Raw genomic sequence first — 54,595 nt, forward strand, 5'->3', positions numbered from 1 at the left:
GGGCTCGGCGGCGCGGACCTCGACGAGCGGGCGGAGGAGGTCGCCGACACCCTGGGCCTCGGAGTGAGCCTGGACCAGCTGATGACGGGCCTCTCTTGACGGATTCACCGCCACCTTCACCGGGCAGTGAGGCAGAGAATGTCATGAGCACGACTACCCTTCCCCCACAAGGAGGTCGATCATGCACGTCCGTACGCTGGCCGGTGGCCTTGCCGCTGCCGTGGTGGTGTCCTTGTCCCTGACGGGCGGCCAGGCCGTGGCCGCTTCCCCCGACACGGCGGGCGCCCCCCTGGCCGCCCGTGTCCTGACCTACGACGCCGGCGGCTCCGCGGAGTTCAGGAGCGCGGTCGACCGGGGCGCGGCCATCTGGAACGAGAGCGTCGACGCCGTCGAGTTGCGGCCGGCCGCCGCCGGGCAACGCGCGAACATACGGGTCCTCGCGGACAACGGCTGGCCGCGCGCCCTGCCCACCACCCTGGGCAACGGAACGGTCTACATCGGGCGTCAGGCCGTCGACCAGGGCTACGACACGGTCCGTATCTCCGCCCACGAACTCGGGCACATCCTGGGCCTGCCCGATATCAAGCCCGGACCGTGCTCGAGCCTGATGTCCGGTTCCACCGCGGGCACCGCGTGCACGAACCCGTATCCGAACGCGGCGGAGAAGGCGGAGGTCGAGGGGGACTTCGGCGGCGCGCTCGTCGGGCAGGCCCCGGCCGTGCGTGCCGAGTTGATCGTGGACTGACGCGTGCCACATCACACGTGAGGAAGGCCGTACGCCCGGTGCCCTGCCCCCGCCTGGCAGGCTGATGCCGGGCGCCCCACGGCCGACCGCCCGCCTGGGCCCCCGAGGCGGGCGGTCGCGCGTCGGGGCTCCTGCTGCGGGTGTGCCAGGAGGCCCTGTCGGACAGCCACCGGGGGAGGGGCGGCCGGTGCCCCCGGGCACCTGACGCACTTTCGAGGCCTCGCCATGCATGCGCTCGCGGCGAAGGCTCCGTACGGTGACCGGATGGACAGTTCTGTCGTCTTCAACGTCGTGACCACGGCCGTCGCTGTCGTGGCAGTGGTGACCTCCATCGTGTTCGGCGCGCGGCAGGCCCGCATCGCGCAGCACGCGAACCACATATCGGTGATGGTCGATCTGCTCGGGGAGTTCCGGTCCGCCGAGTTTCACGAGCAGCACGACTACGTGTGCACGCGACTGGGGGTGGAGAACGACCCGGAGGCGGGAGTACGAGGATTGCCGGGGGAAGCCAAAGCGGCTTTCTACAGCGTCGTGTACTACTACCAGTCCTTCGCCAACCTCGCAGTCTTCGGGCTGCTCGACGAAACCCTGATGGCCACGGTCCTGCGGACCCGGATCACCTCGGTCTGGAACGCCGTCCGGCCATTCGTGGAGCGGGAACGGGAGTTGCGGGGCGAGGGCGGCGATGGAACGTACCTGTCGATCTTCGAGGAACTGGCCCGACTCGCGGCAGGACTGCCGCCGGAGCACCTCCGGGACCGAATGGCGGAGACCCAGCGCCGCCTTACGCGCCTGAGACTCATGCGCTGAAGTGCCTTGGCCGTTCACGGAGTCGCCGGGGCGGCATGCCTTGTTGAATGCCTGCAGATCGCTGATGCCGATGGCTGCCGCGACGGCGGGTATCGAGAGAGTGGACTCCTGCACCGGGTGCCGGGCCCGGGGCAGCGGTCGGCGTGCGTCCCGACTGGCGACGAGGGCCGGCATGGCCCTCTCACCGGACTGCTCAACCCTCGCTGAAGTTCGCCACGAAGGAGCACTTCGGGCACTCCGCTCGCACGCGTTCCGGCTCTCACGGCCTCCCCACCTCCTGGCCGGTCATGTCACACGCCGGGCCGTGACCCCGATCGGATACGGCGTCACGCCAACCCGGGGGCTGGAGCAACAGGAGGCAGGCATTCGCCGTCCACTGGTGCATTTTCGCTGTGTCGGAGGAAGACGGATGGGCTTTCACCCGACCTCATCCGCTCAGCTCGGCCGAGGGTTCCCGGCCGACGGGGAATGCCGGGTCCTTGGATGCCGTTCCGGCAGTACGCCTGTCACTCGTCGCCGACGTGGGAGATACGGTCGTCGCCGAGCCGGTGCTGGACATCCTGGAGCAGTATCCGCAGCAGCTCGGTGAGTTGGTGCTGCTGCTCGCTCGTCAGGCCGCCGATCAGGTCGGCCTCCCGGCCCAGAACGTGGTCGACGGTGGTCTCGACCAGGTCGTGCCCGGCCTGGGTCAGGCAGACCAGGACGGTGCGCGGTCGCCCTTGACCGGGTCGGCGGGTGACGAGCCCGTCGCTTTCGGCACGGGCGACGCGCTGCGAGATGGCGCCCGCGGTGACGAGTGACCGCCGACTGAGTTCGCGTGTGCTCAGCGTGTACGGATCGCCACTTCGCCGCAGAACGCTCAGCAGGTCGAGGGTCGCGGCATCGACGCCGGTCCGCGCGAGAACCCGTCGCCGGTCGTCGCCGAGCAGCTTCGCCAGCCGCCAGATGGGCGTGACGATCCCGATCGACGCGACGGGCGTGCCGGGCCGCTCGCGCTCCCAGGCGGCCGCGATGTCCTGCACGGGGTATGTGGACGCGCCGTCCATCGGGTAGCTCATGCCCTTCGGCGTGAGGGGTTCATTTGCCATGCCGGCCCTCTCCAGTGTTACGTTTAGATCTAAATTTAGATCTGAACCCAGGAGTTCATCGTATGTCACGCACCATCCTGGTCACTGGCGGCGGCACGGGCATCGGCCGCGCCATCGCCCGCCACTTCGCCGACCAGAACGACACGGTCATCGTCACCGGCCGTCGCCCAGGCCCCCTTGACGAGCTCGCGGCCGAAACCGGCGTCCGTCCCCTGACCTGCGACCACACCGACCCCGAGGCCCTCCTGCGGCTAGTGGCCGAACTCCCCGAGCGCGTGGACGTACTGGTCAACAACGCGGGCGGCAACATCGTGTTCGACGCCGACGGCAAGACCGATCTCGCCTCCTACGCCCGGGACTTCCGCGCCAACCTCGACGCGAACCTCGTCAGCGCCGTCCTCACCACCAGGGCCCTCGACGACCGCCTAGCCCCGGGGGGCGCGGTGATACACCTCGGCTCCATCGCGGCCGACCATGGAGCCGACTCCTACGGCGCGTCCAAGGCGGGCCTCGCCACCTGGAACCTGAGTCTTGCCGATGTCCTCGGACCCCGCGACATCACCGCCAACGTGGTCTCGCCCGGTTACATCACCGACACCGAGTTCTTCCGCGACCAGCTCGCCGACGAGCGCCGCGCCACCCTGATCGCCGCGACCGCCACCGGCCGTCCCGGCACCCCGGACGACATCGCCGGCGCGGTCGCCTTCCTCGCCTCTCCGGCCGCCCGCCACATCACGGGCCAGGTCCTCAACGTCAACGGCGGCGCCCGCAAGACCCGATAGCCGTACCGCCGGCGGCGGTTCTGCGCAAAGACGCATGGCCGCAAGCGCGTAGTGCCTGGCATGGAGCCGACCAACGGAACCCTCGTGAGGGGGCCGGGACTGGTCGTCCTCGACGCCGCTGCCGACGACGCGACCACGCTCGCTCCCCAGCAGCAGCTCGCCGAACGGCGGGCGACGGCGTCGGCGGCGCGCACGGCGAGGGGCATGGACCTGCCCGGCGTAACGGCTGCGCCGCTGCCTGGACCTGAAACAGCCCATCGTCCCAGACACGGCGTCAGCCGAATCCCTGTCCGGAGGCCGGCCACTGTGACAGCAGGCGCCGCTGCGGCTTCTGCCTGAACGCACAGGACACTGCGGCAGCCGACGCCGGAAGCATGAGGGGCACGGCCACATGGCCGGGTGCGATCGTCTTCGGAATGGTTGCTATCCCGGTCCAGCCGCACGCGGCCACCGAGGAGCCCACGGTGTGGCTTCATGAGGTCCACACTGGGGTCGGCAGCCGGCCCGGCACCGTCCTTCTGCACGGCGGAGGACCGCGAGACCCCCTGTGTCTCTGCCGGGCTCGGCGTTGCCCCGCCCGACGGACCCGCGCTTGCGCCCAGCGAGCAAGACCTTGTCGGCCTGCCGCTGCCGACCAACCACACCGTTCGGGTGGACGGATCCATCGAGCCGCAGGGCATGATCCCGATCAGCTACGGCCGGCCGTACTACGTCGCCCCGCAGCACCGCTCGCAGACAGACCCGGACGCCGCGCCGGTGGGCGTCACCTGGTCGCGATGCGCGCACCCGTGAGCGCCTGGCGGTGGCGAGCTCAGGGGGGGGCGAGCAGCCGACCGCCCAACGCCTCGACTCGCGCCTTCTCGGAGGCCGGGTCCGGCGAGGCAACATCGAAGTGGATGCGGTTCTTGCAGGCCTTCGTATCGGCGACCTTCTGGAAGCCCATCCCTGGACCCTGACCACGTGCGAGCCAGACGTACGGGCCCGTCCTGGCCGCGATCGGTCTCCCCAGGAGCTCGGCCCAGAACGAGGCCAGCCGTTCCGGATCAACGCAGTCGATGATGAGGTCCTTGATGACCAACTGGGTGCCCTGCCATGGATCGATCCTGACAGACTGCGGGGATCAGCCTTTAGCTGTTGCGGGTCGGCGGGGCCTCTGGAGCCACCAAAGCACGCTGTGGACAGGCGATGCCGACACGTTCGACGTGCTCCACTCGATGAAGACCGCCAACGGACGAATGGACTACGCCCGCCTGCTACAAGGCAGCGCCGCCCGCTGCGCACGCGTCGTGGGGCGCGCTCGGCGCCCAGCGGTACGGAACGGTCCGAATCGCGTCGGTCGCGGCCCGCGGAAGACAACGGGTCTCAGGATGACACTCCGTAGCAGGTGGCGATCGCGGCGGCGCGATCGCGCAGGGAGGTGCGCAACCACTGCGGGGCGAGGGCTTCCGCGTTCGTGGTGAGCTGCCATAGCGCCCATTCGGCGTGCCTCGAATCCTGGAAGGTCACCTCCAGCCGCAGCCAGCCGTCCGCGTCGGTTTCCTCGGTGCGGACGGCCAGTGCTGTGCTCACCAAGTCCTCGCGGCGCGCCGGGTTCACCCGTACCAGCACGGCGACCTGGTCGCCGCCGGTACGGAACCGCGTGCTGCGTTCCTGCCAGGCCCGGTCCAGATCGACCTGGTCTGGGCGCTGTGCGGGTTCGTCGAGTTCCTCGGCGGCCAGCACCCGGGCCAGCCGGTAGGTGCGGTCCGCGCCGGACCTCGTGGCCAGCAGGTAACCCTGGCCGCGTACGGTGACCAGGCCGATCGGGTCCACCGTGCGCCACTTCGGGGCCTGGTCCACCGCCGCGTAGTGGATCCGCAGCTTGTGTCCGGCGAACACCGCGCGCCGGACCTCGGTCACTACGGCGTCGGGCACCTCCTCAGCGACCACGCGGCGCGAGAGGAGGTCGGTCTCCGGGTCGATGAGCAATCGCTGCGCCGCGCCGGCCGCCGAGTCCCGATGACCTTCGGGCAGCGCGTCAACCACCTTGAGCATGGCCGAAGCGAGCGCCGAGCCGAGGCCGAATGCCTGCGAGCCGCGCCGTGATCCGCTGATCAGCAGGGCGAGCGCCTCGTCGTGATTCAGTCCCGTGAGCTCTGTATGGAAACCGGGCAGCAACGCGAAACCGCCGTGTCGGCCGCGTTCGGCGTAGACCGGAACTCCGGCTGAGGACAGCGCCTCGATGTCACGCAGGACGGTGCGGGTGGACACCTCCAGCTCGCGGGCCAACGTGGCCGCGGACAGTCGACCGCGCTGGCGCAGCAGCAGCACCAGCGAGACCAGTCGGTCGGCACGCATACGAAAACCCTACCGGAATACATGACACAGGATGTCGTGCTTCGTTGGGAGGCTTTCAACACGACGTCAAAGATGGGCGGCTACCGCGCCGATCGACGTACGTACGCCCAATGAATCGAATGGAGCTGATGTGGCGTTGGAACGAACGGCAGTCAACCCGGTGATGTGGTCGGTGGAGATGGGATTCAACCAGGGGGAGCTCGTCTCCGGGCAGACCCGCACCCTGTACTGCGCCGGGCAGACCGCGATGAGCAGCGACGGCAAGCCCCGGCATGACGGTGACATGGCGGCCCAACTGGCCCTGAGCCTCGACAACTTGGAGGCCGTGCTCGGCGAGGCCGACATGTCCCTCACGAATCTCGTCCGGCTCAACGTCTACACCACCGACGTCGATCTGCTTTTCCAGCACTACGGCGTGCTGGCGTCGCGGTTGGGCGCCGCCGGGGTGGCGCCGGCCACCACGATGCTCGGGGTGACACGGCTGGCGATCCCCGGCCAGATGGTCGAACTCGAGGGGACCGCGGTCGCGTGATGCGACCTCGCCGCCTCTGCCACGAGGTTCGACAAGCGCGGCTGCATCTTCCACGGCACCGTCACCGTCGCCTCGATCCGACTCTGGCTCCGCCCATGATCTTCTAGTCGCCAGTCGTGCCGTCGAGCATCTCGCGCAGGATGTCCAGGTGGCCGTTGTGGCGGGCGGTCTCCTCGGTGAGGTGGAGGAGGATCCATCGCAGGTCGACGTGGAGGCCGTTGCGGATGGTTCCCTCGGCCTGCTTGTCCAGGTCGTTCCCGGCGACCAGTTCGCGGTAGCGGGCGCTCTGTTCGGCGTATTCGTCGAGTAGCTGCGTGAGCGGGAAGTCGACGGCGATACGCATCTCGCGGTCGGGGTCCTCCTCGGTCCAGGGGCCCCGGTCCTCCTCGCCGAGGAAGACCACTTGGAACCAGTAGTACTCGACCCAGCGGAGGTGGTTGATCACTGCGCCCATGGTCATCAGCGGCGAGCCCGGCAGGAGCGCCTTGCGTGCGTTCTCCGCAGAGACGCCATCGCACTTGGCGCGGGCGGTGTCACGTGCGTAGTCGAGAAACGTGGTGAGCTGGGTGCGCTCGTCCCACGCGGGCGGCGTGTCGTCGATTCTGGTCATCGCGTGAAGCGTCCCCGATCACCGCGACCGATGTCGAGGCATTTATCGACGGACCCAACCTGCCCCACCCAGCTCCTTGTCCGGCGGGTCGCTACTGCGATTCAGCGCCGGTGGGCCGCACGGCATGATCCGCCGGACAGGCCCTCGCCGTTGTCAGTGCCTGATTTCCGAATTTCCCGGGTTCGCGGATCCGTACGCCGAGAATCGCGCGCCAGCGGGAACGGTCCGCGTAGCTGAACATTGCTCCGTCGGCTGCCTGTTTGGCTTTGCTGCCCTACCCAAAAGAGGCTTCGGCGAGCACGGCGGCAACCAGGAGTTCTTCCCGGCAGGCATCCTCTCGGTACTACTCGTGGTGAACATCGGCCGACCCGAGCGCTCCGGCGAGAGGCCGCGCGGAACCCGCTTGGGCCACGGCGAGGTGTACACGACGCTGTGACGCCTGATCGTGGAGCCATCTCCCAGGTCAGGCGGGTGGTCGAGGACCGGGCGGGCCCTCGCGGCGTACAGTCTCGCGGTACCAGCGGCCCCACTTGTCCAGTTCCTCCGTGATGGAGTCCAGGCTGTGCCCGACGTCCGTGAGCGCGTACTCCACCCGCGGCGGCACCTCGCGGTACACGGTCCGCGTCACCAGCCCGTCGGCTTCCAGCTCCCGTAACTGGCGGGTCAGCATGCGCTGAGTGATGCCCGGCAGCGCGCGCCTGAGTTCACCGAATCGATGGGTGCCTGCGAACAGCTGCTTGAGAATAGCCAGTTTCCAACGCCCCCCGAGCATCTCCATGGCGAACTCGATGGCGCAGTGATCCGGGGTTTCTTCGACACTGGAACGCACGGCTGACCTCCATTGGTATACAGCGTGGCACTAGTGGACATCAAAGACCGTACTTGTGGCCCGAGTTGGCACTCCTGAAACTGAGAATATGTCAATAGAGCAGCAACCCGCACCGGTGCGAGCAATGGCAGAGACGGAGCATGCGGAGCCTTCGGTGGCCCTGCCGAGGCAGCGGTGGCTGGTTCTGGCCGTGGTGTCGGGCAGCCTGCTGCTGTGCGGTGTCGACCTCACGGTGCTGCACGTCGCCGTGCCCAGTATGAGCCGGGCGCTCGAGCCCTCTCCCGCAGGGCTGCTGTGGATCGTCGACGTCTACTCGCTCACGCTCGCGGCCCTGTTGGTGACCTGCGGCACGCTCGGCGACCGGATCGGCCGGCGCCGCATGGTGCTCAGCGGTTTCGTCGCGTTCGGCCTCGCCTCGGCGGCGGCCGCCTTCTCGACGTCTGCGGCACAACTCATAGCCGGGCGCGCTACGCTGGGAGTCGGCGCGGCGATGATCATGGCATCCACGGTGGCGATCATCAGGGTCGTCTTCACCGACGACCGTGAACGGGCCGTCGCCATCGGCGTCTGGACATCCGCCCACAGTGTCGGCGCCACGATCGGTCCGCTGGTGGGCGGTCTGGTCACCGCGAAGTGGGGCTGGGGCGCGGTCTTCCTGATCAACGTCCCCGTGATCGTTGTCATCCTGGTTGTCGGTGCCCGGGTCATCCCCGAGTCCCGGAACCCCGTTCCCCGCCGCTGGGACCTGGCCGGTGTGGCGCTGTCCGTCACCGGCCTGGCCGGCGTGCTCTACGCGCTCAAGCAGGCCGGGGAGCATGCCGGTGTGAACGGCGTCATTGTCACCACGGCCGTCGTCGGGAGCGTTCTGCTCTGTGTCTTTGTACGTCGTCAGCGGCGCATCGCCGAGCCGCTGCTGGACTTCTCCCTCTTCCGTGAACGCCGCTTCACCACCGCCACCTTGTGCGTCATCGGCTGCTTCGGCTCCTACGTCGCCCTGCTGTTCTTCCTCACCCAGTGGCTCCAGCAGGTGGGCGAGTACTCGCCTCTGCGCGCCGGAGTCGCGCTGATGCCGCTGGCGGGCGCCAACGCTGTCGGCGCGGTCACGGCGCCCTGGGTCGCGAACCGGTGGGGCAGCCGATGGGTCCTGCCCGGGGCGCTCGCCCTCTTCGCCGCTGCCCTCGCCGCCATGGCCGTCGTCGGAGACAGCGCTCACTATGGGGTGCTGGTCGTGCCGTTGCTGGGTGCGGGGTACGGCGCCGGCATCGTGATGACCCTGGGCGCCGACTCCATCCTGAGCGCCGCGCAGCCGGAACGCTCCGGGGAGGCGGCCGCCATCCAGGAGACGTCCTTCGAACTGGGCGCGGGCCTTGGCGTCGCCGTCCTCGGCAGCGTCCTGACGGCCGTGTACCGAACCGGTCTTCCCCAGGTGCCGGGCCTTGGTCCGGATGGTCGGGCTGTGGCCGAGGAGTCGTTCGCGGCCGCCGAGGACCTCACGGCCACCCTTCCGTCCCGGACCGGGCAGACTTTGCTGCGCTCGGCACAACAGGCCTACGACCACGGTTTCGCCACCGTGCTGACCCTCGCCGCCGTCGGTCTGGTCATCACCGCCACGATGGCGGCGGTCCTGCTGCGTCCGCGGAAGACAAGTTGACGGGCACTGCATCAGGGATGCAGTGCCCGTGTGTACGGCTGACACCGGTCGCCGCCTCGAACGACACCGCCGACCGGCCCCTCGGACGAGCGCAGCGGACAGCGGGCGGCGGACAGCGCACCCTCCCCGCAACAAGGGCGAGTGACCGTCCCCCGCGTCGGCTCCGTCATCGAGCTGGAGACCAGATACCCCGGGTACACCGTCCTCGACGCCACGGGTGAAGTCGGGAGCCGGTCGTCCCGTACCTGAGTGAACGCGCACTTGACGACACACGTCCGCTCACCGGCCGCAGCTACGCGTACGAGATGCTGCGCTGGTACCGCCTGCTGTGGTTCCTCGACGTTCCTCGGGACCGCGCCCCCCAGGCCGAGGCATTCGCGCTTGTGGGCCGGCTCCGGGTAACAGAGAACCCGCAGCGTCGGCGTACGCCGGACGCGCATCTCACGTCCGCGTCCGGCCGGTTAAGGCCTGCCGCCACCCCGAGGCACCGTCATCGGGACATGCAACTGATCCGCGTACCCGACCGGATCCTGGCTCTCGCAGGGCGAGAGTCGGACCTCACCAGCGATCAGGCCGAAGCCTCGTCGGTCAGCGAAGGCACGGCGCACGGACGGAGGACCATGAGCGAGTCTTCCAAGGTCGCCACCATGGCATAGGGGAACCGGTCGAGCTCAAGACAGAGTGCGACGTCATCAGGATGAACTCCTTGACGCACACCCTCCGCCAGCTCGGCGGCGGCGCGCGACTCGCCAGCGCGGCGGAGGAACTCAACTGCATCCGTACCGGCCTCGGTGACCCTCCGAGCGATGTATTGAGCGCACGCCAGATCTTCGTCGGCCCGCCCGTCCTCGCCAGTGACAACGAACGTGACACTGTCACTCTTGCGCGTCCGCAAGAGCCGAGCTGTTGCCTCCGCCACCACGAAGCCGGCGCACAGCACCAGCGACGCCTCCTTGACCGCAAGGGCGCCGACCGTCCCCGCCGTGGTCTTCTGCACGACGGTCCGGCCGCCAAGGTCAATGGACCGCAGCAGGCCAGGCGAGTTGACGGTGTCGAACCCAGGCGTCGGCGGACCGTCTTTGAGCGCCACCCAATCCGGGTGGCGAGCCTTGAGTGCCAGGGCTTCGTCCAGAGACTCAGCAAGAACGATCTTTTCCGCCCCCTGGGCAAAGGCCCAGGCAGCCACCGTGAAAGCACGCATGACGTCGACCACGACCGCCACGGACGGGGCTTCGACCAGCTCAGCGATGCCAAGGAAACGAGCGTCCATCCGGTCATGATCGCGTATGCTCGACCCGAGGCACGCAGACGGTGATGCGCATCACATCGACGGTCCTGGAATGCAACACCTCCGGTTGCCTCGCGTCGCGAGAGCAAGGCGCAACGACACGCGGACAGGTCAGGAGGGCCAGCCCGGCGCTCTCGGTCTGGTGCTGAATCCCGTCGTGTGCTGGATGAGCCGCTATCCGGGCGCCGCAGTCGAGGGGGTGCGGGCGCTGCCCGCCGACGAGCGCGAGCGCGACGTCCTGGACGAGGACGTCGCCCGTGTCTCCCCGCTCAAGCTCGCGCACCTCAACGTGCTCGGCCGATACGGCTTCTGTGCCTCCACCTCGGTCGACGGCGGCCTGCCCTCACTGCGCGACCCGCCTGTGCGGGCGGTCTCGACGGGGACGAGACCGAGACCGAATGGACCGAGACGACCGGCAAGAGCTGGGCGAGAACCCAGGATCATCGTCATGACTCCAGGGGCAGCCCAGGACGACGTGATCCGATGCGTGAGGTGAGCGACCTGGGGAAGGAGCCGAGCACCCGTGTCGGCCGCCCGCCCGGACGGTGTGTCAGAGCTTGGCGAGCCGGTCCACCAGCAGCTCCACCCTCTGCTCGGTGTCCCCCGGCGGCAGCCGTCCCGCCCGGGTCAAGGTTGCCAGCCCGTGCAGTGCCGCCCAGAACGCCTCGGTGAACAGCCCTGGGTGGACGCCGTCCCCGGCGACCTCGCCGAGGGTTTCCAGCAGGGCGGCGAAGGCGTCCTTCAGTGGCTCCGGCGTGTCCTCCTGCGCGTACGCAAGGCCGCCGTCGAGCTGGAACAGGGCGTCGTAGACCGCCGGGTTGCGCTCGGCGAAGGCGAGGTAGCCGCGGGCGAGAGCGGCGACCCGGGCACGCCGACCGTCCGCGGCGGCGGTCGCGGCCCGCAGCGCGACGGCCAGCTCGGCGGCGCCCTGGAGGGCGACGGCACCGATGATCTCGCGCTTGCCGCGGAAGTGGCTGTAGAGGACGGGCTGGCTGTATTCGATGCGCTCGGCGAGCCGGCGGGTGGTGACCGCGTCCCAGCCCTGCTGCTCGGCGAGTTCGCGGGCCGTCGCCACGATGAGGCGTTCGCGGTCCGCCCGTTCGCGCTGCTTGCGTTCCTGTACCGACATGGCTCGATCCTAGCACTGCTAGACAACCGAGCAGTAGTAGCGCTAGCGTTGCCTCGTCAGCTAGCAACGCTAGATCCCGGGAGGGTCATCATGCTCAACGCACTCGAGGTCTTCACCACCGTGGTCGTCGGCCTGATGGTGGGGGTGGAGTTCTCCGTCGCCTTCGTCATCAACCCGATCTTCAACGCCCTCCCGGAGGACAGCGGCCAACTCGGCCGCGCCCACGGGGGCCGGATGCTCGGCGCCGTGATGCCGGTCTGGTACATCGGCTCGCTCGTCCTCGCCGCGGTCTGGGCCATCGCCGGATGGCACCACCACGGCACCGGACTCGTCGTCACCGCCGCCGCACTGCTGATCCTCAGCGTGATCATGTCGCTCCTGCTGCTCGTCCCGATCAACAACCGGAGCAAGACGTGGACCCCGGAGAACCGGCCCGAGGACTGGAAAGAGCAGGCGAACCGTTGGGACCGCTGGCACTACGTCCGCGTCGCCGTCATCATCGCCGCCTTCACCCTGCTGGTCGCCGCCCTCGCCTGAGCCCCAGGGGCGAATGCGACCACCAGAACGGGGGGCGGCATGGCCAATCTGTTCCACAAGTGGGTGTCGACGTACCGCCAGTCGACCGACCGTCAGAACCTCGTCCTCGCCGAGGCCGGGATAGAGGACCCGGTGACGTTCGAGGGGGAGGCCGGCACATCCAGCCGCCTTCACCCGCTGGATCGCCCGAAGTTCGGCGAACTGCTCACCTACGCACGGCCGGGCGACGTCGTGCACATCTCCGAGTGTTCCGCCTCGTACGCGGCACCGGGCACATCCTCGACGTGTTCGACGTCGTTCACCACGACCAGGTCACCCTGCGCATCCACGACGGCGCGTTCTCCGCGATGGACCTCACCGCCCGCCGGAGCCTTGCCCGCCTCGCTGCCGGGCGCAAGTACCTCGACGGACACCGGTCCGACGTCGAGTGTCTCCGGGAGTTCAGGCCACGCCGGTTCCTCAACGTCGGTCAACTGGCTCAACTCACGCGTGCCCGCATCGTCGCATCCACGGGCTGTGTCCCTTTTCAGGGAGGGACCGAATCATTGCCCTCGACGTGAGAGGGTGGCGGCAGTTCCCGCCCGGGTGTTCGTTGAAGTGGTTGAGCGAGAGGCGGGTGCCCGGCTGGAGGCATAGGTGAAGAGCCCTGACATGTCCCGCGGTGCTCGTCTGGCCGCCCACGGCGCTGTTTCCACATCGTTGGCGCTCAGCAGTGATCGCAGACTGCAGGAACTCGTGGACGCCGCCACACCGATCGGCTCCGGCATCGGCGGGACGACGCTACTGCTGGAGGTCGACGGAACCCCGGTCTTCGTCAAGCAGGTTCGCCTGACCGATCTGGAGCGACGGCCGGAGAACGTCCGTTCCACGGCGAATTTGTTCGGGCTGCCGGTCTTCTGCCAGTACGGCATCGGCAGTATCGGTAACCCGGGGTTCGGAGCCTGGCGCGAGCTCGCCGTGCACACCATGACGACGAACTGGGTGATCGCGGGGGAGTGCGAGGGTTTCCCTCTGATGTACCACTGGCGGGTGTTGCCAGACGCCGGCCGGCCGCTTCCCGAGGACCTGGCCGACGTGGAACGAGCTGTCACCTACTGGGGAGGTGGATCGGGGATACGCCGCCGGATCGAGGCTCTCCAGCAGTCCTCGGCGAGCCTCATGCTGTTCCTGGAGTACATCCCGCAGAACCTGCACGACTGGTTGGGCGTCCAGATCGGGGCCGGCGACGAGGTGGCCGAGCGGGCCTGTGCCATGGTGGACAACGAGCTGAAGGCCGGCATCTCCTTCATGAACGCCCGTGGGCTCCTGCACTTCGACGCCCACTTCCAGAACATCCTGACCGACGGCCGGAGACTCTTCTTCGCCGACTACGGACTCGCGATCTCGTCCCGCTTCGAACTCACGCAGGACGAGGCCGACTTCTTCGACGAGCACCGCACCTACGACCGCTGCTACGCCGTCACGCATCTGGTGAACTGGCTGGCCGTCGCTCTGTACGGGTACGAACCGGAAGAACGCCAGGCGTTTGTGCGCGCCTGCGCCCAGGGGGTGCTCCCGGGGGAAGTTCCAGCGGAGGTCGCGGCGGTCCTTGCCCGTCACGCGCCGATCGCCGCAGTGATGGGGGACTTCTATCGCCAATTCCGGCAGGAGAGCCGCACAACCCCCTACCCGCTGGAGGCGATCCGCCGGATCGGACAGCGGGACAACCCGCCTGATGCGGCGACGGCGTCAGCGGGAGGAAAGCCGCGCGACTCGTCCACAGGCTCGCGCCTTGCCCGAACGAGCGATTGAGGGCCTCAAGGATGCCCGGTTCTTCGCGCGGCAGGACTCGCGGCACGAGTTCCTGGCCAACGGCGAACGGCCAACGGTCGAGGGCCCACGGGACCGGGCGGAGGACAACTGGCTTGCTGTCCGGACAGTTGGCCGGAAAGCAGTCGCTCCGTCGTCGCCGACACGCCGAAGGGGCGGCAATCCAGTACTTGTTGACGGGTCAGTGAAGGCGGGCAGGCGGACATTCACGGTCGTCAGGGGGGCGGAAGGCTCTTCTCCGCCTCTACCACGTCGTGTCGTCGGGGTGGCAGGTTCGCGACGAAATGGTGTCCTGAGCAAACTATACGGCTCGTCAGATCTCAGCGAGGCGATGGATGACTAGCATGAGCAAACGCCTACCGGACGATCGTCGTCCTCTTGGCGTTCTCCTTCTGCCTGCGGCCGTTGTGCTCGGCCGCTTTGTTCTTTTCTGCCGCCAAGGGACCGAGGACCGCTGAATGTCAGTGCCTTCACCGCTCAGCCAGCACCGGTCAGGGAAGGCATCGCGCGCCTCACCCCTCGTACCCGTGGCCGTGCTGGTGGTGAGTGCCGCGGCGGCTGGAACGGTGGTCGCGGCGGCACCCGCGAGTGCCCGCACCTGAACGGTGGCGTCAGTTGTGGGCGCCTGGTTGTGTGTGGCGGTCACCGTCGTCGTCAGTGCGTCCCTGATGCGGCGCTCCCACCGGTCCGCCGCGACGCAAGCAGCCGAAGCGGGTCTGCTCCGGGCGCAGTTGGCGCAGCAGGTGGGCGAGTCCGCGCATCTGGTGAATGTGACCCTGCCCGCGGTCGCGGTGCGTCTGCGGGAGGGTGTGGCCGCGAACGACGCGCTGACGAGTGTGACGCAGCCGTCCGATGCGCAGCTGCGAAAGATCATGCACACGTTCGCCACCGCGATGGAGGAGGACGCCAAGACCGCCGAGGTCCTGCACATCGAACTTCGGCAGGCCCAGCAGGAACTGACCCGGACGGCCGCCGAACTGGAACGGCTGACGAAGGAGACCTTGCCCGCTGCTCTGACACAGCTGCGAGCGGGCAACTCGGCCGACACCGTCGTCGCCGAGCTGACGTGGCCGCAGGCCTCCGCGCTGAGGGCCCCGGCCGAATCGTTCATCCGGGAAATCGCCCACAGCGAACGGCGGGCCGCCGCCGCGCAGGCCGCCTCGGCGAAGGCCCTGAGCCGGGTGCAGGCCAAGGCCGTCAGCATGCTCGCCGATCTGCGGGAGATGCAGGAGCGGCACGGCGAAGAGGTCTTCGGTGACCTGCTGAAGCTGGATCACAGCACCTCACAACTGGGCCTGATGACCGACCGGCTGGCGCTGCTCATGGGTGGCCGTTCCAGCCGTGCGTGGAACAAGCCGATCGTGATGGAGAGCATCCTCCGGGGCTCCGTCGGCCGGATCGCCGCCTACCGCCGCGTGCGACTGCACTGTTCTACGAGCGCCGCGATCTCCGGGTTCGCCGCGGAAGGCGTCATGCACCTGCTCGCCGAACTCGTGGACAACGCCGCCAACTTCTCGCCGCCGATCGACGAGGTCCACGTGTACGTCGAGGAGCGCAGCGCCGGAATCGTCGTCACGATCGAGGACAGTGGCCTGAAAATGGCGGACGCGGCGATGCGGCGTGCCGAGGAGTCCGTGACGGGGCGGATGACGGACCTCGCCTCCTTGCAGGGCACGCGGCTCGGTCTGGCCGTGGTCGGGAGGCTGGCCGTCAAGTACGGCATCAGCGTCAACTACCGGCCCTCGTCACGCGGCGGTACCGGCGTCGTCGTCCTGCTGCCTCCGCAACTGCTCGCCCAGCAGCGCGACCCCGCACCCCAGCGGACCACGCCGCGTCCCGCACCGGCGGCCCCCGCCCCCAGGCCCGCCGACGTCACACAGAGCGCGGCAGCCGCCCCGCTGGACCCGACGGCCCCGCTGGACCCGGCGGCCGCGGCAGCACCATCTGCCCCACCAGCCCCGCCTACCCCGGCCGCACGGCCGACGGTCACCGTACGGCCCGATGCCCGGACCGAGCCCCCCGAGCAGATGACGCCCCACCGTCCTGCGGCACCCGCGGTATCCACCCCGAACGGCCTGCCCGTCCGCGCCCCCGGCCGCACCATGGCCGAGGCCGAAGCCGAGCGCGAGCGGCGCAGGGAGGCGGCCGACACCCCCGCACCGGGCGAGACGCGGGCGGAGCAAGGCTCGGCAAGGCGCGACGCGGGGTCGCTCTTCGGCGCCTTCCATCGCGGACGCCAGTCCGGCACGGGCGACACCGGATCGTGGGCCCGCCCGGACTCCGCTCCCGAACCCGAGCCGCGCCCCGAGCGGCAACCCGAGCCTCCGACCGGCCCGTAGCCCCCGCCCCCCCCCACCACGGCGCTCTGGGTCCTGGCGCCATGCCCTGCTCGACTTCCTGAGGATTGGAGGAACGGGCCGGTAACCCGACCCCCGGGCCTTACCGTCCCCACACTCACCATGCAGACCACCGACAACAGCCTCACCTGGCTCCTGCAGAGCCTTCTGGAGAGCACTCCCGGCACACGACACGCCCTGGTCCTGTCCCGGGACGGCCTGAAGCTGTGCTGGACCCAGCACCTGACGCTCGACCAGGCCGACCAGTTGGCTGCACTCTGCTCGGGGATCCAGGCCCTCGCCCAGGGCGCGTCCGTCGAGTTCGGCGACGGCACCGGCGGTGTCCGCCACTCCATGACCATGTTCCACGGCGGGCTGCTCTTCATCGTCGAGGCGGGCGAAGGGGCACACCTGGCGGTCGTCGCCGACGAGAACGCCGACCCCGGCGTGGTGGGTCACCAGATGACCGAACTGGTCGACAAGATCGGTGAGCATCTGCGGGCCGAGCCCCGCCAGGGTGCCCCGGCAAGCGCCTCGTCGTGATGCGCAGGCCCGTGGACACCGGTGATCCCGACCGGCTGTACACCGTCACGGGCGGACGCAGCCGCGCCGACGACGCGTTCGATCTGGTCACCCTCGTGGTCAGCGAGTGCGAACCCACCGCCGGGATGCAGTCGGAGCACGCTCGGATCCTCGAGCTGTGCCGGCATCCGACGGCCGTGGTCGAGGTCGCCGCCGAGCTGAAGCTGCCGATCACGGTGGTGCGGATCCTGCTCGGCGACCTCCTCACCACGGGCAGGATCACCGCACGCCACCCGCGCGCGGCGCAGTCCGTCGCCTCGCTCCCCGACTCCGCCCTTCTTCAGGAGGTGCTCCATGGGCTCCGCCGCCTCTGAGCTGACGTCCCGACCTACGCCCCTGGCCGACGCCGCCGAAACAGGCCTGAAGATCGTCATCGTGGGCGGTTTCGGCGTCGGCAAGACAACCCTGGTCCACTCCGTCAGCGAGATCCGGCCGCTCAACACCGAAGAGGTGATGACCCAGGCCGGTGTCGGAGTGGACGAAACGAACGGGGTGGCCGCCAAGACCACCACCACCGTGGCGTTCGACTTCGGGCGGATCAGCCTCAACGAGCGCATGGTCCTCTACCTCTTCGGCGCTCCCGGGCAGGAGCGCTTCTGGTTCCTGTGGGACCGGCTCTTCTCCGGCACCCTCGGCGCGGTCGTCCTGGTCGACACACGCCGGATGGACGACTCCTGGTACGCGATCGACCGGCTGGAGCACCACAGGACGCCGTTCGTGGTGGCCGTCAACCGCTTCGACGACGACCCATCCCGGTACTCGCTGGACGAGATCCGCCAGGCACTCGCCCTGCCCGGGCACGTGCCGCTGATCGACTGCGACGCGCGCGTCAGATCGTCGGGCAAGGACGTGCTGATCACTCTCGTGAACCACCTCTACGAACAGGCCATGACCCGGGAGACGACACCGTGACCGACGCCGGACCCACCTCGCCGCACGCGGCCGTCGGGGCCTGCCCCGTCCACCCGGGCGCGGTGCGCCTGGGCGGCCTGGAGTACCAGCAGACACCGTCGCAGCTGTACCGCACCCTGCGCAGGGAGCACGGCGCGGTGGCGCCCGTGCTGCTCGACGGGGACGTACCCGCCTGGCTGGTCCTCGGCTACTCCGAGGTCAGCTATGTGACGGCCCACGACGAGCTGTTCGCACGGGACTCGCGGCGCTGGAACCAGTGGGAGAACATCCCCGAGGACTGGCCGCTGCTGCCGTTCGTCGGATACCAGCCCTCAGTACTGTTCACCGAGGGCGCCGAGCACCAGCGGCGGGCCGGAGTGATCACTCAGGCCCTGGAGGATGTCGATCAGTTCGAGCTGGGCCGCGAATGCCAGCAGATCGCCGACCGGCTCATCAGCTCCTTCGCGGGCAGCGGCCAGGCCGAGCTGATGAGCGCCTACGCGCACGCCCTGCCGATGCGGGCCGCGGTCCAGATGTGCGGGATGCCGCACACCGGTACGGACACCCAGCAACTCGTGGACGACCTGCGCATCTCCCTCGACGCCGCGGAAGGAGACGACCCGGTGGCCGCGTACACGCGGGTGGGGGAGCGGATCGGGCAACTGGTGAAGGAGAAGCGGACCACCCCCGGACCCGACGTCACCTCGCGGATGCTGCTGCATCCGGCCGGGCTGACCGACGAGGAGGTCGTCCAAGACCTGATCTCCGTCATCGCCGCGGCACAGCAGCCCACCGCCAACTGGATCTGCAACACCCTCCGGCTGCTGCTCACCGACGAACGCTTCGCCCTGAACGTCTCGGGCGGCCGGCTCAGCGTGGGCGAGGCGCTGAACGAGGTGCTGTGGCTCGACACACCGACGCAGAACTTCATCGGCCGCTGGGCCGTGCGCGACACCCAGCTCGGCGGACGGCGGATCAGGGCGGGAGACTGTCTCGTGCTGGGGCTCGCCGCGGCCAACACCGACCCGCAGATCTGGCCCGACGGGCACGTCGGCGCGGAGAACGCCGCGCACCTGTCCTTCAGCAACGGCGAGCACCGCTGCCCCTACCCGGCCCCGCTGCTGGCCGACGTCATCGCCCGCACAGCGGTCGAGACCCTCCTGGAACGGTTGCCCGACCTGGTCCTGGCGGTGGAGCCGCACGAGCTGACCTGGCGCCCGTCCATCTGGATGCGCGGACTGACCGCGCTGCCCGTGCAGTTCACACCGGTGGTGCACTAGCCCCCACCGGCGTCCGGGCGAGGGGCGGAGCGATGGCCGGGCGCCTGCGGTGGTCAGCCCGTGACGGGTGTGAATCGCACCGGCAGGGAGTGCGGCCCGCGGGTGAAGACGCCCTGCTCCCCGGGGTCGAATTCGTCGGCGATCCGCACGTCGGGCATGGCGTCGAGGAGCTGGCCGACACCGATCTCGACCTCGGCCTTGGCGAGGAGGGCCCCCACGCAGAAGTGCCGGCCCAGTGCGAAGGCAAGGTGATCGGCGGCAGCCGAGAAGGCCGTCGCCGTCGTCAGGTCGTCGCGGAAGATGTCGAAGCGGTCGGGGTCCGCGTAGCGGTTGCCGTCCCGGTTGGCGGCGCCGATCAGGCAGGTGACGGTGGCGCCGGCCGCTATGGTGCCGCCGCTGAGTTCGACCTCGGTCGCCGACTGCCGCATGATCATGTGGACAGGCGGTGTGTAGCGCAGTGTCTCGGCGAAGGCACGGGCGATCAGCCCGCGGTCCTCCCGGACGGCCGCCAGCTGCTCCGGATGCAGCAGAAGGTTCGCGAAGATACTGGCGATCGCCTTGTCCGTGGTCTCGCCGCCCGCGGCGAGCAGCAGGCTGCAGAAGGCCTTGATGTCCTCGTCGCTCATCTTCACGCCGTCCACCTCCGCGGCGCACAGCGTGGACAGCAGGTCGTCACCGAGGTGCTTCCGGCGTTCCCGGATGATCGGGACCATGTACTCGGCGAACTCCACCCGGGTCCGCTCGCCGGCCGCGGTCACCTCCGGGTCGCCCGAGAGGTTGCCCAGGAAGGCGATGACGGAGGTGTACCAGCGGTGGAACCGGGCATGGTCGGCCTTGTCGAGGCCCAGCATGTCCGCGATCACGTTGACGGGGAAGCGGGTCGCGTAGTCGGCCACCAGGTCGGCGGATCCTGTGTGCCGGAAGGCGTCGATCAGCTCACTCGAGTTGCGCTCGATCACGGGGAGGAACTTCCCCTGCAGATCGCTGCCGCGGAAGGCCGGGGCGACCAGTGCGCGCCGCACCGCGTGCTCCCGCCCGCTGAGCGAGAGAATCGTTTTGCCGTGGACCGGCTCGATCTGCCAGGTGTAGTTGTCGGTGGTGAACTCCCCGTCCCTGTCCTTGAAGACGCGCTCCACGTCCTCGTAGCGCGAGATGATGTAGCTCTGGGTGGCCTCGTGCCAGATGAGCGGGGCGTGTTCGCGCATCACCCGGTAGGCCGCATAGGGATCCGCGGCGAACTCGGGCGAGAGGATGTCGGGGATCTGCTGCGCGATGGACATGAAGCTCCCTGAGATCAGCAACGGGTGTTCCGCACAAGGCTATTGATCAGCCAGGAGACAGGACAGGCGAGTCCCAGCCCACGATCGCGGAATGTGGACAGCCTTCGACCAGGCCAGGCCAGGCCCGCAGCAGACCCGACATCGAGATATCGTGGTGTGTCGAACTGCCTGGCGGGAAAGGTGACGCATGACCGCGAAAGCGACAGCGACAGCGATGGTGGATCCGGGTGAGCTGATCGAGGTGTTCAAGGCCCTCGGCAACCCCGCCCGTCTGCAGATCATGCAGTGGCTGAAGGATCCCGAGGAGCACTTCGGCGAGTACGAGCCGATCGCGGACCGCCGGTCGGTCGGCGTGTGTGTCACGCACATCCAGGCCAAGGCGGGACTCGCCCAGTCGACGGTGTCCAGCTACATGAGCACGCTCGAACGGGCGGGACTCGTGCGTCCCACTCGCGTGGGCAAGTGGACCCACTATCGGCGCGATGAGGAGCGGCTGGCGCAGCTGGCGCGGGCGATCGGCACCACTGTCTGATTGACGAATCGCAATATGTCGATATGATTTCCTTCATGTCGACCTACGATGCCGCGCCCACCGCCCTGATCGTTCACGCTCACCCCGAGCCCCACTCCTTCAGCACCGCCCAGATGACCACCGCCGCCCAGTCCCTGAGCGAGGCGGGATACCGGGTCCAGGTCCTCGACCTCTACGCCGACGGATGGGCCCCGACTCTCGCCCGCGAGGAGTTCGCACCGGTGGACGGCCCGTTCAAGCCGCAGGCGGAGCAGATGCGCGCGGTCGAGGAGGGGACGCTCGACGCGGCCGTCAGGGCTCATCTCGACCAGCTGCTCGCCGCTGATCTGCTCGTGCTGTCGTTCCCGCTGTGGTGGTTCTCGCTGCCCGCCGTCCTCAAGGGATGGGTGGACCGGGTCTTCGTGATGGGCGGGGTCTTCGGCGGGGACCACGGACTCTTCGGCAACGCTGCGCTCGCCGGGAAGCGCGCGATGCTGCTGTTCACGACCGGCGGACCCAGCGAGTCGTTCCAATCCGGCGGCGCCTTCGGCCCGATGCACGACTTCCTCTTCCACATCCACCGCGGGATGCTGGAGTTCGTCGGCTTCCAGGTCCTCGACCCGGTGGTCACCTACGGACCGGCCCGCATGACCGACCAGGAGCGAACAGCGGCGCTGGGTGCGGTCAGAGACTCCGTCGTACGCATCGCCGCGGACCTCCCGGCCACCGTGCACTGACGCAGACGCAGACGCAGACGCAGACGCAGACGCAGATCCAACGACAACTGCTCAGGCCACGGGGTGGATTCGATTGCCGGTCTTCTCCCGGAGCGCGGCCGCCAGCCGGTCGCGGGCCTCGGTCTGGGCGGCGATCCGTTCGTTGAGGATCGCCAGCCGTTCCAGCGCGACCCTGAGGCCCTTGTCCGAGGGCGGTGCGGCAGCGACATCGCCGTCCAGGCACGGCAGGAACACACGCGCGTCGTCCAGGGTGAGACCGGCGGCCAGCAGGTAGCGGATGTTGCGGACCCGCACCACGGCCCGCTCGTCGTAGACGCGGTAGCCGTTGGAGGCCCGTTCGGAGGAGATCAGCCCGGCCTGCTCGTAGTGCCGCAGCGCACGAGCTGTCGTCCCGGTTGTCCTGGCCAGTTCACCGATCCGCACCCGTTCCACCTCCCGGGCCACTCTTATCACGCCACGACCGCCCCGCCGTCGACCGGGAGGACCACTCCGGTGATGAACGACGCGGCCGGTGCGGCGAGTTGGGTGATCGCCCAGGCCACGTCCTCCGGGCGGCCGATTCGGCCCAGCGGGGTATGCGCCAGCTGCCACTCCCGCACTGCGGCCATCCGCTCCGGGGACAGACCCTGATGCTCGCCAATGGGCGTGTCGATCGCGCCCGGGGCAACCGCGACCACACGGACACCGCGAGGTGCCAGCTCGACCGCCCACGTGCGAGTCAGCAGTTCCAGGGCGGCCTTGGTCGCGGCGTACACCGAGCTGCCTGGCCACGCCCGCTGCCCCACGGACGTACTGACATTGACGATCACTCCGCCCGACGTCTCCAGCAACGGCAGCGCCGCCTGGGCCAGCAGAATGGGGGCGACGAGGTTGGTGGCAAGCTGAGCCGTGATCATCTCCGGCGTCAGCGAGCCGAGGGCGCCGCTGCGCACGATGCCCGCGTTGTTGACCAGCACGTCCAGTCGGCCGTATGTCTCCACCACGGTCCGGACGATCCGCTCGGGCTCGCCCTCGGCGGTGATGTCGGCGGCAAGGGGCATGATCCTTTCGTGCCCGGCCGCGGTCTCCTTGAGTGGTGCACTCCGCCGTCCGAGCGCGACCACGTGGGCACCCTCGGAGGCGAAGGCACGGGCTGTTGCCCGGCCGATACCGGTGCCGGCTCCGGTGATGGCGACGATCCTGCTGCTGTGTGGTGTGCTGCTGTTCATGCGGTCATCGTGCAACCCTGCCGTTGGCGGCAAGGTCAACGTCTCGTCGAGAGGCAAGCGGGCGGACCGGAGAAAACGACGAAGAAGGCGGCATCGTGGAAGCCGAGGCGCGGCGCCCACAGAGCGTCTTCGGCCGGTCCAGGGCGCGGAGTTCGACGTCGCGCCGGCAGTGCGTGCAGGCCGTGAGTCCAGGCTGGTCGGCTGAAGAGCTCAGCGGTCGGGTCCGTACCGTGACCGGCAGTGCCTGCGCAGCCTCCTGATCTTTTGCGAGGTCCGTCACCGCTCGCTGAGGCGGGCTCCGTCCCCAAGGCGGCGGAGCGTGGTCTTCAACGCCGGCGCGACAGCGACGCCGCCGCCATGACAGCGCCCACGAGTACGACCGCGATCCCGCCGAAGAGCGCGTTGGCCATCCCCGAGTTGAGCGCCTGCCGGTGTCGGCTCGGTAGGTGGTGTTGAAGACGCTGCCGGGGGCCGCGATGCCGAGGACTCGTGCTGGGCCTGTACCAGTCGGGCAGCCTCGGTGACCTTCATCCCGGACGCCCCGCCGAGGGCGCGTCCGCACCGGAGGGTGAAACGGAGCGGCTGGTCACGCTGCCGGCGGCGGCACTCGACGCAGCGGGCCCAACGACCTGACCTCCGGGCCGAGTTGACCGACAGTCATTGTTGTCACCCTGACCAACAAGCTATTGTCAGCGTTGCCAACAAGGGGGACACGTGACGGGGCCACGCCGCAGGCGCACGCCGGAACAGGCACGCGAGGAGATCCTGGACGCCGCCGCCGAGCTCATCGCCCGGTACGGGCCGGACGGTGTGGGCCTGCGCCGGATCGCGGAGGCCGTCGGCGTATCCCACGGCCTCGTGACCCACTACTTCGGTACCTACAGAGCGCTCGTCCGGGCCGTACTGCAGCGGGAAAACGAACGGCAGCGGGAACGGATCCGCGAACGGATGCGTGCCGATCACGGCGTGCCCTATGCGGACGGTATGACCCAGGTACTGTTCGAGACGCTCGCTGACGAGCGCTACGTGCGTCTGTTCGCCTGGTCCAGCCTCCACGCCGAGGACGTTGGCACGTCATCGCGGGGACTGTCCGAGCTGGTCGACGCGGTCGAGGCCGGCGTTCGGCTCGCCCTTCCCGGCCCGGATCGGCCGGACCGGGACCGGATCGAGGCCGTGGTTCTGCTGGCGCTGTCAGCCGCGTGCGGATTCGCGCTCGGCAAGCGTTCCTGGCTGGCCGGGCTCGGGCACGATCCGGCCGACCCGACGCATGACGCCGCATTCCGTGCCGCACTGTCTGCCGCGCTCGCCACCCACATGGCCGGAGGACCCGCAACCCCATGACGCCTGGTCTGCTGTTGATCGTCGGCATCACCGCCGTGATTCTGGTGAGCCAGTTCTCCGCGCGACCAGTCCGGTCGCTGGCGTATCTGTGGGTCGCCCTCCTGATCGTGCGTGGCTGTGTTCCACCAGGGCCGAGCCGTACGACCTCAGCCGGAGTCGCGTTCTTGGCGGCCGGGCTCGTCGTCTCGGTGGTCGCCGGGGTCCTGCGCGGTAGCACCATGCCGATGTGGCGAGACGCGGGAGGGAGGCTGTACCGCAAGGGCGGCCGGGTGACGTTACTGCTGTGGCTCGCCACCGTCGTCGTCAAACTCGGGCTCGGCGCCATCGCGGAAGCGGCGTTCGGTGAGCCGTTCAACGGCAACGCCCTTTGGCTCGGCCTCGGTGTCACATTGGGTGCGCAGCAGTTGGTGATGACGTATTACGGCCGTCGTGTGCCGGGGCCGGAGCCCTCGTCACAGCCGTCAACGGGCGCTCGTGACCAGGACAGCCAGAGCACCCGTTAGTGCAGTTCGGAAACCTGCGCGCGCCTGGGTCAGCGCTGGAGCACGCGCCACCTTTCCAGCCGCGTGCCGCCTGATGCGTTACCTGTCGGTGTGCGGTGCTGCCGCGGGTGGTTCAACGGTGATGCGGATCCCGCCGGCCGAGCGCGGGGTGAGGGCGAGGGTTCCGTCGTGGGCCTGGGTGCTGGTTTTGACGATGGCCAGGCCGAGGCCGACGCCTGCGTGGTCGGTGTGGTCGGTGTGGTCGTGTGGATGCGATCGGTGCCGCGCCGGAATGGTTCGGTGAGTGTCGAGGCCAGCTCTGGGTTGCTCTTCTCGCCGGTGTTCTCGACAGTGAGCACCACAGTCCTGGGGCGGACGCCGGTGTTCACCCACACGGTGCCCTCTTCAGGCAGGTTGTGGACGATCGCGTTGTGCACGAGGTTCATGGTCAGCTGCAGCAGAAGCGCTTGCGATCCGATCGGGGGGGTGATGTCGCCGCTGGCCACGGCGGCGACGTCTCCTGGCCCGCACCGATCCGACGATGACGCAGGTGGACACGGCGCAGGTGGACACGGCGGGGGCCGGGCAGGGCGGCACCGACCGCCGGGACACCGGCGCCGCGAACTGGCGTGCGGGCGCCTGCCGGGCGCCCGCCGGGCGATCGGCCGGGCGACCCGCCTCGGCTCCAGTCCGGAGCTCTGGAAGCGTGGCCCGGTCCTCGCGGCGCTGGCGGTGCTGCTCGGCCCGTTCATGCTGCTGCACGCGAAGATTCCGAACCGGATCGGGAACCTCGGCAGTCTGCTGGAGACCTTCCTGCCGTGGTTCGGCCTGTTCGTTCCGGTGTTGCTGGTCGTGGCGCTGTGGCGCCGCTCCGCCTCAGCGGTGGTCGCGCTGCTGCTGCCGGTCACGGTGTGGCTGAACCTCTTCGGCGGGCTGCTCAGCGAGAAGTCCCACCCGGGCAGCGACCACACCGTGGTCAGCCACAACGTCGGCGCCGACAACCCCGATCCGGTCGGCACCGCGCGCGACCTGACCGCCTCCGGTGCGGACCTGCTGGCGCTGGAGGAGCTGACGCCGCAGGCCCGGGGCACGTACGAGAAGGAGCTGGCGAAGGCGTACCCGTACCACACGGTGCTGGGCACAGTAGGGCTGTGGAGCAGGTTGCCGCTGTCGGATACCGAGCCCGTCGACACCGGGATGGACTACGGTCCGCTGGCGGTGTATGTGGCCCACCTGGGGTCCGCACGGGTGAATCCCAGGGAAGGCTTTTCGACGGCCCAGCGGGACAGAGGCGCGCAAGCGCTCGGCAAGGCCGTCGCCGCCGAACAGAACGAGCGGGTGGTGCTGCTCGGCGATTTGAACGGCACGATGGACGACCGTGCGTTCGCCGGCCTCACCTCGCAGATGCGCTCGGCCCAGGACGCGGCCGGGGACGGCTTCGGCTTCAGCTGGCCGGCGAAGTTCCCGGTGGCACGGATCGACCAGGTCCTGGTCCGTGGCGTGGAGCCGGAGAGCTCGTGGGCGCTGTCGGCCACCGGCAGTGACCACCTGCCGGTGGCGGCGGAAATCAGCTGGTGAACACCGCGTAAGTGGCCAGCGCTCCACTGCTGGAGCCTGCACGAGCGGGCGCGGGGAGAAGGGGGCGAGCTGTACGCGGCGAACCGCCGGGACTACCCTGCCGCGCTGACGAAGCGGGCCGTGATGCGCAAGTTCGGCTGCGGCTAACCCACCGTGCAGAACGCACTGGAGTCGACCTGGCTCCGACCGACCCAAGGCCGAACAGGCCACCACATCCTGAGCCGGTTTCACGCGTCGGGATGACTCACTGTTTCGGCAGCCGCTCCTCGCAGGGCGGCCGCAGCACCGTGGACGATGGGTTCGCCATGCCCGAAGAGCACGCTATCGACTTCCAGCTGGGCGAGCCGTTGCAGCGACTCGACGGCCCGGGAACGGTCGGTGTTGAAGACACCGAGCATGGTCCGGCCGATGTTGGCGACCGCGTCACCGGTGAACAGGACTCCAGGCCCGGGCAGGTGGAGCGCGATCGACCCGTCCGTGTGTCCGGGCACCGCGATGACCACCGCCCCGCCGCCGAAGGCCAGCTCATCGCCGTGCTCCACCTCCCGGTCCACCCGGCACGGCGGAGCCGGCGGGAGCGGCGGCAGCGCTGCCCGGATCGGTATCTCGAAGTCCTGCAGTGTGGGAGGGACCCCGGCCACCTCTCCCCGGACGACCGGTGCCTCCAGCCGATGTGCCACGACCTCCGCCCCGTGTCGGGCAGCCAGTTCGGCGGCCGCACCCGTATGGTCCTCGTGCCAGTGCGTCAGCACGATCCTCCGCAACTCGCCGTTGAGAGCATCCTCGATCTGAGCGGCACAGTCCGCCGTCCCGGTGTCGATCAAGGTCAGCTCATCGTCATCCCGCCACAGATAGGCCGCCCCCACCGGGAAGCGGAGCATGCGGAGCCTCGGCAGTACCTGAACCACATCCATGCCCCAAGCCTGCGCGACAGTCCTCGCCGCCACGAGGCCGTTCGCTGACGGCCTACCAGGCATACGGTGCATCACCGCCACCACACGCCGGCTGCCCTACCGGTCGGGGCCCCCGCCGATACGGTTCAGCACCTGGTCGGCCAACTCCTGCGGCGGCAGTTCGCCGTCCAGGAACACCGTGTCGCTGGGCAGGGTGTCGACCGCGGCCATGCACGGTTCGATCCGGTCCTTGCACCAGCGTCGGACCCGCTCGTCCTGCTCGGGGTCATCCGGGGTGAAGCTTCGTCCGTCGATCCGCTTTTCCAGGACCTCCTGGGGGACCTTCAGGAAGAAGTGGTGGACGGTGATACCCGCGTCCTTCAACGCGCCGAAGATCTCACCGACATACCCGGGGTTGACCAAGGTCATGGGGACCAGAACCGGGCGGCGGTACTCCTCGACCAGACCCACCGCCAGATCGGCGACCTGCCGACGCCACAGCCTGAGATCCTGAAAGTCGCCGGCCGGCACCTCCACGATCTCCCGCAGCACGTAGCCGACCATCTCCGGGTCATAGACGAGTGCTTCGGGCCGGCGTGGACGCAGCTCGTCCACCAGGGTGCTTTTCCCGCTGCCGAACGCACCGTTCACCCAAACGATCAACGCGATCCTCCCCGCCCCGCCGCCACGCCCGCGCGTCGGGCCCGGCATGTCGAACCAGCATGCCCGGTGACTTGGGGAGGGGCCAAATATGGGGGCGCGTGCCGACCGCCGCCCCCGGGAGGGAGAGCTGCCCCGATGCGCCTGCCCCGCGTCCGGGACTACGGGTGACGACCGGCGCGTCTACGTGCTCGCCCTGACCGGGGGCACCACCCTGACCCGGTACGACGGCGACGCCGTGGGTCACCTCGCCTGAGCTCCGTGCACAGCGGCGCGGTCGCCACCGGCCGGCCCACCGGCACCCGGTTTCACGGGCTTCGGCGACCTGAACGGAGACCGCGTCAACGACGTCCTCGTCGTGCTGCCGACGGGTGATGTACGCATGTACCAGCCCCCGGCCGGCCGGCTGCCCGCGCCGACGTCCCCGTACAAGAAGACCAGCAGCGACTGGCGCGGCTACAACGTCCTCATGACCCCCGACGCCCTGACCGGCGACGGCCGCACCGACCTGCTGGCCCGCTCGGCCTTGACCGGTGACGTCTACCCGTATGCGGGCAACGGCAGCGCCGGATTCGCCTCCCGCGTCAAGATCCGGTCCGGCTGGACGTACAACCGCGTGATCGGTGCCGGGGACCTCAACAGCGACGGGCACAGGGACGTGCTGACCCTCGACAGTTCGGTCGACTCCGACGGCGTGGGCTGGCTCAACACCGGCACCGGCCGCGACACCTTCGCCAACCGGGCCCGCGTCGGCTCGGGTTGAAGCAGCAGCCCCGTCCTGACCAGCAGCCCCGTCCTGACCAACGGCCCCGCACCGGAGGGGCACCCTCCTGGTGCGGGCCACACTCCTGGCCCGGCCGCGCCGGCCAAGTCCCGGACGCGTCAAACGGCCCTGCAAGCCGGTCACGCTGAGTGGCGACCGAGATGGGGGCAGGGGGCCTCGCAGGGGCTTGCTGATGCCGCAAGTGGTCGTGTTCTCACGGGCCCGAGGCGTGGCCCGGGGCTTGGTCCAGGGCGTCACAGAGCGATCAGGCCGGCTCTCGTCTCCTTGAAGCCGCAGGCATCGAAATAGAACGAACGCAGGTGTTCCTCGAAGTCGACGTGGAGCCATTCGCACGTCGCGGCGCGGGCTGCGTGGGCCGCGGTCGCGACGAGGGTGGCGCCAACTCCCCACTCCCGGCGGTGCGGTGCGACCACCGTGTCCAGGATGAAGGCATGGACTCCACCGTCCCAGACAACGTTGACGAAGCCGATCAGTGAGCCGTCTTCCCACGCGCAGACCCAGCCGAGGCTGTGGCGCTCAAGTCGTTCTCGCCCGTCAGTCCGAGCGACCGGGTGACCGAAGCCGTCGGCGTGCAGCGCGTTGAGGGCGGCGTTGTCGAAGTTGCCACGCCACTCATACTTGATCGTCACGCCGCCATCGTAATCAGGGCTCAGCCGTGATGGTAGCGCCAGGAAACAAGCTCTGACCTCAGCGAATAGGACGCTTTCCACGCACAAAGATGCGTCAGTTCGTCGTTGACCGGCGATCTGTGCCAGGGCCAGGCTGGTGCAGCCGGATCGGATGGCACTCTCCCGGTCCCGGTCGACGAACTGCGTGCAGGAGGCCGTGATGGTCCGGTCGGAAACCTTTGAACCCACCCTGTTGCGGGAAGAACACGAAGCGGCTGCCACCGTGACGACCGCGCTCGCCGCCACGGCCGCGTCCGCGGCCACGATCGCACCGAACGCCCCGGTGGACTCCGGTCAACTGCTCTACCAGCGCTGCCTCTGGTGCGGCACCCCGGCCTACCGGCGCCCGTTCTGCCGTGCCTGCGGGTCCATGGCCCTTCAGTGGGAACGCAGCGCGGGTGTCGGAGCCGTCCTTCGCCGACACGGCCATGTCTCGCACAACACGTGGTTTGTCGCGATGGACGAGGGCTTCAACCTTCTCTGCCAGGTCACCGGCACCGCGCAAGTCGTGATCGGTTCGAGGGTGAGTGTCGTACGGGCTGTGGCCCCCCTCGGGCAGGGACTTCCCGTCGTCGAACCCACCCGCCCGTCGCCGCCTTCGGAGCGCTGGTGACGACGGGAAGCGGCCGAAGCGCAGCCACCTCGCGTACGCGAGACGATCAGAGAGGAGGAACGTCCGTGGGCACCCAGCACCATGCGCGGGAAGGATGGGCCGGCGGTCTGGAGGGAGCGGGGCAAGGCGCGCTGGAGGGGCTGCGCGTCGCCGACTTCTCCCGAGTTCTCGCGGGGCCCTACGCGACCATGCTCCTGGCCGACCTCGGCGCAGACGTGGTGAAGGTCGAACGGCCGGGCATCGGCGACGACACCCGGGCCTGGCACCCTCCGGCGGACCACGACGGTACGTCGACCTATTTCCTCGGCGTCAACCGGAACAAGAGGTCCATCATCCTGGACCTCACAACCGACGCCGGCCGCGCACAGGCCCGCGCCCTGGTCGCCGAGTCCGACGTGCTGGTGGAGAACTTCCGCCCCGGCACGATGGAGCGACTGGGGCTCGGACATCGCGAACTTCGCGCCCTGCACCCGGGGTTGGTCTACTGCTCGATCAGCGGTTTCGGTAGCGGTGCGGGCGCGGCGATCCCCGGATACGACCTGCTCGTGCAGGCCGTCGGCGGTCTGATGAGTGTGACCGGGGACGCGGCCGGGGAGCCGGTGAAGGCAGGCGTGGCCCTGGTCGATGTGATCACCGGCCTCCACGCCTCGCTCGGCATCCTCGCGGCCCTCCGGCACCGGGACGCCACCGGGAAGGGGCAGCACGTGGAGGTGAACCTCCTCAGTTCGCTGTTGTCGGCCATGGTCAACCAGGCATCGGCGTATGTTGTCGCCGGTGTGGTTCCGGGCCGTATGGGCAACGCACACCCGAGTATCGCCCCGTACGAGACCTTCGCGGCCGCCGATCGTCCGATCGCGATCGCGGTGGGCAACGACCGGCAGTTCGCGGCACTCGCCGACCTCGTCGGGGAGCCCGATCTCGCTCTGGATGACCGTTTCCGCACCAACGCCGACCGAGTCGCTCACCGCACGGAACTGCGGAACATCCTGACGGAACGGCTGGGCACCGCCGGAGCAGACCACTGGTCGGCCCTCCTGCTGGCGGCAGGAGTGCCCGCCGGGCCGGTCAACACCCTTGACGAGGCATTCGCCTTCGCTCAGAAGCTCGGCCTGCCCGGCATCGTCGACATCCCCGCCGCGTCCCCTGACGGAGCGGAGGAGCGGCTGTGCCGCCAGGTCGTGAGCCCCATCGGGCTGAGCAGCACGCCCGCGCGGTACCGCTTGCCGCCGCCGGGCCTGGGCCAGCACACCGCGGAGATTCTGCACCGCCTTCCCGGCGACGCCTCCGCGCCGAACGAAGAAGTCACCTGACCCTCCCGTCCCCCCCCGGGGGCGCGGGCAAGCAAGACCGAACCCATCGCACAACCCCAGGAGTTCATGATGAGCGGCGTCAAGCCGATGAAGGACCCCCTCGACCTCCTCGACCTTTCCTCCACGCTCAGTGACGAGGAACGCGAGATCCAGGCCACCGTCGCCAAGTTCCTTGCCGACCGAGTGCGCCCGCACATCGGCGAGTGGTTCGAGAACGCCCACTTCGCACGCGAGCTCGCCCCGGAACTCGGTAAGTTGGGTGTGCTCGGCATGCATCTCGAAGGGTACGGGTGCGCCGGTACCAACGCCGTCAGCTACGGCCTGGCCTGTCTGGAGCTGGAGGCGGCGGACTCGGGCCTGCGCAGCTTCGTCTCGGTGCAGGGCTCACTGTCGATGTTCTCCATCTGGAGGTGGGGCTCTCAGGAGCAGAAGCAGGAGTGGCTGCCCCGGCTCGCCGCCGGTGAGGCGATCGGCTGCTTCGGCCTGACCGAGCCCGACTTCGGCAGCGATCCCGCCGGGATGCGCACCAGGGCTGTTCGCGACGGCGGCGACTGGATCCTGAACGGCTCCAAGATGTGGATCACCAACGGCGGCATCGCCGATGTGGCCACCGTCTGGGCGCAGACCGAGGACGGCATTCGCGGCTTCCTCGTGCCGCGGGGAACGCCGGGATTCACCACGCAGGACATCAAGCAGAAGATGTCCCTGCGCGCGTCCGTCACCTCGGAGTTGTACTTCGACAACGTACGGCTGCCCGACGCGGCGCGGCTACCGCTCGCGGAGGGCCTGCGCGGACCGCTGTCCTGCCTGAACGAGGCACGCTTCGGCATCCTGTTCGGCGCGGTCGGCGCGGCCCGCGACTGCATCCAGGCGGCCATCGAGTACGCCGACTCCCGCGTTCAGTTCGACAAGCCGATCAGCTCCTTCCAGCTCACCCAGAAGAAGCTCGCCGACATGAGCGTGTCCGTGGGCAACGCCGCGCTGCTCGCCGTGCACCTGGGCCGGCTCAAGGACCAGCACCGCATCAGGCCCGAGCAGATCAGTGTCGGCAAGCTCAACAACGTCCGGGAAGCGATCGCCATCGCCCGGGAGTGCCGCACCGTCCTGGGGGCCAACGGCATCTCCCTGGAGTACTCGCCGCTGCGCCACGCCAACAACCTGGAGTCCGTTCTGACCTACGAAGGCACCAGCGAGATGCACACCCTGGTCGTCGGTCAGGCGATCACCGGCTACCCGGCGTTCCGCTGACCACCGAAGGCCGAGGGAAAACGCCCGTGAACATCGTCGTACTCGTCAAGCAGGTCCCGGACACCGCTGCCGAACGCACCCTGTCCGAGGCCGACCACACGCTCGACCGCGGGGACACCGATCCCGTCCTGGACGAGATCAACGAGCGCGCCGCGGAAGAGGCCCTGAGACTGAAGGAGACGGCGGGCGCCCACGTCACCGTCGTCTCCATGGGGCCCGACTCCGCGCTCGAAGCCATCCGCAAGGTCCTGGCGATGGGCGCCGACCGGGCGATCCACGTCTGCGACAACAGACTCCACGGAGCCGACGTCGTGACCACCGCGAAGGTCCTGGCGGCCGCCGTGCGGACCGTTGAGGAGGTCGACCTGGTACTCGCCGGTGACGCCACCACCGACGGTCGGGCGAGCGCGGTCCCCGCCGTCGTCGCGGACCTGCTCGCCCTGCCGCAGGTGACCCACGTGCGGAAGCTGGAAGTGGGCGCCGGACGGGTGAGCGCCGAGCGCGAGACCGGCAATGGCGAGACGACGCTCGACGCGCCGCTGCCCGCACTGGTCAGCGTCACCGAGAAGATCAACGAGCCGCGCTACCCCTCGTTCAAGGGGATCATGGCCGCCAAAAAGAAACCCGTGGAGACGGTCGGCCTCGACGACCTTTTCCCCGACGCGGACAATGCCGCATTCCTGGTGACGCGCACCCGGGTGCTGGAGGCCGTCCCGCGTCCCCCGCGAGCCACCGGAACCCGCATCACGGACGACGGGTCGGCCGGTCGGCAACTCGCCGCGTACCTGATCTCCCAGAAGCTCATCTGAACCGCCCGACCAGGAAAACAGGCCCACATGCCCGACGTTCTCGTACTCGTCGACCACGACGGGGACCGTGTCAGCACATCCGCCTACGAACTCCTGACCGCCGCACGGCGACTGGGGGACCCGGCCGCCGTGGTCGTAGGAACCCCCGGCATCGCGGCACGCCTCAGGGAACCCCTCGCCCGTCACGGCGCCACAGCCGTCCTCGCGGCGGAATCCACCGAAGCCGCCGAGTTCCTCGTCACGCCCGCCGTCGATGCCCTGGAGGCCGGGGTTCGGGAAGCCGCTCCCGCCGCCGTTCTGGTCTCCGCCACGACGGACGGCAGGGAGGTGGCCGCACGTCTCGCCGCGCGGCTGGACGCCGGTCTGCTGATCGACGCGGTCGACCTGGACTCCTCCGGCGTGGTCACCCAGATCGTCTTCGGGGGCTCGTACACGGTGCGCTCCCACGTCACCCATGGCACGCCGGTGATCACCGTGCGCCCGGGGGCCTTCGAGCCGGAGGAACATCCTGGGCAGGCCGTGGAGCGAACACTCACCCTGCCCACGGTCGATCCGGCGGCGTCTGCCCGCATCACCGGCCGCCGCGCCGCACCCGCGGGCGACCGGCCCGGGCTCACCGAGGCTGCCGTCGTCGTCTCCGGAGGCCGCGGTGTCGGAGGGGCGAAGGGCTTCGAGGCGGTGGAGGAGCTGGCCGACGCCCTGGGAGGCGCGGTGGGCGCCTCGCGCGCCGCGGTGGACGCCGGCTACTACCCGCACCGGTTCCAGGTGGGGCAGACCGGCGCGTCCGTCTCCCCCCAGTTGTACATCGCCCTTGGCATCTCCGGGGCCATCCAGCATCTCGCCGGGATGCAGACCTCCAAGACGATCGTCGCGGTCAACAAGGACCCGGAGGCGCCGATCCTCGACCTCGCCGACTACGGCGTGGTGGGTGACCTGTTCGCGGTGGCTCCCCAGCTCACACAGGAAGTGGCCGCTCGCCGAGCGGTCGGTTGATGTTCCATGCTTCCGGAAGGCACGCGTCACGTCCTTCCCGACCTGCTGGAGGAGATACGTTCAGCTCTGGGTGACCAGTTGGTGGGCGTGTACCCGTACGGTTCTGCGGTCGCCGGCGACTTCGCTGCCGGCCACTGTGTCACCCGGCTCGCCGCTCCGTTCGAGACCCGTGACGCGGGAATGGGTTCTGAACTGGCGGCCGTCTGGTGAGCAAGGCCGAAGCCGCTCGGTGGACATGTACGCGCCGGCCGGACCTCAGCCAAGGCAATGCCCCCGCGTTCTCGGCCCTCGGCCCGCCCACGCCGTTGTCGGAAATCACGACGTGGGGGACAGATGCCCGGAGGCCGGACGCCGGACGCGGCCTCGCCGTGTGCTCTCAGGCGGCCTGATAGTTGAAGAATCCCCGTCCCGACTTACGGCCCAGCAGCCCCGACTCGACCATGCGGCGCAGCAGCGGGGGAGGGGCGTACAGCGGTTCGCGGTACTCCTCGTACAGCGCCTCGCCTATGGCTGCCACGGTGTCGAGGCCGATGAGGTCGGCGAGGCGCAGCGGGCCCATGGGGTGAGCGCAACCGGCGGTCATCCCCGTGTCGATGTCCTCTGCTGTCGCCGTGCCGGAGCTGACCATCCGTACCGCTGCCAACAAGTAGGGAACCAGCAGGGAGTTCACCACAAAGCCCGCGCGGTCCTGAGTGACGATCGTCTCTTTGCCCAGGGTCTCGCCGGCGAAGGCGCGGACGCGCAGTTCCGTTGCCTTGGAGGTGTGCAACGAGGGGATCACCTCTACCAGCGGCATGACGGGAACAGGGTTGAAGAAGTGCAGGCCGACCACCGACTCCGGTCGTCCGGTCACGGCCCCGAGCCGGGCGATGGGGATCGAGGAGGTGTTGCTGGCCAGTACGGCGTCCGGGGCGGTGACCACCTGGTCCAGCTTCCGGAACAGCGCCGTCTTTGCCCGCTCGTCCTCGACGGCCGCCTCGATGACCAGGTCGGCCCCGGACAGGCGGGTAAGGTCCGCGGTGACCGAGACCCCGGCCAGGGCATGTGCGCGGTCCTTCGAGGTGACGGCGCCGCGCTTCTCCGCCTTGAGCAACGAGTCCGCCACGCCCGTCAGGCCGGCGCGGGCCCGGTCCTCGGTCATGTCGCACAATGTGACACGCAGTCCGGCCCGGGCGCAGACCTCTGTGATGCCCCGGCCCATCTGCCCGGCGCCGACGACGCCCACGTGCTTGATCGATGTCATGTGCTCCTCCGTCTGTCCCTGCGTCCGGCGGTGGTTGACCGATGCCGCCGTGACCTGTGGTGCACTGTTGGGAGCAGGTCGGGCCCAGGGCCCTCTGACCTGCGCAGTTGGTGGGGGCCGGTGCCCCCTGGGCAGGATGCCGCCCGGCGTGAATATGGCCCTGTGCCCGGCCTCTGCCGGGCGACCGCGGCTTCAGCCGGCGCTGATCGTGGTGGCAGCTGCCTCGCGCAGGCGGCGGATGACGCCGCGCACCGCGGGTGAGGTCTCGCCCCTGCGGTAGGCGCCCACCAGCCGGGTAGTCAGAGATACGTCGGCCAGCGGACGGTAGGCCACCCCGGGGATCTGCACGCGTCGCAGAGAGCTGGGGACGAGGGCCACCGCGAGACCGCCGCCCACCAGTGTCAGAGCCGCGATGAAGTCCCGCACCGGGGGTGCGCACCGCGGGCTGAACGCTCCTTGCTCGGCCACCTTCAGGATCTGGTCGCGGCAGCCGTACTCCTCGTTGAAATGCGGGGCCACGAACTGTTCATCGCGCAGCTTCGCTGCCGGAACCGTCTCGTACGCCGCGAGCGGTGCGTCGGACGGCAACGCCAGGACGACCTCTTCGGTCAGCAGGCAGGTGGCCGTGACCTCGGGCGGGTATTGCGGCCTCCAGCGCAGGAAGCCGACGTCGATGTCCCCGCAGGTCAGCGCCTCCAGTTGCGCCGGTGTCTCCAACTCCTTCACCTGAACGACGAGCTGCGTACCGGGGGCGGCGCAGCGGCTGAGGACATCGGTCAGTACTCCGGAGAACGCGGCGGAGGCGACGTACGCGATCTGGGCGTGGCCCAGCTCCCCGCGTCCGGCCCTGCGCCCCACGGCTTCGGCCCGCGCGGCCTGCGCGAGGGTCAGCCGCGCTTGCTCGACGAAGAGTTGCCCGGCGCTCGTCAGTGCCGGGCGGGTGCGTCGTCCTCGGTCGATCAGGCGCACCCCCAAGTGCGACTCCAGAGCCCTGATCTGGGCGCTGAGTGCCGACGGAGCAAGATGGAGACGGTCTGACGCCCGCGCGAAGTGCAGTTCCTCCGCGACGATGACGAACGATTCCAGCCAGCGCAGTTCCACCGGCTCCTCCGCTCTCCTGGGCGTGTACTCACTGGGGCACCGGCCGTGTGGACGACCGGTGGGTTGCCCCCCCCCCGACACCCCGCGGCATCGTCAGGGCAGAACAGGAACGCCGCGGGGTGAGCTCGGGGTGTCAAGGGGGCATGTGGCGGCCAGAGGCTGACGGCTTGCGGCCGAGGAGCGTCAGGACGCGTGGGGACGCTCGTCTGGGCGCCCGGTACCTGTGGATCAGGGGATGACGACGTAGTTGCTGAATCCGCCGTCGCGGTCTTCCAGACCGGAGATCGCCTCGTTGACCCTGGACAGCGGGAAGGGCTTGACCTGCAGATAGGACAGGTCCAGGGCGCCCGTGGCCACCATGTCGGCGAGTTCCTGTCCCTGTGCGGTGCTGAACCAGTTGGAGCCGATCAGCTGGACCTGCTCGTCCATGAGCCACTTCACATCCACGGGCAGCCGGTCGGCCACGCCGCCGACGTTGACCACCTTGCCGCCCCGTCGGACGCCCCGCATGGAGTCGAGCATCGTCTCCACCGGTGCCTTGGCACCCAGGGCACTGATCACGTAGTCCGCGCCTTCGCCACCCGTCATGGCCTTCGCCCACTCACCGGTGGAGCCGTCACCCAGCCGGAAGACCTCGACCCGCTCCGGGTCGAGTTCCTTGACGCGCTTGAGGAGTTCCTCGTTGCGACCGGTCCCGAGGACCCGTGTGGCGCCGGAGGCCAGTGCGAGCACGGTCGACGCGACACCCAGGGTTCCCGTGACCCCGTCGATGAGCGCGACCTGGCCAGGGCCGGCGGCGGCGTTCTTGAGGGCTCCGTAGGACGTGCCGATGTAGCCCAGTTTGCCGGCCTGTTCGAACGTCATGGTGTCCGGAATGCTGACGATCGAGTACTGCGGGGCGGTCATGTACTCCGCGAAGCCGCCGTAGGGGTACAGATCGAAGATCCGCTGGCCGTCACGGGAGGTGCTGAAGTAGCCGTTCAACGTGAAGTAGCGGCACCGGCTCAGTTCACCGCCCCGGCACACCTGGCAACTGCCGCAGGAACGCAGGGGGTTGACGTACACCCGGTCACCGGGCTTGGTGTGCAGCACCGCCTCGCCGACCGCTTCGACCACGCCGGCGGCGTCCAGGCCGAAGATGGCCGGCAACTTCGGCAACGGCTGATGCGGGAACCAGGTGGGCCAGTTGTTGATCACGTTGGCCATGTTCGGCACGATCCCGCACGCCCTGACCCGCACCAGTACGTCGGTCGGGCGCGGCGTGGGCACGTCGATCGTGTCCACCGACATGGGCTCACCGAGCGCGTGCAGTCGTGCAGCGAGCATTTTCGCCATTGAAATACTCCTTGAAACTGCTCCGTCCCGAGTATCGGGGAGCGGAGACATTCTGTGCGGCGCCGGGTTCTACGACTTCGGGAACGGGTTCGCGTAATTGTCCTCAAGGTCGATGTCCAGCAGCCCCATGATGCGGACGCCGGAGTTGTACCAGGCAATGGACAACGACAGTTCGACCATCTGCTGATCCGTCAGGTGCTCGGCGGCGGCACGCCATGTCTCATCCGAGACGTCGACCTGGAGGGTGGACTCCTTGGCGAGTCGCATCACGGCCTTCTCCAGGTCGTCGAACAGATCGGACGACTCGAACTCGGCGACCGCCGCGAGCTGTTCCCCGGTGAGCCCGGCTTTGAGCCCGTGCGACTGGTGGTGTGCGACCTCGTACGCGGAACGGGTCGCGTGTCCCACGGCCAGGATGGCAAGTTCACGCAGGTGGGGGCTCAGGTCGGCGGCCCGTAGCGAGTTGGCGTAGGTCAAGAAGGCGTCCAGCTGTGGGGGCGCGTGGGTGAGAGCGAGGAAGATGTTCGCCGTCGGTACCTTGCGTTCGGCTTCCAGCCGGTCGTACAGGGGTTTGTGTGACTCGTCCGCGTTCTCGCGGCGCAGATAGGGGACGCGTGCCATGGCCTCTCCTCGGGCGGGGGATCAGTGGGTGGATTCTTCGAGCAGGAACCGCTCCAGTGACATGGGCTTCGGCGGGTCGGCCGGCGGTATCAGCTCGACCCCCACGAAGGGCGACGCCTCGAAGTACCACTTCTCCAGGGCCGGAAGGCCCCAGCGGGCGTTGGTGCTCAGCGAACCCGCGTCCCAGCGCACCGGTTCGATCTCGGTGTCGATCGTCTGGTAGTGGCTGTTGAAGACCTCCACCCGGTGCCCGTCGGGGTCGCGCAGGTAGGCGAAGAGCATGCCGCCCGGACCGTGACGCCCCGGGCCCCGCTCCACACCGTCGCCGTAGCCGTGGATCCCGGCGAAGTCGCAGGCGGTGAAGATGTCATGGCTCTCGGAGACGGTGTACGCGAAGTGGTGCAGGGCGGGGCCGGTGTTCTCGACGATCGCAAGGTCCAGGCAGGTGCCCTTCCGATACATGAAGGCGCCCAGCAGTTTGTCGTCGTGGGCAAGGTATTCGGAGTTGCGGAAACCGAGCTCGCCGTAGAACGCGCACAGCTCGTAGGTGTCGGGCGCGAAGGTCTGGTAGTGGTCGAGCCGCTGCGCGTGGGCGCCCTTGTGGAGCTGGAAGTCGATGTGCAGCCGCGGCAGGGTCTCCATGTGCGCGCAGAGTTCGAGCGGCGTGCCGATGGGGTCGCTGACATGCAGGGTGCGGCCCTGGTGCGGCATGTCGACCCATGCCGCGGGCAGCCCGCGCGCACGGAACCAGTCGTAGGCGATGTCGAGGTCCTCGTCGAAGAAGACCCGGAAGCCGATCCTTCTGCAGGAGCCCGCACCCTCTTCGTCCAGTTCCAGAACGAGGCTGTGGTGGCAGGCTTCCGACAGGCCGCGGAGGTAGCAGGCGCGTTCGTCCTCCTCGGAGACGACGAGTCCCAGCACGTTCACGTAGAAGTTCCGGCTCTCGGCCAGGTCGGCCACGGTGAGCCGGACATGGCTGGAGCGGGTGATGTTGAAACTCGGGCGCAGATTGACGGGTGGCAGCATGCTGGCCTCCGTGCTCCGATCGGAATCTGGATTTCGATGACTGTAATACTTCGAGGCCGTTTTACGGTTTGGTGGTAAAAGCCCTGGCTCCGGCGAATGCGAAGGCGGACCATCCGCTGAATTGCGCGGCTTCGCCGAGGGCTTCCTCGATGCGCAGAACCTCGTTCCACTTCGCCATGCGTTCGGAGCGGGTGAACGAGCCCACCTTCAACTGGCCGGCGTCCCAGCCGACGCTCAGATGGGCGATGGTGATGTCCTCGGTCTCCCCGGAACGCGCCGAGACGATCGTGCCGAAGCCGGCTTCCTTCCCGGCCCGCAGCGCCTGGAACGCCTCCGTGACCGTACCGGCCTGGTTCGGTTTGACGAGGACGGCGTTCACCGCACCGCCGGTCGCCGCGACCTCCACGCGCTTGGCGTTCGTGACCAGGTAGTCGTCGCCGATCACCTGGCAGCGGTGGCCGTAGCGCCGGGTGAACTCCACCATGCCCTCGTGGTCGTCCTCGCCCACCGGGTCCTCTACGGACAGGATCGGATACCGCTCGATCCAGCCGCCCAGCATGTCGATCAGCGCCGCGCTGTCGAGCGTGCGATCGTCCAGGGCCAGCGTGTACCGCCCGCCGCTGCCGAACTGCGAGGCCGCGACGTCCAGGGAGATGCCCACCTCGGTCGCGGGAGCGAAGCCCGCGGCCTCGATGGCGCGGGTCAGCGTCTCCAGCGCCTCCTCGTTGGAGTCGAACGCGGGCCAGAACCCACCCTCGTCGGCCACGCCCTGTGCCTTTCCCGCCGCACGCATCAGGCTTCCGGCCGCCCGGTAGATCTCCGCGGTCCAGTCCAGGGCCTCGGAGAAGCCGTTTGCCGCGGGGCACATCACCATGAAGTCCTGCACGTCGACCCGGCGGTCGGCGTGGGCGCCGCCGCCGAAGATCTGGATCTCCGGCAGCGGGATGCGGACCGGGCGTCCGCCCGCCAGGTGCTGCCACAGCGGTGCGCCGGCCGACGCGGCGGCCGCGTGCAGTACGGCCATGGAACTGGCCACGATCGCGTTGCCGCCGAGCCGACTGCGGTCGCGGGTTCCGTCGAGGTCCACCAGGAACCGATCGACGGCCTCCTGGTCGCTCGCTTCACGGCCGTAGAGGGCGGGCGCGATCTCGTCGTTCACCGAGCCCACCGCCCGCTGGACGTCGAGCCCGCCGAAGCGGCTACCGCCGTCGCGCAGGTCGAGCGCTTCCCCCTGGCCCGTCGAAGCCCCTGCCGGTGCGATGGCCCGCCCGATCGCGCCGTCCGCGAGGTGAACTTCGACCTCGACGGTCGGCCGACCGCGGGAGTCCCACACCCTGCGGCCGTGGAGCTTGGCTATCCGCGCGTCTGTCATGGCGGTGCGACCTTTCGAAGTCGGGCGATCGGGGTGAGGGGAGGTGAGTTCGTGCCTGTCGTCGGGGGACGGGCGTCCGCACGGCGAGGCGGCACGCGGGTCTTGCTGCCGGAACGGGTGCCGACAGGTGCGTGGTATGGCCTGCCGCGGGTCGATTGGCGCCGACCGAGGGCGCATGGGGAGGAGAGTTACTCGACCATCGCGATGAAATGCTAACGATAGCGCAATAGTGCGAAGTGCTGGCGGCCGTGTCAAGGGGTGAAGCGAGCCTCGATCCTGCAGCTTCGTCGATCACTTCCGGCTCGTTGGTTCACCGTCAACCGCATGCTATCGTTCGCACAATCCCGCTCCGAAAAGGTCTCCGGCGGGCCCGCGTTCTTCCTGGACGGACGGACAGCACAGGAAGGCGCGGGCCCGCCGGGCAGGATGCGGCCGAAGGGAAAGTGAGCCCGCTATGGCAGCCGAGCCCTCCGTGGGGCCGATGGCCCTCACCGCTGTTGTGGCCAGTACTCGTCCCGGACGTGTGGGCAGATCCGTCGCGGATTGGTTCACTGCCCGGGCCGCGGAGTACGACCAGTTCGAATCGCGCACCGTCGACCTGGGGGAGCTCGCTCTTCCCTTCTTCGATGAGCCGCATCCGCCCGCCCAGCAGCGGTACACGAAGAGCCACACCCGCGAATGGAGCCGGATCGTCGACGCGTCGGACGCGTTCGTCTTCGTCACCCCGGAGTACAACGGAGGCTTCCCGGCGCCTCTGAAGAACGCGTGGGACTACCTCGCGGTGGAGTGGCAGCACAAGCCGGCGGCGTTCGTCAGCTACGGAGGCGTCTCGGCCGGTACCCGCGCGGTGCAGATGGGCAAGCAGGTCGTGGCGAACCTCAGGATGCTGCCGATCGGCCCGACCGTGAGCGTCCCGTTCGTCAACGAACTCGTCGAGGAGGGCGCTTTCCGGCCCGGCAAGATACATGAGGCCGCCGCCGAGCAGGTGCTCGACGAACTCGCGCGCACCGCCCGCGTCATGCGCCGGCTGCGCAGCGGGGCGTACTGACCCGGCGGAGAACACGAAGGTGCCCGGAACGCATCGTTCCGGGCACCTTCGTGTTCTCGTGTGAAGCCGCCCGTGGCTCAGCCGGACTCGGACCGACCCCTTCTGCCGGGAGGTGCCGTGCTGCCGCGCAGGACCAGCGACCCGGGGGAGACCGAGGTGTACGGGCCGTCGTTGCTCGGCTTGGTCTTGAGCCGGCGCATCAGCCACAGCGCGCAGCCGGTGGCCATCTCCTGGATCGGCAGACCGATCGTGGTCAGTCCGGGACCCCACCAGGAGAACCCCGGTTCGTCTCCGAAGCCGACCACGGACACGTCCCCGGGCACTTTCACGCCCTGCTCGGACAACTCCTCCAGGACTCCCAGGGTGAGCTGGATCGATCCCAGAACGAGCGCCGTGGGCGTATTCGGGCCCTTCAACAGCCGCCGTACGGTCCGGCGGCCGTGGTCCACTGACGACGGCGGCCCCAGCTCCGCGACCCCGGCGTCGTCCGGCAACCCACCCTCGCGCAGGGCGCTGCGGAAGCCGCGCAGACGCTCGGCACCCGTGGGAAGCTCCGTGGGGCCGCCCAGGTACGCGATGCGGGTGTGGCCCTGGGCCACCAGATGGGCCGTCGCCTGCCGCAGTGCCTCGTGGTCGTCCACGCCGAACCACTGGGAGCCGAGCGACGGGTGGCGGCGCAGGAGCTGCAGATGCGGCACCGTGCGCAGGAGTTTGACGGAGTCGCTGTGCGGGCGCGCGGTGGGCACGATGATGACGCCGGCCACACGGGTCGCGGACAGCTCCCGCAGGTGCCGCAGCTCCACCATCCGGTCGTCGTCGGTCTCCGAGAGCATCAGCTGGAAGCCTTCGGCCTCCATGTTCTTGGACAGCTCGTGCGCGATGGTGGAGTAGAAGCTGTTACGGATGTCCGGGATCACCAGCGCGACGACGTTGCTGGACGCTCCGCGCATCATGCGAGCCGCGCGGTTGCCGACGTATCCCATCTCGGAGGCGGCCTGGCGGACCTTGAACTTGGTTTCCTCGCTGATGCGGGGATCGTCGGAGAGCGCCCGGCCGACCGTCGAGACGGAGACTCCGAGGCGTTCGGCGATGTCCCTGGTCGTGACCACGTAGTGGCTCCCTTGAGCTGAACTGATCCCATGTCGTCACATGCTGTGTGCCAACGATAGCACTTTCGTTGCGCTCCGTGGTCGAAGGAGCGGACCGCCGGATTGATCACCATGAGCGTGCTAACGTTAGCATTGCTGGATGGATCGTGCAGCCGCCTGTGGCTGCCTACCTGCGGAGGTTTCCGTGCGGATCGTCAGGTATGCCGTCGGCGGCGTGCGGCACTACGGAGAACTCGTGTCCGGGGACTCCGGGATCGCGAGATTCGAAGGGGATCCCTTCATCGGGCTGTCCCCTACCGGGCACGTCGACGAATTCGGCGACGTGGCCATTCTCCCGCCGCTCGAGCGGCCGCGGATCTTCGGGTTCGCCTACAACTACGCCTCGCACGTCGACGAGACCGATCGCGAGGTTCCGGAAGTTCCCGTGTGTTTCATGAAACCGAGTACGGCGGTCATAGGTCCGGGTGAGGCGATCGTCTATCCGGCGGATGGTGAACTCATCCACTTCGAAGGTGAGTTGGTCGTCGTCATGGGAAAGGAGGCCCGTCATGTGAAAGCCTCCGAGGCCCACGAGTACATCCTCGGTTATACCTGTGGCAATGACGTCAGCGACCGCGTCGTCCAGCGCAGGGAGAGCGCGTTCGGCACGCTTCTGATCGGGAAGGGGCAGGACACTTTCGCTCCCCTCGGACCGGCCATCGCGACGGGACTCGACCCCTCGGCGTTGTCGCTCACGACTCGTGTGAACGGCGCCGTCATGCAGTCGGCGAGCACGGCCGACCTGCTGCTGACCGTTCCTGACATCGTCAGCTATCTCAGCCGGTATCTGACCCTGCTGCCAGGAGACGCGATCATGACCGGTACTCCTTCCGGTGTCGGGCCGATTCGACCCGGAGACGAGATCGAGGTGGAGATCGAGGGCATTGGCGTCCTGCGCAACCCGGTCGTGGCCGAGAGCCTCTGACTCCGGGCACCCGCCGGGAGACCGCGAGCCGGGGCCTGCTCACCGTTCGGCGGTGGGCAGGCCCCGTGGAATGTCGGCGAGGTGTCATCGCACCCTGTCGGTGACTGATCACCGGCAAGTGGACTCGCCGGGCGGACCTGGGGTCAACGGACCGCGTTGTTGAACTGCGAGGTACGGACGAAGGCCAGGGCGACGACACCCAGCAGCGGCAGGACCGTGACCTGCAGCAGCCCGGCCCGGGTCCAGCCGAAGGAGTCCACCAGAGCGGCGAAGAGCAGGCCCGAGAACGCCGCTGGTCCGTAGTAGCTGGTGACGAAGAGGCCGGAGGCGCGCCCGATCTGCGTGGGGCGGACGGCCCGCTGCATCGCGCTGTTGGTGTTGGGATAGATGGAGCCCAGCCCGAAGGCGCCCATGAGGAAGGCGAACGCGCACTGCGTCCCCACTCCGGCGTGCGTCTCGTAGACGCACGCGCTGATGGCGGAGACGGCCAGGAGGCTCAGAATCAGCAGGTTGCGCTGGTTGAAGCGGTCACCGAGCCAGCCGCCGAACACGGCCGTCATGCCGCCGAAGCCGAGGAAGCTCATGGCCAGTGCGGCCTGCTCGGCGGTGTAGTGCAGCGAGGTGATGAGGAACGTCGGGTAGAGGCCGAGGAATCCGTAGATGGCCACACCGCTGATGACCGCGTGGACGGCCAGGGAGACGGTGTTGCGGTTGTAGGCGGAAGCCGGCATGTACTCGTAGGACTTGGTGGAGGCGACCTTCTCGGCGGAGTGCTCGGTCAGGCCGCTCTTCACGAGGAACAAGGAGGCGGCGGCGATCAGCAGCCCGGCCGCACCGAACAGGTAGAAGGGCGAGTGCCAGGTGCCGTGTGTGCTCATCAGCCCGACGCCGATCAGCGGGGCGATGAACACACCGACGGAGTAGCCCACGCCGATGACGCCGAAGGCGAGGCCGCGCCGCTGGGCGAAGAAGGCACCGATCGCCGCGAAGATGGCGGCGGACTGCATACCCTCTCCGAAGCCCGAGACGACCCGGTACAGCGTCATGTCGGCGAAACCGGTCGCCAGTGGCGTGGCCATCGTGCCCAGGGAGTAGATCACGATGCTGACCAGCAGGACGGTCTTGCGGCGGAAGCGGTCCAGGAGGTAGCCCGCGGGAAGGCCGGCCAAAGCCATGCCGAGGGTGAAGTTCGTCGCCAGCAGTCCGCCCTGCTCCAGGGAGAATCCGTACTCCTCACGGATGTTGGGCAGCAGGGGAGGGAAGACCTGGCGATCCATCGCGTTGACCATGTAGGAGAGGACCACCAGCAGGAATCCCATCCCGATCATGAGGCGGGAAATGGGAGGCCTGTTGCTTTCCTGGGGTGAGTCGGCGGGCGCGGTGGTGGTGTCGACTTGCGCTGCGTGAGTCATAGCGGCTCCTGAAGGGGAAATGGGCCACGGCGAACCGCGGCGGATGCATCGCTTGTACGAGGCCGTAAGGGCGATGGCGAGAAGCGGTGAGCTGAGGACGGGCTCGAGTCGGCGAGGCAACGCGGTCGTCGACTGGAGGAGAAATGGGGGCGAAGGGCTGCCGCGCGGTCGGACGCCGCCTGCGGAACTCAGCCGTATACCGCCCGTCGGAACGTCCGTGACTGTGGCGTTCTCGACAGCCGGGATCCGTGCGAACACTTGTCGGCCACACGGTTCGGCGCTGGCAGAAACCATGAAGGCAAGTCCCTGGCGCGTCAAGATGTGAACAGGGGATTTTCTTCGGCGATTCTTGTTTCCCGTGGCAGGCCGGGTTCCTCCGTCATGAAGAGGCATCCGGAGTGGGTGCTGTCGCCGGGAGTCGACAGGCAGGTGCACGCGCACTCTTGACGTGTGGGAGACCATTAATGCTATCGTTAGCATCACGTGGCTGTGACAAAGTGATGCGACGTGCCCCGGCATCCCGAGACCCGTCCCAAGGGGCGTAGTGCGGCGACCGCCCCGACCACAAGTCGGCGAGCGCCGGCGACACCCGACCGAGCCCAGCAACCCTCTCCATCCCACCCTGGCGGCCGACGGCCCATCGGACACGCAGTCGGCCGCTCTCCCGGGTGGGGATCGAACCCGCTCACCGAACGCGACCGGGCGTGACGCCCGGCCGTCCGCCGCGGCCGCACGATTCTGCGAGGACGACCTGCCATGAACCCACCGAGCCGCCCCGGCACCGTGCTGCTCACCGACTACGCCTGGCCCGACGACTCCGTCGAGCGATCGGTCATCGAGGCGGCGGGCCACACCCTGGTGACCGGCCCCGCCGCGCCCGCCTCCGCCGAGGAGATCGAGGAACTGGTGGCCGAGCACCGGCCCGCCGGGATCCTGACCTGTTGGGCACCCGTCTCCGCCACCGCGATCGGCACCTCACCGGACCTGCGGATCGTCGCCAGGCTCGGCGTCGGCCTCGACAACATCGCCGTGGACGCCGCCACCGACCGCGGCGTATGGGTCACCAATGTGCCGGACTACTGCGTCGAGGAGGTCTCGGACCATGCCGTCGGCATGGTGTTGGCCTGGACGCGGGGCCTGACCCTGTTCGACCGGGAGGTCCGTGCGGGCCGTTGGAACCCCGCCGGCGCCCGGTTGCGCCGACTGTCGACGCTGACCTGCGGCATCATCGGATACGGGCGCATCGGACGCGCCACCGCACGCAGGCTCGGCGCGTTCGGCTGCCGGCTCCTGGCCCACGACCCGCATCCTCCGAAGGAGGCCCCGGGAGTGGAGATGGTGGGGCTGGAGGAGCTGCTGCGCCGTAGCGACGTGGTGATCCTCCACGTGCCGCTCACCCCGGACACGCACCACTTCATCGGAGCCGAAGAACTTGCGCTGATGCGAAGGGGCGGCCTGCTGGTCAACGTCAGCCGAGGCGGCCTGGTGGACACCGACGCGGTGATCAAGGCGCTCGACGGCGGACATCTGGGCGGAGCCGCCTTCGACGTCCTGGAGTCCGAGCCCCAGGTCCCCGCCGGGCTGCTGGAGCAGCCGGGCACGCTGCTCACCCCGCACGTCGCCTTCTCCTCCGACGCCTCGGTCACGGAACTGCGCCGCCGAGCCGCCGAGGAGGTCGTACGGATCCTGGCGGGCGAGGCACCGGCCCACGCCTGCAACAGGCCCCGAGGCCTGCCCGCGGGGCCGGGGGAGCGTCGATGAGCTCGCCCACGGTACCGGTGAACCCGGGTCCGGTCCCGGACCCCTCGCTGCCCGGATTCCTGCTCGCCCACGGACTCGCCGGGCCCGGCGAGCCCGCACGCTGGACGCCGCTGGCCGGTGGCGTCTCGTCCGACCTGTGGCGCGTGGACCTTCCGGGTCGCACCCTGTGCGTCAAGCGTGCCCTGGCCCGGCTGCGGGTCGCCGCCGACTGGCAGGCACCGGTGTCGCGCAACGCCTACGAATGGGCGTGGATGCGCTTCGCGTCCCGGCACCGCCCGGACAGCGTGCCGGAACTGCTGGCCCACGACACCGAGGCCGGCCTCTTCGCGATGGCGTTCCTGCCCCCTGAGCAGTACCCGGTGTGGAAGGCGCAACTGCTGCGCGGTGAGGTGCGGGCGACGACGGCGGCGGCCGTCGGAGAGCTGCTCGGCACTCTGCACGCGGCGAGCGCGGGCGATGAGACCCTCGCCGCGGAGTTCTCCACCGACGACAACTTCCACGCCTTGCGCATCGAGCCGTACCTGCTGGCCACTGCTGCCGCGCATCCCGATCTCGGCGACGTGCTCCGGGGCCTCGCGGAGCGCACGGCCACGACCCATCTGGCCCTGGTGCACGGAGACGTCAGCCCCAAGAACATCCTCGTCGGCACCTCGGGGCCCGTACTGCTGGACGCCGAGTGCGCCTGGTACGGAGACCCGGCCTTCGACCTGGCCTTCTGCGTCAACCATCTGCTGCTCAAATGCCTGGTGGTGCCCAGGAGCCGGGACGCTCTCCTGCGGTCCGCCCACGCGCTGGCCGAAGAGTACGTCCGGCGCGTCGACTGGGAGCCCCGGCCGGCCCTCGAGGCGCGGGCCGCGTCACTGCTGGCGGCGCTGCTGCTGGCGCGTGTGGACGGCAAGTCCCCAGTGGAGTACCTCACGGACGACCGGCACAGGCTGTTCGTACGAACGGTGGCGTCAGCCCTGCTCCGGGCACCCGCACACACGGTTGCGGACGTCCTGCGCGCCTGGGCGAACGCCCTCGACGCTCCGACCGAGCACGGCAGCGTCCGACCGCACTGACCCGTCCCGCTCCACGGGGCCAGGGGACCAGAACCAGGAGAGACGCATGCGCAGAGTCGTGACCGGCCATGATGAGAACGGTAGATCGGTCGTCGTCAGCGACGGCCCCATCCCGCGCAGTCGGGATTTCACCAGCCTGCCGGGCTGGGTGTCCCGTCTGCCGTGGGCCACCGAACCCGGCGAGCGGGTCAGCCGGACCGGCGAGGACCCCACGCCGAAGGTCACCAGTCTGCTCCCGGCGCCCGGCGGTACGAGGTTCATCGTCCTGACCTTCCCGCCGGACACCGCGTTGGCCGACCCAGCCTTCGACCCCGTGGCCTTCGACCAGGAACAGCGGGCCGACTCGCCCGGCATCGCCCACCTCATGGAGCCCGACGGCATGCACACCACCCCGACCGTGGACTACGGCATCGTGCTCCAGGGCGAGATAGTCCTCGAACTCGACGACGAACACTGCACCCGCCTCTCGACAGGGGACATCGTGATCCAGAACGGCACCCGCCACGGCTGGCGCAACCGCAGCGGCCAAGCAGTCACGATGGCTTTCGTCCTTGTCGGGGCGGAGCGCGACGGCTGACAGAGCCGAGTGCCCACTGGCCCAGCGGACGCTGTCCGTTGACGCCGTCTGGTGGGAGGCGGTGCGGTCCTCCTTGCCGTGCGCATCCATTGAAGTGTCGCGTGGAGACGGCGGAGACGGCGGAGACGAAGAGCATCGTGGGGGCGATCTCGTGGGGGCGGCCGGCGCGCCGCGTCGGGTCCGTACGAAGTCGGGGCGTTCAGCGGGTGAGCTGCTGGTGGCCGGAGTTCCTCGACGAGACCCTGACCCTCCTGCGGGACGAGCCCGACGCCAAGGAGCTCGTCGTGGAGCGGGCGAAGTTCGTGCGCGAGGTGGAGGCGAGCGGGACGTACGACGACGTCCTGGCCCTGCTCAGCAGCCGCTGACCTGCCCCCGCTTCCCGGAGACGACCATGAAGATCAGCACGGACACACTCGAAGCAAGTCGGGTCGTGGCGCTGTGGGCCCACATCATGGACGAGCGCGCGTGGCACCGCCTCGGTGAATGCCTCACGGACGACTGTGTCTGGAACGCAAGCGTGTTCGGCTTCGAGTCGGTCACCGGACTGGAGGCGATCACGGCCGTACTGAGCGCCGAGGGGCACGCGCGAGCGCACCACACAACGAACATCGTCGTGTCGCGGGGGCCGGCGGGCGAGCTGCGCGCCCGGTCCAAGGCCCTGGGCGGCATGGTCGACGGCACTGTCGTCAGCGCCGTGTACGCGGACGGGCTGCGTCGCACGGCCGAGGGCTGGCGTATCTCCGAGCGCGTCATACACGTCGTCAAGTGAGCTCGGGCGGGACCACGAGGTCGAGTGCCGCGAAGTGCGCCGACCACTGCTGACCCTGGCTCGCGGCGCCGCAGCACCGCCACGGCCCGCTCGTGTGCGATGGCGGCTGCGAGTGGGCGGATAGTGGGTGCGGGCCGGGGCTGTTGGGAATCGGTCTGGCGGAGAATGGGGGTATGGCGGGTTCGGGAAAGGAGTTGGCGCGGCACTGGCAGTATGCCGAACTGCCGGGGGTCGATCTGCTGCGTGCCCGGTACATCCGCAAGGAGTTCGTGCGGCACACGCATGAGAACTTCGTCATCGCTGCCATCGCCGACGGGGTCGAGGTCTTTCACCATCGCGGGGCCGATCAGTACGCCGGGGCGGGGGCGCTCGCGCTGGTCAACCCCGATACGCCGCACACGGGGCGGGCCGGTGTACCCGAGGGGTGGCGGTACGGGGCCGTGTATCCGTCGCCCGAAGTGGTGGGTGAGATCGCGGCCGAGACCACGCTCATGCGGGGGAGGCCGGGGTTCGTCAGCCCGGTGCTCGATGATCCGTACACCGTGAGGCTCGTGCATCAGGTGCTGCGGGCCGCGGACGACGGCAATGCACTGGCCGCAGACACGCTGCTCAGGGTCGCCGTGACGAGGCTGCTGCGGCTCAATGGCGGGCCGTTGCCGCAGCGGGAGGTGCGGACGGCGGGTGCCCGGATCGCGGCACGCGCGCGTGCCGTGCTCCAGGAGGGGCTGGCCGAGCCGCCGAGCCTGGAGCGGCTCGCGAATGATCTCGGCACCAGCCCGTTCTCGTTGCTGCGGGCGTTCCGGGACGCTTATGGGATGCCGCCGCACGCCTGGCTGACGGACGCCCGGGTGCGGCGGGCGCGGCGGTTGCTGGATACCGGTTCCACGCCGGCGGAGGCCGCTGTTGCCGTCGGGTTCACCGACCAGCCGCACCTGAACCGGCATTTCACCCGGATCGTCGGCGTGCCCCCGGGTGCGTACCGGCGTGAGCGCAAGAACGTACAAGACGCGCGAGGGCGGCTGCTCCTACCGTCCGACGCGTGACAGAACAGACAGCTCTCCCAGACGCACGTCCCGACGGCGGAGGGAAACCGGACGCCGCCGTCGTACGGGACGCCCTCGGAGTGGGCGTCGCCGTAGGACTGTCCGGCTTCGCCTTCGGGGTGACCTCGGCCGGCAGCGGGCTCACGCTGCCGCAGACCTGCGCGCTCAGCCTCCTGGTGTTCACCGGCGCCTCCCAGTTCGCGCTCGTGGGGGCGCTCGCGGCCGGGGGCAATCCCCTCACGGCAGCCGCCGGCGCCTTCTTCCTCGGGGTGCGCAACGCCTTCTACGGGCTGCGTCTGTCACAGGTGCTGGGCCTCCCGCGCGCGGTGCGGCCGTTCGCAGCCCAGTGGGTCATCGACGAGACGACCGCGGTCACGCTGGCGCAGCCCACACGGCGCAGCGCACGGATCGGGTTCGCCGTGACCGGGCTCAGCCTGTACGTGCTGTGGAACCTCACCACGCTGATCGGCGCGCTCGGCGCCAAGGCCATCGGGGACACCGAGGCATGGGGCCTCGACGCCGCCGGGCCCGCCGTCTTCCTGGCGTTGCTCGCGCCGATGCTGAAGACCGCCACCGAGCGTGTGGTGGCCGCCTTGGCAGTCCTCCTGGAGCTCGGTCTGCTGCCGGTACTGCCCTCAGGCGTGCCCGTCCTGGTGGCCGCGCTCGCGGCGCCCGCCGTCCTGTGCCTGCAGGGCCGCCGTGGGGGCGCATCACGCAACAACCCACAGGAGGAAGCCCGTTGAGCACCTGGATCGCGATCGGCGCGACCGCCCTCGGCTGCTACGTCGTCAAGCTGGCCGGCCTGCTGGTACCCGTGGGCGTCCTCGAGAGACCGCTCGTCAGGCGTCTGGCAGCTCTCCTGCCGGTGGCTCTCCTCGCCGCGCTCACCGCCGAGCAGACCTTCGCCGACGGGCACGCCCTGGTGTTCGACGCGAGGGCCGCGGGGCTCGCCGCGGCCGCCCTCGCGCTGGTCCTGCGCGCCCCGTTCCTGCTCGTGGTGGGGTCGGCGGTGATCGTGACCGCGGGGGCGCGGGCCATGGGCGGGTGACGCCATCGGGGGTCAGCCGATGGAGCGGCCGTACGCCCTGGGGGTGCGCAGCGCCTCGATCGTCACCATGGGACGCGCCTCCAGGGCGATTCCCGGTGCCGGCTGGCGCCGGCGGATCGGCCGGCCGCCAAAGGGCTGCTCACTATGTGGAGTCCGGCCAGGTGGATGGTCGCGTGCGAGTGACCTGCCCTTGTTGGGCGAGGACCACGTCCGGCCGGTGCGCGGCCGACCACGTCGTCGACGTCGGGAGCATCTGTTGACGCCATACCCGCCCCAACGACCGGCTCATCGGCACGACACCACCCAGGAACAGGTCACGGTTCCGACTTGGTGAGCTGGAGCTAGTGGGCGGGGTGTGGCTCGGAGGCCGGGGCCAGATGGCCTGCGGACGCCGGCTCCGATCGTGCGTCGGCGGGCTCCAGGCGGAGCATGGCTTCCTCGTCCGGCGTGCCGGGAGCCGCCTGATAGACCACCATTCGCTGGCCGCCCGTCCGGGCCAGTCGCATGACCTCGTAGGTCAGGGTCATCGGTCCGACCTTCGGATGGTGGAAGGACTTTTGCCCGCCGCCACGCTCGCAGACGTCGTACCGCTCCCAGAGTCGTGCGAACTGTGGCGATTTGAGCACCAGTTCGCCGACGAGTGCGGTCAGCTCCGGGTCGTCCGGGTCGGCACCGGCGACCGCCCGCAGATGCGCCACCGAGAGCGCGACCGTGTCCTCCCACGGCTCGTAGAGCGTCCGCCCGACCGGGTGGAGAAAGAGGTAGCGGGTGAGGTTGCGCTGGTCCTCCGGCCAGTCCCAGAGCCCGGGCATGAGGCGTCGGCCCGGTGGATTCGCGGCCAGTACGCGGTTGTACCGGCTCACCACGTAGGCGGGCAGTGGGCGTACCGATTCCAGCATCCGCAGTACTGAGTCGCGGACGGTGTGGTCCGAGGAGGCCGGCAGCTCGGAGACCCGGCCGGAGGCCAGTTCCGCGAGTTCGTGCAGTCGTTCGTAAGCGTCGCCGCGAAGTCGCAGGGCGCGGCCGAGAGCGTCTACGACGGCGGGGGAGGGATTGGTTTCCCGGCCGCGCTCCAGGCGGATGTAGTAGTCCACGCTCACCCCGGCCAGTGCCGCCAGTTCCTCGCGGCGCAGTCCGGGAGTACGGCGCATGCCCGCGCCGGCCGGGAGACCGACGTCCTCCGGGCGCACCTGTGCCCTGCGGGCTTTGAGATATCTGCCGAGTTCGGTGCCCCGCGCGTGGGTTGCTGCTGCCATTCGGTCCATTGTGGCAGGCAGGCGGAAGCCGTGGGGGGCCGTGTCAGGGCCTGGAACGCCGCACCCCGGGTGCAGGGCGGTCTGGTGGGCGGTCACGTGCGGGCGGATGGTTGATTCCGGAGCGGGCGGCCCGACCGCAGGGGCCCAGGGGGTGCAAGACACCGGTCCGCGGCCCCGATGGACTGCGGCCGCCCGCCCGATCGCCCTTGATGGGCGCCGTCAACCATGTCTGCTTTGTAGAGGAGGTCACTGTGCCGGACAATCCTCCCCCCCGCACTGTCCACCGTCCCCGCCCCCACCCCTGCCGACGGGCACGACTGCGAGTTGTCGGCGCCCAGAGTGCGGCGGCGACAGCCGCACCGAGTCCGACCGGTCGCGTTGCCGGCCTGCGTTCCCGCCGAGCCGCAGCGGGCAGGCCTCGCGCTGGTCGCTTCGCTTCTCGGGTTCACAGTGATCACCATCGACGTGTCGGCCGTGAACATCGCGCTGCCGGCGATCCGGGACTCCCTCAGCGGTGGGATGGCCGGGCTGCAGTGGGTGGTGGACGCGTACACCCTGATGTTCGCGGCCCTGATGCTTTCCGCCGGCGCCATCGCCGACCGCTCAGGCGCCCGCCGCGCCTACGCCTGGGGAGTGTCCCTGTTCACCCTCGCCTCCCTCGGCTGCGCGCTCGCGCCCGACATCGGCGTGCTGGTCGCCGCCCGCGTGGCACAGGGCGCCGCCGCCGCGGTCGTGATGCCGGCCTCGCTGGCTCTGATCCGGCAGGCCTACGAGGACACCCGGGAGCGCGCCCGCGCCATCGCGCTGTGGACGGTCGGCGGCTCGGTGGCGATGGCCGCGGGCCCGGTGCTGGGCGGGCTGCTCACCGAGTCGGCCGGCTGGCGGGCGGTCTTCCTGCTCAACCTCCCGGTGGGCATGGTGATCCTCGGCCTGCTGGCCAGGGTGCCGCGCTCCCCGCGCCGGCCCGCCGCGCTGGACGGCGCAGGCCTGCTCACCGCGGTACTGGCCCTGGGCGGGCTGGCTTTCGCGGTGATCGAGGGCGGCCATCTGGGCTGGACCAGTCCCCCCGTGCTGGCCGCCGCTGCGCTCGCCGTCGCCTCCGGGTTCGGATTCCGACTGGTGGAGTCCCGTCACCGCCAGCCCATGGTCCCTCTGGGGATACTGGGGGATCGCGAGGTGGCGGTCCCGCTCGCGGTCGGTTTCGCCATCAACGCCGCCTTCTACGGCGGGATTTTCCTTCTCGGGCTGTACTACCAGCAACTGCGGGGGATGTCGGGGACGGCGGCCGGGCTGATGTTCGTCCCGATGTCGGTGGTGGTGACGGCGACCAACCTGGTCTCGCCGCGCCTGGCGGAACGGATCGGGCGGCGGCCGGTGATCGTCGCCGGTCAGCTGGTCTTCACGGCAGCGATGCTGGCCATGCTGCCGCTGGCCGCGGACACCCCGGTGTGGCTGGTGCTCGTCCTGCTGCTGCCGCTGAGCGTCGGCGGGGCGCTGG

61 protein-coding genes and 3 pseudogenes (1 of these 64 cut by a window edge) are annotated in these 54,595 nt (G+C 69.3%); 39 read left to right on the forward strand and 25 right to left on the reverse strand.

The window, feature by feature from the left end; all coding sequences use genetic code 11:
* Positions 1-181 precede the first annotated feature (181 nt).
* Both AB0959_RS19235 and AB0959_RS19240 read left to right on the forward strand, forming a co-directional pair.
* Positions 182-745: a snapalysin family zinc-dependent metalloprotease gene (locus AB0959_RS19235; RefSeq protein ID WP_366827607.1), complete on the forward strand. Its 564-nt coding sequence runs from the start codon at positions 182-184 to the stop codon at positions 743-745.
* Between the two features lie 264 nt (positions 746-1,009).
* Positions 1,010-1,555, forward strand: a complete 546-nt coding sequence (locus AB0959_RS19240; RefSeq protein ID WP_366827609.1) for a hypothetical protein — start codon at positions 1,010-1,012, stop codon at positions 1,553-1,555.
* 30 nt (positions 1,556-1,585) lie between these two features.
* Here the strand turns inward: AB0959_RS19240 and AB0959_RS19245 are convergent.
* A pseudogene (locus AB0959_RS19245) lies at positions 1,586-1,699 on the reverse strand (AraC family transcriptional regulator); the annotation flags it as partial.
* Positions 1,700-2,061: 362 nt separating this feature from the next.
* Positions 2,062-2,613 carry a MarR family transcriptional regulator gene (locus AB0959_RS19250; protein WP_366827790.1) on the reverse strand — a complete coding sequence of 184 codons (552 nt, stop codon included), beginning with the start codon at positions 2,611-2,613 and terminating at the stop codon, positions 2,062-2,064.
* A gap of 92 nt (positions 2,614-2,705) precedes the next feature.
* On the opposite strand from AB0959_RS19250, the gene AB0959_RS19255 reads away from it, so the two are divergent.
* The 3 genes from AB0959_RS19255 to AB0959_RS19265 all read left to right on the forward strand — a co-directional run bounded on the left by AB0959_RS19255 (position 2,706) and on the right by AB0959_RS19265 (position 4,217).
* Positions 2,706-3,425 (forward strand): SDR family oxidoreductase, encoded by a 720-nt coding sequence (locus AB0959_RS19255; protein WP_366827610.1) that lies wholly within the window; start codon positions 2,706-2,708, stop codon positions 3,423-3,425.
* Between the two features lie 60 nt (positions 3,426-3,485).
* On the forward strand, positions 3,486-3,764 hold the full coding sequence (locus AB0959_RS19260) for a DUF6207 family protein (protein ID WP_366827611.1): 279 nt from the start codon (positions 3,486-3,488) through the stop codon (positions 3,762-3,764).
* Between the two features lie 135 nt (positions 3,765-3,899).
* Complete coding sequence (locus AB0959_RS19265; protein ID WP_366827612.1) at positions 3,900-4,217, forward strand: hypothetical protein; 318 nt, start codon at positions 3,900-3,902, stop codon at positions 4,215-4,217.
* Positions 4,218-4,236: 19 nt separating this feature from the next.
* Here the strand turns inward: AB0959_RS19265 and AB0959_RS19270 are convergent, their stop codons facing one another.
* Both AB0959_RS19270 and AB0959_RS19275 read right to left on the reverse strand, forming a co-directional pair.
* Entirely contained in the window at positions 4,237-4,503 is a 267-nt protein-coding gene (locus AB0959_RS19270) for a VOC family protein (RefSeq protein WP_366827613.1), read from the reverse strand.
* A 284-nt stretch (positions 4,504-4,787) separates the two neighbouring features.
* A complete protein-coding gene (locus tag AB0959_RS19275; protein ID WP_366827614.1) occupies positions 4,788-5,762 on the reverse strand; it encodes a WYL domain-containing protein in 975 nt (324 codons plus the stop codon).
* Positions 5,763-5,898: 136 nt separating this feature from the next.
* Between AB0959_RS19275 and AB0959_RS19280 the strand changes: the two genes are divergently transcribed.
* Complete coding sequence (locus AB0959_RS19280; protein WP_366827615.1) at positions 5,899-6,294, forward strand: RidA family protein; 396 nt, start codon at positions 5,899-5,901, stop codon at positions 6,292-6,294.
* Between the two features lie 103 nt (positions 6,295-6,397).
* On the opposite strand, the gene AB0959_RS19285 is transcribed toward AB0959_RS19280, so the two are convergent.
* Positions 6,398-6,904: a DinB family protein gene (locus tag AB0959_RS19285; RefSeq protein ID WP_366827616.1), complete on the reverse strand. Its 507-nt coding sequence runs from the start codon at positions 6,902-6,904 to the stop codon at positions 6,398-6,400.
* Between the two features lie 463 nt (positions 6,905-7,367).
* Complete coding sequence (locus AB0959_RS19290) at positions 7,368-7,733, reverse strand: helix-turn-helix domain-containing protein (protein ID WP_366827617.1); 366 nt, start codon at positions 7,731-7,733, stop codon at positions 7,368-7,370.
* A gap of 124 nt (positions 7,734-7,857) precedes the next feature.
* Between AB0959_RS19290 and AB0959_RS19295 the strand changes: the two genes are divergently transcribed.
* Positions 7,858-9,384: an MFS transporter gene (locus tag AB0959_RS19295; protein WP_366827618.1), complete on the forward strand. Its 1,527-nt coding sequence runs from the start codon at positions 7,858-7,860 to the stop codon at positions 9,382-9,384.
* 568 nt (positions 9,385-9,952) lie between these two features.
* Here AB0959_RS19295 and AB0959_RS19300 read toward each other — a convergent pair.
* A complete protein-coding gene (locus AB0959_RS19300; protein ID WP_366827619.1) occupies positions 9,953-10,654 on the reverse strand; it encodes a 2-phosphosulfolactate phosphatase in 702 nt (233 codons plus the stop codon).
* Positions 10,655-10,724: 70 nt separating this feature from the next.
* Between AB0959_RS19300 and AB0959_RS19305 the strand changes: the two genes are divergently transcribed.
* Positions 10,725-11,168, forward strand: a complete 444-nt coding sequence (locus AB0959_RS19305; RefSeq protein WP_366827620.1) for a Tn3 family transposase — start codon at positions 10,725-10,727, stop codon at positions 11,166-11,168.
* Positions 11,169-11,222: 54 nt separating this feature from the next.
* On the opposite strand, the gene AB0959_RS19310 is transcribed toward AB0959_RS19305, so the two are convergent.
* Positions 11,223-11,801, reverse strand: coding sequence for a TetR/AcrR family transcriptional regulator (locus AB0959_RS19310; RefSeq protein ID WP_366827621.1), 579 nt, complete (start codon positions 11,799-11,801; stop codon positions 11,223-11,225).
* Between the two features lie 90 nt (positions 11,802-11,891).
* Between AB0959_RS19310 and AB0959_RS19315 the strand changes: the two genes are divergently transcribed.
* Positions 11,892-12,338 (forward strand): DUF1772 domain-containing protein, encoded by a 447-nt coding sequence (locus AB0959_RS19315; protein WP_366827622.1) that lies wholly within the window; start codon positions 11,892-11,894, stop codon positions 12,336-12,338.
* 209 nt (positions 12,339-12,547) lie between these two features.
* Here the strand turns inward: AB0959_RS19315 and AB0959_RS19320 are convergent, their stop codons facing one another.
* Positions 12,548-12,811 (reverse strand): hypothetical protein, encoded by a 264-nt coding sequence (locus AB0959_RS19320; RefSeq protein ID WP_366827623.1) that lies wholly within the window; start codon positions 12,809-12,811, stop codon positions 12,548-12,550.
* A 178-nt stretch (positions 12,812-12,989) separates the two neighbouring features.
* On the opposite strand from AB0959_RS19320, the gene AB0959_RS19325 reads away from it, so the two are divergent.
* The 6 genes from AB0959_RS19325 (at position 12,990) to AB0959_RS19350 (ending at position 19,236) form a co-directional block, all read left to right on the forward strand.
* Entirely contained in the window at positions 12,990-14,129 is a 1,140-nt protein-coding gene (locus AB0959_RS19325) for a protein kinase family protein (RefSeq protein ID WP_366827624.1), read from the forward strand.
* 623 nt (positions 14,130-14,752) lie between these two features.
* Entirely contained in the window at positions 14,753-16,486 is a 1,734-nt protein-coding gene (locus AB0959_RS19330; protein ID WP_366827625.1) for an ATP-binding protein, read from the forward strand.
* A 120-nt stretch (positions 16,487-16,606) separates the two neighbouring features.
* On the forward strand, positions 16,607-17,026 hold the full coding sequence (locus AB0959_RS19335) for a roadblock/LC7 domain-containing protein (protein WP_366827626.1): 420 nt from the start codon (positions 16,607-16,609) through the stop codon (positions 17,024-17,026).
* Positions 17,023-17,379 carry a DUF742 domain-containing protein gene (locus AB0959_RS19340; RefSeq protein ID WP_366827627.1) on the forward strand — a complete coding sequence of 119 codons (357 nt, stop codon included), beginning with the start codon at positions 17,023-17,025 and terminating at the stop codon, positions 17,377-17,379. The genes AB0959_RS19335 and AB0959_RS19340 overlap by 4 nt, the downstream gene beginning before the upstream one ends.
* Positions 17,360-17,977, forward strand: coding sequence for an ATP/GTP-binding protein (locus AB0959_RS19345; RefSeq protein ID WP_366827628.1), 618 nt, complete (start codon positions 17,360-17,362; stop codon positions 17,975-17,977). The genes AB0959_RS19340 and AB0959_RS19345 overlap by 20 nt, the downstream gene beginning before the upstream one ends.
* Positions 17,974-19,236, forward strand: coding sequence for a cytochrome P450 (locus AB0959_RS19350; RefSeq protein ID WP_366827629.1), 1,263 nt, complete (start codon positions 17,974-17,976; stop codon positions 19,234-19,236). The genes AB0959_RS19345 and AB0959_RS19350 overlap by 4 nt, the downstream gene beginning before the upstream one ends.
* A 53-nt stretch (positions 19,237-19,289) precedes the next feature.
* On the opposite strand, the gene AB0959_RS19355 is transcribed toward AB0959_RS19350, so the two are convergent.
* On the reverse strand, positions 19,290-20,516 hold the full coding sequence (locus AB0959_RS19355) for a cytochrome P450 (RefSeq protein WP_366827630.1): 1,227 nt from the start codon (positions 20,514-20,516) through the stop codon (positions 19,290-19,292).
* A gap of 187 nt (positions 20,517-20,703) precedes the next feature.
* Between AB0959_RS19355 and AB0959_RS19360 the strand changes: the two genes are divergently transcribed.
* Both AB0959_RS19360 and AB0959_RS19365 read left to right on the forward strand, forming a co-directional pair.
* Positions 20,704-21,048: a metalloregulator ArsR/SmtB family transcription factor gene (locus AB0959_RS19360; RefSeq protein WP_366827631.1), complete on the forward strand. Its 345-nt coding sequence runs from the start codon at positions 20,704-20,706 to the stop codon at positions 21,046-21,048.
* A gap of 35 nt (positions 21,049-21,083) precedes the next feature.
* Positions 21,084-21,764, forward strand: coding sequence for an NAD(P)H-dependent oxidoreductase (locus AB0959_RS19365; protein WP_366827633.1), 681 nt, complete (start codon positions 21,084-21,086; stop codon positions 21,762-21,764).
* A gap of 51 nt (positions 21,765-21,815) precedes the next feature.
* On the opposite strand, the gene AB0959_RS19370 is transcribed toward AB0959_RS19365, so the two are convergent.
* Complete coding sequence (locus AB0959_RS19370) at positions 21,816-22,187, reverse strand: MerR family transcriptional regulator (RefSeq protein WP_366827634.1); 372 nt, start codon at positions 22,185-22,187, stop codon at positions 21,816-21,818.
* Between the two features lie 26 nt (positions 22,188-22,213).
* A complete protein-coding gene (locus AB0959_RS19375) occupies positions 22,214-22,972 on the reverse strand; it encodes an SDR family oxidoreductase (protein WP_366827635.1) in 759 nt (252 codons plus the stop codon).
* 714 nt (positions 22,973-23,686) lie between these two features.
* Here AB0959_RS19375 and AB0959_RS19380 point away from each other — a divergent pair.
* Together AB0959_RS19380 and AB0959_RS19385 are read left to right on the forward strand one after the other, a co-directional pair.
* Positions 23,687-24,313 carry a TetR/AcrR family transcriptional regulator gene (locus AB0959_RS19380; protein WP_366827636.1) on the forward strand — a complete coding sequence of 209 codons (627 nt, stop codon included), beginning with the start codon at positions 23,687-23,689 and terminating at the stop codon, positions 24,311-24,313.
* Positions 24,310-24,816, forward strand: a complete 507-nt coding sequence (locus AB0959_RS19385; protein WP_366827637.1) for a hypothetical protein — start codon at positions 24,310-24,312, stop codon at positions 24,814-24,816. The genes AB0959_RS19380 and AB0959_RS19385 overlap by 4 nt, the downstream gene beginning before the upstream one ends.
* Before the next feature lie 78 nt (positions 24,817-24,894).
* Here AB0959_RS19385 and AB0959_RS19390 read toward each other — a convergent pair.
* Positions 24,895-25,295 (reverse strand): annotated as a pseudogene (locus AB0959_RS19390) (ATP-binding protein); the annotation flags it as partial.
* Here AB0959_RS19390 and AB0959_RS19395 point away from each other — a divergent pair.
* Positions 25,282-26,373 (forward strand): endonuclease/exonuclease/phosphatase family protein, encoded by a 1,092-nt coding sequence (locus AB0959_RS19395; RefSeq protein WP_366827638.1) that lies wholly within the window; start codon positions 25,282-25,284, stop codon positions 26,371-26,373. The pseudogene AB0959_RS19390 and the gene AB0959_RS19395 sit on opposite strands and share 14 nt — an antisense overlap.
* A 227-nt stretch (positions 26,374-26,600) precedes the next feature.
* Here the strand turns inward: AB0959_RS19395 and AB0959_RS19400 are convergent, their stop codons facing one another.
* Positions 26,601-27,287 (reverse strand): MBL fold metallo-hydrolase, encoded by a 687-nt coding sequence (locus tag AB0959_RS19400; protein ID WP_366827639.1) that lies wholly within the window; start codon positions 27,285-27,287, stop codon positions 26,601-26,603.
* A gap of 96 nt (positions 27,288-27,383) precedes the next feature.
* On the reverse strand, positions 27,384-27,929 hold the full coding sequence (locus tag AB0959_RS19405) for an AAA family ATPase (RefSeq protein WP_366827640.1): 546 nt from the start codon (positions 27,927-27,929) through the stop codon (positions 27,384-27,386).
* A gap of 88 nt (positions 27,930-28,017) precedes the next feature.
* Here AB0959_RS19405 and AB0959_RS19410 point away from each other — a divergent pair, with 88 nt between their 5' ends.
* Positions 28,018-28,182: a hypothetical protein gene (locus tag AB0959_RS19410; RefSeq protein WP_366827641.1), complete on the forward strand. Its 165-nt coding sequence runs from the start codon at positions 28,018-28,020 to the stop codon at positions 28,180-28,182.
* Positions 28,183-28,308: 126 nt separating this feature from the next.
* Positions 28,309-28,689, forward strand: coding sequence for a VCBS repeat-containing protein (locus AB0959_RS19415; RefSeq protein WP_366827642.1), 381 nt, complete (start codon positions 28,309-28,311; stop codon positions 28,687-28,689).
* A gap of 254 nt (positions 28,690-28,943) precedes the next feature.
* Here AB0959_RS19415 and AB0959_RS19420 read toward each other — a convergent pair whose 3' ends face one another.
* Positions 28,944-29,339: a GNAT family N-acetyltransferase gene (locus AB0959_RS19420; RefSeq protein ID WP_366827643.1), complete on the reverse strand. Its 396-nt coding sequence runs from the start codon at positions 29,337-29,339 to the stop codon at positions 28,944-28,946.
* Between the two features lie 199 nt (positions 29,340-29,538).
* Between AB0959_RS19420 and AB0959_RS19425 the strand changes: the two genes are divergently transcribed.
* From AB0959_RS19425 to AB0959_RS19450, 6 genes are all read left to right on the forward strand, one after another.
* On the forward strand, positions 29,539-29,991 hold the full coding sequence (locus AB0959_RS19425; RefSeq protein ID WP_366827644.1) for a zinc ribbon domain-containing protein: 453 nt from the start codon (positions 29,539-29,541) through the stop codon (positions 29,989-29,991).
* Positions 29,992-30,098: 107 nt separating this feature from the next.
* Positions 30,099-31,301, forward strand: a complete 1,203-nt coding sequence (locus AB0959_RS19430) for a CoA transferase (protein ID WP_366827791.1) — start codon at positions 30,099-30,101, stop codon at positions 31,299-31,301.
* A 69-nt stretch (positions 31,302-31,370) separates the two neighbouring features.
* On the forward strand, positions 31,371-32,549 hold the full coding sequence (locus AB0959_RS19435; protein WP_366827792.1) for an acyl-CoA dehydrogenase family protein: 1,179 nt from the start codon (positions 31,371-31,373) through the stop codon (positions 32,547-32,549).
* Between the two features lie 26 nt (positions 32,550-32,575).
* Positions 32,576-33,358 carry an electron transfer flavoprotein subunit beta/FixA family protein gene (locus tag AB0959_RS19440; protein ID WP_366827645.1) on the forward strand — a complete coding sequence of 261 codons (783 nt, stop codon included), beginning with the start codon at positions 32,576-32,578 and terminating at the stop codon, positions 33,356-33,358.
* Between the two features lie 27 nt (positions 33,359-33,385).
* Entirely contained in the window at positions 33,386-34,351 is a 966-nt protein-coding gene (locus AB0959_RS19445) for an electron transfer flavoprotein subunit alpha/FixB family protein (RefSeq protein ID WP_366827646.1), read from the forward strand.
* A 6-nt stretch (positions 34,352-34,357) separates the two neighbouring features.
* Positions 34,358-34,561, forward strand: a complete 204-nt coding sequence (locus AB0959_RS19450) for a hypothetical protein (RefSeq protein WP_366827647.1) — start codon at positions 34,358-34,360, stop codon at positions 34,559-34,561.
* Positions 34,562-34,727: 166 nt separating this feature from the next.
* Here the strand turns inward: AB0959_RS19450 and AB0959_RS19455 are convergent, their stop codons facing one another.
* The 6 genes from AB0959_RS19455 to eno all read right to left on the reverse strand — a co-directional run bounded on the left by AB0959_RS19455 (position 34,728) and on the right by eno (position 41,049).
* Positions 34,728-35,594 carry a 3-hydroxybutyryl-CoA dehydrogenase gene (locus AB0959_RS19455; protein WP_366827648.1) on the reverse strand — a complete coding sequence of 289 codons (867 nt, stop codon included), beginning with the start codon at positions 35,592-35,594 and terminating at the stop codon, positions 34,728-34,730.
* Between the two features lie 192 nt (positions 35,595-35,786).
* Positions 35,787-36,695 carry a LysR substrate-binding domain-containing protein gene (locus tag AB0959_RS19460; protein ID WP_366827649.1) on the reverse strand — a complete coding sequence of 303 codons (909 nt, stop codon included), beginning with the start codon at positions 36,693-36,695 and terminating at the stop codon, positions 35,787-35,789.
* Between the two features lie 228 nt (positions 36,696-36,923).
* Entirely contained in the window at positions 36,924-38,030 is a 1,107-nt protein-coding gene (locus AB0959_RS19465) for an alcohol dehydrogenase catalytic domain-containing protein (RefSeq protein ID WP_366827650.1), read from the reverse strand.
* A gap of 69 nt (positions 38,031-38,099) precedes the next feature.
* Positions 38,100-38,651, reverse strand: a complete 552-nt coding sequence (locus tag AB0959_RS19470; RefSeq protein ID WP_366827651.1) for a carboxymuconolactone decarboxylase family protein — start codon at positions 38,649-38,651, stop codon at positions 38,100-38,102.
* A gap of 21 nt (positions 38,652-38,672) precedes the next feature.
* Positions 38,673-39,677, reverse strand: a complete 1,005-nt coding sequence (locus tag AB0959_RS19475; protein WP_366827652.1) for a VOC family protein — start codon at positions 39,675-39,677, stop codon at positions 38,673-38,675.
* A gap of 61 nt (positions 39,678-39,738) precedes the next feature.
* On the reverse strand, positions 39,739-41,049 hold the full coding sequence (gene eno, locus AB0959_RS19480; protein ID WP_366827653.1) for a phosphopyruvate hydratase: 1,311 nt from the start codon (positions 41,047-41,049) through the stop codon (positions 39,739-39,741).
* Positions 41,050-41,503: 454 nt separating this feature from the next.
* Between eno and AB0959_RS19485 the strand changes: the two genes are divergently transcribed.
* The gene (locus AB0959_RS19485) at positions 41,504-42,097 is read left to right on the forward strand and encodes an NAD(P)H-dependent oxidoreductase (RefSeq protein WP_366827654.1); all 594 of its coding nucleotides are present in this window, start codon (positions 41,504-41,506) and stop codon (positions 42,095-42,097) included.
* Between the two features lie 77 nt (positions 42,098-42,174).
* On the opposite strand, the gene AB0959_RS19490 is transcribed toward AB0959_RS19485, so the two are convergent.
* Positions 42,175-43,206 (reverse strand): LacI family DNA-binding transcriptional regulator, encoded by a 1,032-nt coding sequence (locus AB0959_RS19490; RefSeq protein WP_366827655.1) that lies wholly within the window; start codon positions 43,204-43,206, stop codon positions 42,175-42,177.
* A 139-nt stretch (positions 43,207-43,345) separates the two neighbouring features.
* Here AB0959_RS19490 and AB0959_RS19495 point away from each other — a divergent pair, with 139 nt between their 5' ends.
* The gene (locus AB0959_RS19495) at positions 43,346-44,170 is read left to right on the forward strand and encodes a fumarylacetoacetate hydrolase family protein (protein WP_366827656.1); all 825 of its coding nucleotides are present in this window, start codon (positions 43,346-43,348) and stop codon (positions 44,168-44,170) included.
* A 143-nt stretch (positions 44,171-44,313) separates the two neighbouring features.
* Here AB0959_RS19495 and AB0959_RS19500 read toward each other — a convergent pair whose 3' ends face one another.
* Positions 44,314-45,582 carry an MFS transporter gene (locus tag AB0959_RS19500; protein ID WP_366827657.1) on the reverse strand — a complete coding sequence of 423 codons (1,269 nt, stop codon included), beginning with the start codon at positions 45,580-45,582 and terminating at the stop codon, positions 44,314-44,316.
* A 756-nt stretch (positions 45,583-46,338) separates the two neighbouring features.
* On the opposite strand from AB0959_RS19500, the gene AB0959_RS19505 reads away from it, so the two are divergent.
* The 8 genes and pseudogenes from AB0959_RS19505 (at position 46,339) to AB0959_RS19540 (ending at position 51,841) form a co-directional block, all read left to right on the forward strand.
* The gene (locus AB0959_RS19505) at positions 46,339-47,343 is read left to right on the forward strand and encodes a C-terminal binding protein (RefSeq protein ID WP_366827658.1); all 1,005 of its coding nucleotides are present in this window, start codon (positions 46,339-46,341) and stop codon (positions 47,341-47,343) included.
* Positions 47,340-48,404, forward strand: coding sequence for an aminoglycoside phosphotransferase family protein (locus AB0959_RS19510; protein WP_366827659.1), 1,065 nt, complete (start codon positions 47,340-47,342; stop codon positions 48,402-48,404). The genes AB0959_RS19505 and AB0959_RS19510 overlap by 4 nt, the downstream gene beginning before the upstream one ends.
* A gap of 46 nt (positions 48,405-48,450) precedes the next feature.
* Positions 48,451-48,981 (forward strand): cupin domain-containing protein, encoded by a 531-nt coding sequence (locus AB0959_RS19515; protein ID WP_366827660.1) that lies wholly within the window; start codon positions 48,451-48,453, stop codon positions 48,979-48,981.
* A 101-nt stretch (positions 48,982-49,082) separates the two neighbouring features.
* Positions 49,083-49,346: a hypothetical protein gene (locus AB0959_RS19520; RefSeq protein ID WP_366827661.1), complete on the forward strand. Its 264-nt coding sequence runs from the start codon at positions 49,083-49,085 to the stop codon at positions 49,344-49,346.
* A gap of 26 nt (positions 49,347-49,372) precedes the next feature.
* The gene (locus AB0959_RS19525) at positions 49,373-49,750 is read left to right on the forward strand and encodes a nuclear transport factor 2 family protein (RefSeq protein ID WP_366827662.1); all 378 of its coding nucleotides are present in this window, start codon (positions 49,373-49,375) and stop codon (positions 49,748-49,750) included.
* Positions 49,751-49,923: 173 nt separating this feature from the next.
* A pseudogene (locus AB0959_RS19530) lies at positions 49,924-50,889 on the forward strand (AraC family transcriptional regulator).
* Positions 50,874-51,536 (forward strand): AzlC family ABC transporter permease, encoded by a 663-nt coding sequence (locus AB0959_RS19535; protein WP_366827663.1) that lies wholly within the window; start codon positions 50,874-50,876, stop codon positions 51,534-51,536. The pseudogene AB0959_RS19530 and the gene AB0959_RS19535 overlap by 16 nt, the downstream one beginning before the upstream one ends.
* A complete protein-coding gene (locus tag AB0959_RS19540; RefSeq protein ID WP_366827664.1) occupies positions 51,533-51,841 on the forward strand; it encodes an AzlD domain-containing protein in 309 nt (102 codons plus the stop codon). Before AB0959_RS19535 ends, AB0959_RS19540 begins: the two co-directional genes overlap by 4 nt.
* 341 nt (positions 51,842-52,182) lie before the next feature.
* Here the strand turns inward: AB0959_RS19540 and AB0959_RS19545 are convergent, their stop codons facing one another.
* The gene (locus AB0959_RS19545) at positions 52,183-53,097 is read right to left on the reverse strand and encodes a helix-turn-helix domain-containing protein (protein WP_366827665.1); all 915 of its coding nucleotides are present in this window, start codon (positions 53,095-53,097) and stop codon (positions 52,183-52,185) included.
* A gap of 339 nt (positions 53,098-53,436) precedes the next feature.
* On the opposite strand from AB0959_RS19545, the gene AB0959_RS19550 reads away from it, so the two are divergent.
* Positions 53,437-54,595: the 5' portion of an MFS transporter gene (locus AB0959_RS19550; RefSeq protein WP_366827793.1), read on the forward strand. The gene runs 245 nt beyond the window's last position; the window shows 1,159 of its 1,404 coding nt (coding positions 1-1,159); the start codon lies at positions 53,437-53,439; its stop codon lies off the right edge, out of view.

The sequence above is a fragment of the Streptomyces sp. NPDC046862 genome (genome assembly GCF_040704615.1).
Taxonomy (GTDB): Bacteria; Actinomycetota; Actinomycetes; order Streptomycetales; family Streptomycetaceae; genus Streptomyces.

Coding starts and splice junctions, on each gene's coding strand:
- eno (WP_366827653.1), bottom strand. CDS start 41,049: ATGACAGACGCGCGGATAGCCAAGCTCCACGGCCGCAGGGTGTGGGAC.
- AB0959_RS19325 (WP_366827624.1), top strand. CDS start 12,990: ATGTCCCGCGGTGCTCGTCTGGCCGCCCACGGCGCTGTTTCCACATCG.
- AB0959_RS19515 (WP_366827660.1), top strand. CDS start 48,451: ATGCGCAGAGTCGTGACCGGCCATGATGAGAACGGTAGATCGGTCGTC.
- AB0959_RS19465 (WP_366827650.1), bottom strand. CDS start 38,030: ATGGCGAAAATGCTCGCTGCACGACTGCACGCGCTCGGTGAGCCCATG.
- AB0959_RS19445 (WP_366827646.1), top strand. CDS start 33,386: ATGCCCGACGTTCTCGTACTCGTCGACCACGACGGGGACCGTGTCAGC.
- AB0959_RS19510 (WP_366827659.1), top strand. CDS start 47,340: ATGAGCTCGCCCACGGTACCGGTGAACCCGGGTCCGGTCCCGGACCCC.
- AB0959_RS19275 (WP_366827614.1), bottom strand. CDS start 5,762: ATGCGTGCCGACCGACTGGTCTCGCTGGTGCTGCTGCTGCGCCAGCGC.
- AB0959_RS19545 (WP_366827665.1), bottom strand. CDS start 53,097: ATGGCAGCAGCAACCCACGCGCGGGGCACCGAACTCGGCAGATATCTC.
- AB0959_RS19255 (WP_366827610.1), top strand. CDS start 2,706: ATGTCACGCACCATCCTGGTCACTGGCGGCGGCACGGGCATCGGCCGC.
- AB0959_RS19410 (WP_366827641.1), top strand. CDS start 28,018: ATGGGGGCGCGTGCCGACCGCCGCCCCCGGGAGGGAGAGCTGCCCCGA.
- AB0959_RS19500 (WP_366827657.1), bottom strand. CDS start 45,582: ATGACTCACGCAGCGCAAGTCGACACCACCACCGCGCCCGCCGACTCA.
- AB0959_RS19525 (WP_366827662.1), top strand. CDS start 49,373: ATGAAGATCAGCACGGACACACTCGAAGCAAGTCGGGTCGTGGCGCTG.
- AB0959_RS19345 (WP_366827628.1), top strand. CDS start 17,360: ATGGGCTCCGCCGCCTCTGAGCTGACGTCCCGACCTACGCCCCTGGCC.
- AB0959_RS19355 (WP_366827630.1), bottom strand. CDS start 20,516: ATGTCCATCGCGCAGCAGATCCCCGACATCCTCTCGCCCGAGTTCGCC.
- AB0959_RS19260 (WP_366827611.1), top strand. CDS start 3,486: ATGGAGCCGACCAACGGAACCCTCGTGAGGGGGCCGGGACTGGTCGTC.
- AB0959_RS19485 (WP_366827654.1), top strand. CDS start 41,504: ATGGCAGCCGAGCCCTCCGTGGGGCCGATGGCCCTCACCGCTGTTGTG.
- AB0959_RS19450 (WP_366827647.1), top strand. CDS start 34,358: ATGCTTCCGGAAGGCACGCGTCACGTCCTTCCCGACCTGCTGGAGGAG.
- AB0959_RS19360 (WP_366827631.1), top strand. CDS start 20,704: ATGACCGCGAAAGCGACAGCGACAGCGATGGTGGATCCGGGTGAGCTG.
- AB0959_RS19375 (WP_366827635.1), bottom strand. CDS start 22,972: ATGAACAGCAGCACACCACACAGCAGCAGGATCGTCGCCATCACCGGA.
- AB0959_RS19250 (WP_366827790.1), bottom strand. CDS start 2,613: ATGAGCTACCCGATGGACGGCGCGTCCACATACCCCGTGCAGGACATC.
- AB0959_RS19285 (WP_366827616.1), bottom strand. CDS start 6,904: ATGACCAGAATCGACGACACGCCGCCCGCGTGGGACGAGCGCACCCAG.
- AB0959_RS19265 (WP_366827612.1), top strand. CDS start 3,900: ATGAGGTCCACACTGGGGTCGGCAGCCGGCCCGGCACCGTCCTTCTGC.
- AB0959_RS19315 (WP_366827622.1), top strand. CDS start 11,892: ATGCTCAACGCACTCGAGGTCTTCACCACCGTGGTCGTCGGCCTGATG.
- AB0959_RS19335 (WP_366827626.1), top strand. CDS start 16,607: ATGCAGACCACCGACAACAGCCTCACCTGGCTCCTGCAGAGCCTTCTG.
- AB0959_RS19235 (WP_366827607.1), top strand. CDS start 182: ATGCACGTCCGTACGCTGGCCGGTGGCCTTGCCGCTGCCGTGGTGGTG.
- AB0959_RS19415 (WP_366827642.1), top strand. CDS start 28,309: ATGTACCAGCCCCCGGCCGGCCGGCTGCCCGCGCCGACGTCCCCGTAC.
- AB0959_RS19505 (WP_366827658.1), top strand. CDS start 46,339: ATGAACCCACCGAGCCGCCCCGGCACCGTGCTGCTCACCGACTACGCC.
- AB0959_RS19385 (WP_366827637.1), top strand. CDS start 24,310: ATGACGCCTGGTCTGCTGTTGATCGTCGGCATCACCGCCGTGATTCTG.
- AB0959_RS19435 (WP_366827792.1), top strand. CDS start 31,371: ATGAGCGGCGTCAAGCCGATGAAGGACCCCCTCGACCTCCTCGACCTT.
- AB0959_RS19455 (WP_366827648.1), bottom strand. CDS start 35,594: ATGACATCGATCAAGCACGTGGGCGTCGTCGGCGCCGGGCAGATGGGC.
- AB0959_RS19240 (WP_366827609.1), top strand. CDS start 1,010: ATGGACAGTTCTGTCGTCTTCAACGTCGTGACCACGGCCGTCGCTGTC.
- AB0959_RS19305 (WP_366827620.1), top strand. CDS start 10,725: ATGCAACACCTCCGGTTGCCTCGCGTCGCGAGAGCAAGGCGCAACGAC.
- AB0959_RS19295 (WP_366827618.1), top strand. CDS start 7,858: ATGGCAGAGACGGAGCATGCGGAGCCTTCGGTGGCCCTGCCGAGGCAG.
- AB0959_RS19495 (WP_366827656.1), top strand. CDS start 43,346: ATGGATCGTGCAGCCGCCTGTGGCTGCCTACCTGCGGAGGTTTCCGTG.
- AB0959_RS19475 (WP_366827652.1), bottom strand. CDS start 39,677: ATGCTGCCACCCGTCAATCTGCGCCCGAGTTTCAACATCACCCGCTCC.
- AB0959_RS19365 (WP_366827633.1), top strand. CDS start 21,084: ATGTCGACCTACGATGCCGCGCCCACCGCCCTGATCGTTCACGCTCAC.
- AB0959_RS19310 (WP_366827621.1), bottom strand. CDS start 11,801: ATGTCGGTACAGGAACGCAAGCAGCGCGAACGGGCGGACCGCGAACGC.
- AB0959_RS19425 (WP_366827644.1), top strand. CDS start 29,539: ATGGTCCGGTCGGAAACCTTTGAACCCACCCTGTTGCGGGAAGAACAC.
- AB0959_RS19300 (WP_366827619.1), bottom strand. CDS start 10,654: ATGGACGCTCGTTTCCTTGGCATCGCTGAGCTGGTCGAAGCCCCGTCC.
- AB0959_RS19400 (WP_366827639.1), bottom strand. CDS start 27,287: ATGGATGTGGTTCAGGTACTGCCGAGGCTCCGCATGCTCCGCTTCCCG.
- AB0959_RS19470 (WP_366827651.1), bottom strand. CDS start 38,651: ATGGCACGCGTCCCCTATCTGCGCCGCGAGAACGCGGACGAGTCACAC.